Genomic DNA, 49587 nt, shown 5'->3' with positions numbered 1-49587 from the left:
TTCCGCTTTTCCGTGCCGCGCGGGGGCGTCGCGTCACCCGGCGATGCGCGCGCTGACCTCTTCGACGGAGGACTCGATCAGGGACAGGCAATCGGGATCAAGGCCGGGGTCGAGGCAGCCCGCGGCGAGATGATGGCCAAACGCACCGCCCATGACGAGCTGCGCCGGGCGGGCGAGGCACGCACCAGCCGCCAGCAGCAGATCGCCAAGGAGATCGCCGGCTGGCGCGACCGGCTGGCCACCGCCGAAACCCGCGGCGCCGAGCTGTCCGCCCGCAAGGCCGAGGCCGAGGCAGAGCTTTCCAAGGCCCGGGCGCGACCCGCCGAGATCGCGGAAGAGCGCGCCGCGCTCGGTCACAAGATCGAGGCCGCGGAGGCGCGCAAGGCCGAGGCTGCCGATGCCCTGTTGGCCGCGGAATCGCGGCTGCGAGAGGCCGTGACCGCCGAGCGAGACGCCGAGCGGGCGGCCTCGGAGGCGCGAGAGGCCCGTGCCCGTGCCGAGGCCCGCGCCGAGGCGGCCGCCGAGACCCGCGACCAGGCCGCCGAGCGTATCGAGGAAGAGCAGGGCGTGACGCCCCAGGCGCTTCTCGAACGTCTGCAGGCCGATCCCGATGACATGCCCGCCGCCGACGCCATCGAGGCCGAGGTGACGCGCCTCAAGCGCCAGCGCGACGGTCTGGGGGCGGTGAACCTGCGCGCCGAGGAGGACGCCCGCGAGGTGCAGGCCGAGCATGACGAGCTCGCCGCCGAGAAGGCGGACCTCGAGGAAGCGATCCGCACGCTGCGCGGCGGTATCGCCGCTCTCAACCGCGAGGGGCGGGAGCGCCTGCTCACCGCCTTCGAGCAGGTCAACGCGAACTTCGCGATGCTGTTTCGCCATCTCTTCGGCGGCGGCGAGGCCAATCTCGTGATGGTCGAGAGCGACGACCCGCTCGAGGCCGGGCTGGAGATCATGTGCCAGCCGCCGGGCAAGAAGCTGGCGACGCTGTCGCTGCTGTCGGGCGGCGAGCAGACCCTGACGGCGCTGGCGCTCATCTTCGCGGTGTTCCTCGCCAACCCGGCGCCGATCTGCGTGCTCGACGAGGTCGACGCCCCCCTCGACGACGTGAATGTCGGCCGGTTCTGCGACCTGCTGGACGAGATGTGCCGCCGCACCGAGACCCGTTTTCTCATCATCACCCACAACGCCGTCACCATGAGCCGGATGGACAGGCTCTTCGGCGTGACCATGGGCGAGAAGGGGGTGAGCCAGCTCGTCTCGGTCGACCTCAAGAAAGCCGAGCAGATGGTGGCGTGACGCTCACGCCAGCGGTCCGGTCTGCCAAAGCCGGACCTTCAGCCCCCCATGCGCCACGGGCGGGCCGGGCGCGGCGAAGGGCAGGCCGGTGGCACGCGCCAGCCCTGCCTCCGAGGTCACGAGGCCCACGCGCCAGCCGGAAAACCCGTCCTGCAATGTCGTCCCGAGCGCGTTGTAGAGCGCGTGAAGCATCTTGCGGTTGCCGATCCGTCCGCCATAGGGCGGATTCACCATGACAAGGCCGGGTGGCCCCGCGGGCGCGGTGCGCGCGCTCACGGCCATGCGTTCGAACCGCGTGAAGTCCTCTACCCCGGCCCGCGCGGCGTTTGCGGTGGCCGCGCGTATCGCGCCGTCGTCCCGGTCGCTGCCGTGAAAGCACGCGTCCGGCCGCCGCGTCCCGCCGGCCTGCCGCATCTCCTCCCATGCCGCCTGGTCGAACCCGGCAAGTTTCTCGAAGGCGAAACCGCGGGACCGCCCCGGCGCCAGCCCCGCCGCGATCTCCGCGGCCTCGATCACCAGCGTCCCGGCGCCACACATGGGGTCGACGACAGGCTCGCACCCGTCGAAGCCGCATTGGCGCAGGAACAAGGCCGCCAGCGTCTCGCGCAAGGGGGCCTTGCCCACGGCCTCCTTGTGACCGCGGCGGTGCAGCGGCGTGCCCGAGCTGTCCACGGACAACGTGCAAAGATCATCCTCGATCCGCACCAGCACGCGCAGATCGGCCCTGGCATCGACCGGGGCGCCAAGCTCCTCGGCGATGGCGTGGGCCACGCGCTGTGCCGCGGCCCGGTCGTGGTAGATGCGCGAGGCATGGCAGCTTGCCTCGACCTTCACCGGAACGTCGCGGCGCAGGATTTCGCCCCACGGGACTTTCCGCGCGCGCTTGTCCAGCTGCGCGAGGTGCAGCGCCCGGAATGCGCCCACGCGGACCAGCACGCGCGCCGCGCCGCGCAATTGCAGGTTTGCGCGCCAGACCTCGGGCCAGCCGCCCCGCAAGGTGACGCCGCCGGCCACCGGCGCCACTTCGGCGAAGCCGGCTGCGCGGGCCTCCTCGGCCAGCGCCGGTTCCAAACCTGGCGGCGCGGCAAGAAAGATGTCCAGCCCGCCCTGTTCGCGCTCGGGCATCACGTGCTGTCCCCGTCCTTGTCAGGCCTGTTCATCTTGCCCGAAATACTCCGGGGGAGTCGCGGCGTGCCGCGACGGGGGCAGCGCCCCCTGTCACAGCCTGTTCAGCAGTGCCGGCGTCGGCCACGCGTCGGCCGGCATCCCCAGCTTTTCCTGCATGTCCTGCACCGCCGCCCGGGTGCCCGCGCCAAGTATCCCGTCGACACCGCCGACGTCGTAGCCGCGCGCCCGAAGCTTGCGCTGAAGCGCCTTCATCTGCCCGCCCGACAGCCCCGGCTCGGGGGCGCCCGCGTCGAAGACCGGTGCGCCCTCCAGCCGGTTGGCGAAATATGCCGCGGTCAGCACGTAGGTGAAGCTCTGGTTCCATTCGAAGAACACCCTGAAGTTCGGATAGGCGAGGAAGGCGGGCCCCTTGTGCCCCTGCGGCAGGATCAGGCTGGCCGGCAACTGGCCGGCGATCCGGCCGTGCCGCGGCTGCACCCCGAGCCCTGCCCATTCGGCGGCCGGTTTGCGCGTCCTCAGCCCCGTCTGCGACCAGTCCAGGTTCCGCGGCACCTGTACCTCCTGCAGCCATGGCTCGTTCGCGCGCCAGCCGAGATGCTGCAGCATCCTGGCCCCCGACATCAGCGCGTCAACCGCCGAGGTCTTGAGCCGAACATGCCCGTCGCCGTCCCCGTCGACGCCGTTGTCGAGGATGTCCTGCGGCAGCATCTGCACCTGGCCGATCTCGCCCGCCCACGCACCCGTCGTGGTCGCCGGGTCGAAATCGCCCATCTCGTAGAGCTTCAGCGCGGCATAGACCTGCGGGCGAAAGATGTGCGGACGCCGGCAGTCATGGCTCAGGGTGACCAGCGCGTTGAGCGTGTTGAAGTTGCCCTGGAACCCGCCGAAATCGGTCTCGAAGGCCCAGAACGCCAGCAGCACGCCCCGGCTCACGCCGTAATCACGTTCGATCCGGTCGAAGACGCCGGCGAATTCCCGTTTCTTCGCGCGTCCCACGTTGAGCCGGTTCTGGCTGATCAGCTGCCGGGCGAAATCGATGAACGGCTTCTGGAAGATTCCCTGCCGCCGGTCGGCGTTTATGACAGACTGCTCATGCCGGACCGACGAGAAGAACCTGTTCACCGTGGCCGGGGCGTGCCCGCGCGAAACCGCCTCCTGCTTCATACGGTCGACGAACCCAGAAAACGAGCCGCCGCACTGCTGCGCCGTTGCCCCGCCTGCCATCCCGGCCAGGGCCGCGATCAGGAAAATGACTCTCATGACAACCTCGCGTGATGGAAATGGATGGCCGGAGCCTAGGCCAAAGGCGGGCGGTTGAAAACAGGTTTGCAACCGCCCGGCGTGCCGGTGCCGCCCCTTACCCCGCCAGCAGTGCCGCGCCGGCCAGCGCCATCAGCGCACCGCCCCATACACGCCAAAGCAGCGCCGCCGCGGCGTCGATCTCCGCGTCGCCGATGGCCTTGCGTCCCGACGCGTTCACATATGGAAACTCGCGCAAGGCGCCGTCATAGGACCGCGGCCCGGACAGCGCGACATCCAGCGCCCTGGCCGCTGCCGCCTCGGGCCAGCCGGCATTCGGGGAACGATGCTGCCGGGCGTCGCCGGCAATTGCCCGCCAGTCTGAAAGTCGTCCGTGCAGCAGCGCGATCATGAGGGCCGTCAGCCGCGCCGGCACGAGATTCAGCATGTCGTCGAGACGCGCCGCCGCCCAGCCGAATTCCGCGTGGCGCTCGGTGCGATAGCCCACCATGCTGTCGGCGGTATTGGTGATCTTGTAGAGCAGCAGGCCGGGCAGGCCCCCGACGAGGTACCAAAGGGCAGGGGCAACAACGCCGTCGCTGAAATTCTCGGCCGCCGACTCGATCGCCGCGCGGGCGATGGCGGGGCCGTCCATGGCGGCGGTGTCGCGGCCGACGATCCTGGCGACGGCCAGCCGGGCGTCGCTCACGGACAGCCTCAGCGCGCGCGCAACCGCGCGGACGTGCTCCACCAGTGATTTCTGGGCCAGCAGCATGGCCACGACCACGCCTTCGACCAGCCAGCCGAGCTGTTGCAGCACCGCCCCGAGCCCCATGGCGCCGGCGGCCAGCCCCGCCATTGCCGCGGTCCCTTTGACGGACCTGAACGCGCCGGTATTGAATGTCCGGTCGCACCAGCCGACCGCACGGCCCATCAGCACCGCGGGGTGCGGCACCCGTTCCCACAACCAGCGCGGCTCGCCCAATGCCGCGTCGAGGATCATGGCCAGCGCCAGAACCGCCGCCGTGGTCAAAGCGCGCGCTCCAACCGTTCCCACGCATCCGGCGCGGGCAGCCCGAGCCGGATCCACCTGTCGGAATAGGGAAAGATGCGCGTCCAGACGTGATGGCGCGCCAGCCGGGTCTGCCACGCGGCGGCATCGTCCACCTCGTAGAGGCGAAAGAGGTCGGTTCCCCCCGCGAGCGTGCCGCCGGCGCGGCGCATCAGCGTGTCGAGGCGCTCTGCATCCCCGCGCAGGCGCGCGCGTGTCTCGTGCGCCCATGGATGGTCGTTCAGCGCCATCGCCCCGATTCTGAGCGCGGGGCCGGACACCGGCCATGGGCCGATCAGTTGCGCCAGCCGCTCGACCAGACGGGGCGCGCCGATGGCAAAGCCCAGCCTGAGCCCGGCCAGCCCCCAGAACTTTCCGAAACTCTTGAGGACGATCACCCCCTCGCGGTCGGCGTACCGCGTGAGCGAGCGATCGGGCGCGACGTCGGCAAAGCTTTCATCGATCACCGTGAGCGGCGCGCCCAGATCATCGGCGCCGTACCAGTGCCCGGTGGGGTTGTTGGGGTGCACGATCACCCGCGCATGCGGGGCGTCGGCGCTCTCTGTCCAGCCATGGGCGGCGAAGGCGGCGGCATGTTCGTTATAGGTGGGCGAGGGGATGTGCACGCGGCCGGGCGGGGCGAGCGCGGGGATACGCGCGATCAGGCTGGACGCGCCCGGCGCGGGCAGCATCCGCGCCCCCTCGGGCACCTGCCAGAACGCGCGGGCCGCGGCGATCAGGGCCTCATGCGCGGCGCGGTCGGGCAGGGCGGTCCAAAGGCCGCGCTCCAGCGGCGGTATGTCGTAGGGCACCGGGTTGATGCCGGTGGACAGGTCCAGCCATGCCGCGCGCGTACCGCCGAACCTTGCGGCGGCATCGTCCACGCCGCCGCCGTGGTCGCGCGCGCCGGTCACGGTGTCACGCCTCGCCGTCGTCGGGCAACGGCGGGTGGCGGGTCACGAAATGTCCCTTGATCGCCTGCGGCCACTGGCGAAAGGGCACCTGGCCAGTGGCGCTCTCCGCGTGCAGTTCGGCATACGCCACGATGCCCGCCGCGGCGTCGTCGTCCGGCGCGAAGCGGCCGAGCGTGTAGGCAAGCTTGCCCGGCGCCTGGATCGCGACGTTGCAGCCATGCTTGCACCCCATCAGGCACGAGACGCGCCGCGTGCGCACGTCGCGCCCGGCGGCGTGCCGCTCGACCAGTTCGGCCATGTCCACCCCGTGCGGGCGATCATGGGTCGCCTCGTCCCAGTCGTCGCGCTTGCAGGTGTCGCACACCGTGATCCAAGTGGTCATGCCCGTCCCCTTCGTGTTCGTCGATTCCTTCAACCGGATTTGCGCCGCCGGCACAAGACCCGGCGCGCGGCCTGCCGCCTGTACCGCAACCTAGTCACGCGACCGCTTCATGCCAGTTCCGTTTCCACATGCGAACTGCGTTCCAGCGTGCGGTGCACGGGGCACTTGTCGGCGATCTCCAGCAGTTTCTGCCGCTGCTCACTCGACAGATCGCCCTCCAGCCGGATCAGCCGGCGGAAACGGTCCGCCTTGGCGTCCTGCCGTTCTGCGTCCTGGGCGTGCACCTTGTCGTGGCTGACGTCCACGCTCACCCCGGTCAGCGGCCAGCCCTTGCGGCGGGCATACATCCGGATCGTCATGGAGGTGCAGGCGCCCAGCCCCGCGGACAGGAACCCGTAGGGCGAAAGCCCGCGGTCGGTGCCGCCATACGCCTCGGGCTCGTCGGCGAGCAGGTGGTGTTTCGGACCGGCATTGACGTCTTGCAGGAAGCCGTCCGCGTCGGCCTCGGTCACGCGCACGACGCCCTCCGGCGCGCCGGGCGGCGGGGCGGGGGGCGACAGATCCAGGTAACGCGTGGCCCAGGCCGCGATCACCTCGGCCGCGTACTCGGCATCCGCGGGGTCGGTGATCAGGTGGTCGGCGTCATCCAGCGTGACAAAGCTCTTGGGGTGCTTGGCAGCCCTGAAGATTTCCGACGCGTTGTCGATCCCCACGATCTCGTCCCGGGGGGCGTGCAGCACCAGCAGCGCGCGCCGCAATCCGGCGATCTCGTCCTCCAGCCGCTCGGCGCGAACGCTGTCGACGAACTCCTTGCCGATGCGCACAGGCCGCCCGCCGAGCATGACCTCGGCGGTGCCGTCGGTCTCGATCCGCTCGAGCGCACCGTCGAAATTGCGGGTGACGTGGCCGGGGTCGAACGGTGCGCCGATGGTGACCACGGCCCGCGCGCTGCCGATGCGCCGCGCAGCGGCCAGCACCGCGGCCCCGCCAAGGCTGTGACCGATCAGCAGCGACGGCGCCATGTCACGGGTGGCCAGCGTCTGCGCGGCCAGCGCGAGGTCCTCGATATTGGTGGAAAACGAGGTGTTCTCGAACTCGCCGCCGGAATGGCCCAGCCCCGTGAAATCGAACCGCAGCACCGCGATGCCCGCCCCGGCCAGCCGGGCCGCGATCCGGCGCGCGGCGGGAATGTCCTTGGAACACGTGAAACAATGGGCGAAAAGCGCGGTGGCCAGCACGGGGCCGTCGGGCAGGTCGAGCCGCGCGGCCAGCTCGTGGCCGGCATGGCCGGTGAAGGTGACTTTCTCGGTCGGCATGCAGCCTCCTTTTCCTGACGTGCCCCGAAGGTTAGGAAGTGTGGGCAGGGTCTGCCAGCCCTGTCATGATGCGGTCACGCCGAGGTGAAGCCGGTGAAGGGAATTGCGCGCATTGCGGTCGCCGCGGCGTTCGCCGCGTTGCTGGGCAGCTTCGCCGGCGCGCTGCACCCGCTCGGCGACAGCCTCGCGGTCTTTCGGTTGGCGATCGCCGCGACGGGGCTGCTGCTGTTGCCGCTTGCGCGGCCCGCCCGGGTGCCCGCGCTCGCGCTCGGGGCGGGGTTCCTGGCCGGCATTGTCACCGTCGGCTGGCACAAGCTGCCGCGCGCCGCGCCGGGGCCGCTCACCGTCTACCAGAAGAACATGCATTTCCGCGATGCCCGCATCGACGAGATCGCCCGCGACATCCTGGCAACGGGGCCGGATATCGTGACCCTGCAGGAGGTGTCGCTCGGCAACGAGGCTTTGCTCGACAGGCTATGGGAGGCTTACCCGGCCCAGCATCTGTGCCGGTATACCCCCAACAGCGGTCTGGCCGTGCTGAGCCGCCTTCCCGCCGTTGGCCAGCCGGTCTGCGGGGAGTCGGTTGCCTTGGCCGCCATGCGGGTCATGACGGCGCAGGGTGCCGTCTGGGCGGTTTCGCTGCACCTGGCCCATCCCTGGCCCGGGACGCAGCGTGCGCAGATCGACGTCCTGCGACACGAGCTTCCCGGCGTGCCGGGGCAACGCGTCATCGGCGGTGATTTCAACATGATCCCGTGGTCTCATGCCTTGCGCGTGGCGGCGCTGGCCAGCGGGTCGCGCCGCGCACAGCCCGCGCGAACCAGCTTTCGGCTCGGGCCGGTGCCGCTTGCCATCGATCACGTGCTGGCGCCGGGCGGCGGCCGGGTGCAGGCGCGGCCGTGGCTTGGCGGCGATCACCGCGGCCTGTTTGCGCGCGTTCACCCCATGCCGGAATGAGATACTGAAAAGCTGCCTAAAATCCCGGCGGTTTCGTCCGGTTGGCTTTCCGGACAGTTAACGTCTGGCCGCGAGACTCGCGCGCAGACCAGCGGAGGGAACCGGCTCATGCAGCTGCGCCTTGAAACCCTGGGGGACGTGCGGGCATTCTCTGTCATGACGACGGCCGTGATCCTCGTCGGCAATCTTTGGCTGCAGGTCGTTTTTCTGCCGCCGGAGCTGGCCGAGGAGATCCGCTTCGCGGGGGCGGTCATCGTGCTGTCCCTTGCGGCGCCGGCGTCCCTGCTTGCCGGGCTCAAGTTGCGGCAGGCGCACCGCCTTGCACTCGACCTCGAACACGCGGTCCGGCACGACCCGCTGACCGGAGCTTTCAGCCGTCGCAGCTTCCAAGAGCGCGGCGCCAGGCTTGGCCCCGGTCCGATCACGCTGATCGTTGCCGATCTCGACCATTTCAAGGCGATCAACGACCGGTTCGGTCACATGGCCGGTGACATGGTGCTGCGGCAAGTGGCCGGAACGCTGATGCGCAACTGTCGCGCCGAGGATCTGGTCGCGCGGTTCGGGGGCGAGGAATTCGTCATCGTCCTGCCGGGCGTGCCGCTCGAGACCGGGTTGAAGGTCGCGGAACGGCTGCGGGCCCGGTTGCGCGAGGCGCCCGTGATCGTGGAAGGCGAGAGCGTGCAGATCACCGCCAGTTTCGGCGTCGCGGTGCTGGCAGGATCCGCGGAGTTGGAGGCGGGCATCGCCCGCGCCGACGCGGCGCTCTACGCGGCCAAGCTGCAAGGGCGCGACCGCGTCACGTCTGCCGGGCCCGCCGGACAAGGCAGCGGCCCTGACGCCCCGCCCGGTCCGCGGCTTCAGACCTCGCCCATCAGCGCGGGGTCGAAGGGATAGGTGGTCAGGTTCTCGTGCCCGTCCTCGGTGATCAGAACCTGGTCTTCCAGCTTGATCGAGAAATCGCCGCCTTCCGCGCCGACCAGCGCCTCGACGCACAGCACCATTCCCGGCTCCAGCGGGTAGTCGTAGGCGCCCGCCACGGCATGGTCGGGATAGGCGACGAGGGGCCATTCGTCGCACAGCCCCACGCCATGCATCAGGCAGCCGTATTTCTGCTTCTGGAACCGGTCGTCGAGCACATGGGTATTGGCCGAAAGCTCGGGGATCATGACGCCGGGTTTCAGCATTTCCATGTTGGTCATGATATGTTCATGCGCGTGCTGCATGGCATAAACCATGTCCGGGCGCGGTGCGCTGTCCCCGATCCACCAGGTTCTGCTGATATCCACGCAGATGCCGTAGCTGCCGATCAGATCGGTGTCGAAGGCCACGATTTCATTGTTTCCAACGATGCGCGGCCCGCATTCCTGGAACCACGGGTTCGTGCGCGGACCGGACGCCAGCAACCGGGTCTCGATCCATTCTCCCCCGCGCTTGATGTTCTCGGCGTGCAGCACCGCCCAGATGTCGTCCTCCGATGTCCGGCCCGCGGGCACGTTGGTGCGCGCGAAGGCCTCCATCGATGCCACCGAGATCTCGCAGGCGTGCGCGGCGCATCGCATCGCGCGGATCTCGTCGGGGCCCTTCACGCTGCGCGCCTTCTCGGTCACCTCCTCGCCCTCCATGACTTCCAGACCCTGCGCTTCCAGCGCGCGCAGGCCGTGAACCATCGGCTTGTCCACCGCGAGCCGGCGATTGCCCGGCGCGTGTTCCTCCAGCAGTGCGCGCACTTCGTTGGCGAACACGTCCGCGGCCACGTCGATCCTGTCGCCCCTGTCGAAATAGAACAGGTCCGCGCCGGAGCGCTGTTCACGCACGAGCGGGTTGAACGTGCTCAGGAAAGGCGAATTCCTGTAGTCCCAGATCACCATGTAGCCATCGGCGCAAATCAGCACCGCGCGGAACGGGTTGTGCGTGTTCCACAGCTGCATGTTGGTGGAGTCCGTGGCGTAACGGATGTTCAGGGGATCGAACACCAGCAGCCCGGCATAGTCCCGGGCGACGATGGCCCGTGTCAGTCTCTGCCACCGGTAGCGGCGCATCGCCTGCAGGTCGGGCAGCTCCAGCCCGGCGTCGGCCCATTCTCCGAAGGCCAGCTGCGTCGGCCCGATCTCGACGCGGTCGGCGTCGTTGGGCGTGTTGTCGCCAAGCGTGGCGCCGCGCGTTGGATCGATCTTGCGCGTATCGCGGTAGTGGGTGTTCATGGCCGCCTCCCTCAGCCCGTTGGGCAAGGGTGGCCCGTCAACCGCGGCGGACGCGCGCCCGGTTGCGACATGCGCCCATGTCGCAATCGGGCAGCGGAGGTCAGTTGCCCCGGATCGTGTCGATCATGAGCTGTACGTTGTCGGGATCGGCATCCGGGGTGATGCCGTGGCCGAGGTTGAATATGTGCGGACCATCGCGGAGCGCCTCGACGATGCGCCGCGTTTGCCTGACCAGCGCCTCGCCGCCTGTCACCATGTGGGACGAGGCGAGGTTGCCCTGCACGCAGCCAGAGACCTGCACGTGCTCTGCCGCCCATTCGGGGCTGACCGAATCGTCCAGAGCCACGCAGTCGGCCCCGGTCGCGGCATGGAAACCGATGTATTTCTCACCCGCCTGCCGTGGAAAGGCGATGACCGGTATGTTCCCGTGCCGGGACTTGAGTTCGGAGATTATCCGCCTGGCGGGGGCGATGGCGTAGCGGTCGAAATCCTCTCCCTTGAGCGATCCCGCCCAGCTGTCGAACACCTTGACGACCTCGGCCCCGGCGGTGATCTGCGCCGAAAGGTATTCGATCGTGGCCTCGGTCAGCCGCTCCATCAGCGCGTCGAAAAGCGCGCGGTTCTCGGCCTTGAGCGCGTGCGCCGGGCCCTGGTCGGGTGTGCCCTGCCCGGCGATCATGTATGTGGCCACCGTCCATGGCGCCCCGGCAAAGCCGATCAGCGTGACATCGCTTGGCAATGCGCCGGACAGGTTGCGCACCGTCTGGTAGACGGGGGCAAGCGTTTCGTGGATGTCGTGGGCCGGTTTCAGAGCGTCGAACTGTGCCTGTTCCGTGACCGTCGACATTCGCGGCCCCTCGCCGGTGACGAACCAGAGATCGACCCCGAGCGCCTGCGGCACCAGCAGGATGTCGGCGAAGAGAATGGCCGCGTCAAAGCCGTAGCGGCGAATTGGCTGCAGCGTTACCTCGGTGGCCAGGTCGCTGTTGTAGCAAAGCGAGAGAAAGTCGCCGGCCTCCGCGCGGGTGGCGCGGTATTCCGGCAGGTAACGCCCGGCCTGCCGCATCATCCAGACGGGCGGCACGTCCTGCGCTTCGCCTGCCAGGGCCCTCATGATCGTCTTTTTCTCGGCCATCCATCCCTCCGTTTCGAACGTGGTCACCCCCCGGCGGGGCAATGTCAAGCAGCAGTGCTTGCCAGCCGCCGCGCGCGGGTCTAGACCATCGGCATGACAAAGGATCTGCCCACGCCCTCGGCCCCGTTCAAGATCGGCACGCGCGGCTCGCCTCTGGCGCTTGCACAGGCGCACGAGACGCGCGACCGCCTGGCGGCGGCTTTCGACCTGCCGCAGGATGCGTTCAAGATCGTCGTGATCAAGACCACCGGCGATGACCGGGCGATGATCGCCTCGGACACGCCCCTGAAACAGCTGGGTGGCAAGGGGCTTTTCGTCCGCGAGATCGAGGAGGCGCTTCTGGCGGGCCGGATCGATATCGCCGTGCACTCGATGAAGGACATGCCGGTGGCGCAGCCGGAGGGGCTGACGCTGGATACGTACCTCCCGCGCGAGGACGTGCGGGATGCCTTCGTGTCGCCGGGTGCCCACGGGCTCGGCGCGCTGCCCGACGGGGCGCGTGTCGGCACGTCGTCGCTGCGGCGCCGGGCACAGGTGCTGGTCAGGTTCCCGCATCTCGAGGTGGTGGAATTCCGCGGCAACGTCCAGACCCGCCTGCGCAAGCTCGACGAGGGCGTGGCGGCCTGCACCTTCCTGGCCATGGCCGGTCTGAACCGCCTCGGCCGGGGCGACGTGGCGCGCGGGCCGGTGCCGCCGGAGGAAATGCTGCCCGCCGTGGCGCAGGGCGCCATCGGGATCGAGCGGCGCGAGACGGATACCCGCGTGGCCGACATGCTGGCCGCGATCCACGATCACGTAACCGGCCAGCGCCTTGCGGCCGAGCGTGCTTTCCTCGCCGCGCTTGACGGATCCTGCGAAACCCCGATCGGCGGGTTGGCCGAACTCGACGGGGGAACGCTGCGCCTGCGTGGCGAGATCCTGCGCCCAGATGGCAGCGAATGCCTGAGCGACGATGCCAGTGCGCCGGTCGAGGACGGGGCCGAGCTGGGCCGCCAGATGGCCGGCAAGCTGCGCGCTCAGGCGGGGCCGAATTTCTTTGACTGGCCGCATTGACCGGAGGCTCGTCAAGCCCTTGCGCGGCTTTCCTCGCGAAGAAGCCCGCAAGGGCTGATGAGCGTCAGGGCAGCACCTTTCCCGGGTTCATGATGTCGTTGGGGTCCAGCGCCCGCTTGATCCGGCGCATCATGTTCAGCGCCGCGCCGTCCTTGTGCCGGCGCATCGCCGACAGCTTTGACAGGCCGATCCCGTGCTCGGCGGAGAACGATCCGCCAAGCGCGATGGTTTCCTCCTCGACCGCCTCGCCGATGGCGCGGTGGATGTCGGGATCGTCGGTTTCGGGCCAGGCGGCGAAGTGCAGGTTGCCATCGCCAAGATGCGCGACGTGCATGAAGCGGATTCCCGGGTCGAGCGCGCGGGCCCGCGCGGCCGTTCGGTCCAGCAGCGCCGACATGCGGTCGATCGGTACGGCAATGTCGTTGTCGATGAGCGGCGCGCGCAGGCGCGACACCTCTGCCGCCGCCTCGCGCCGGGCCCACATCTCCGCCCGTTCGGCGTCCGACTTGGCGACCACCGCGTCCAGCACGGCCCCGGTCTCGTAAAGCTGTCCCAGCACCCCCTCGAGGTTCGCGGCAACGGGCACCGTGCCGTCGGGTTCCGGCTCGGCATCGCGTCGGCCGAGCGCGCCGACCTCGACGAGAATGTTCACCTCGTATCTCCTTGCGAAAGGCGGACGTGCGTCGGGAAAGCGGTCGAGATAGGCGTCCATGTAGCTGCCCGGCATGTATTCGAACGCTTCCACCGCGCCGCCCGTCTCTGCCTGCAGCGCGTGCAGCAGGTCCAGCGCGCGGTCCACGCTGGGCGCGGCCACCATCGCGGTCGCATGGGCCCGCGGCTTGGGGAACAGCTTGACCACCGCCGCGGTGATAACCCCGAGAGTGCCTTCTGCCCCGATCATGAGATCACGCAGGTCGTAGCCCGAGTTGTCCTTGTGAAGCGCGCTCATGAGGTTGACGATCTCGCCTTCAGCCGTGACCGCCTCGATCCCGAGGCAGAGCTGCCGCGCGTTGCCATAACGGACAACGTTCGATCCGCCCGCGTTGGTCGATAGACACCCGCCGATCATGGCCGACCCACGCGCGCCGAAGCTGAGCGGAAAGATCATGTCACGGGCCTCTGCCGCGTCGTGCAGGGCGGACAGGATCACCCCGGCCTCGACCACCGCCGTTCGCGCGTGCGGGTTCACCTCGCGAATGGCCGACATGCGGTCGAGCGAGAGCATCACCGCACCCTCGGCATGGCTGCCCTTGGTCAGCCCCGTATTGCCCGAAACGGGCACGACCGGTACGCCCTGCGCATTGGCCAGCTTGAGCACCTCGGAGACCTCCTCGGCGCTGGCGGGTCGCACGACGGCGCGGGGCGTCCAGCGCGCCATGCCCGACCAGTCCCGTGACCATGGGTCGGCGGTATCGCCGGTCAGCACGTAACGGGGGCCTGTAATCGCTGCGAGCGCGTCTGCAAATCGGGCGTTCATGCCGCCACCCTGCGCCAGCCGCGCGGCGATCACAAGGTGACAGTGGACAGCTCCGGCCGGCAGCCTACCTTCGACGCTAAGCAAACGGAGGACCGCGATCATGCCGCAGCCTGTTCTTGCCCGTCCCGTCGCGCTTGGCTTTGCCGTTCTGCTTGCGGCGGCGCTTGTGGCGACCGCCGCGTTTTCGACCGGGCGCGACTGGCGTTTCGACTCGATCGACGGTGGCACGCTGTCCCTGTCGGAGTGGGCCGGCCAGCCCGTGCTGGTCGTCAATACCGCCTCGCGCTGCGCCTTTACCCCGCAATATGACGGGCTTCAGGCGCTTTATGACCGCTACCGCGACCGGGGGCTGGTGGTCTTGGCCGTGCCGTCGCAGGATTTCCGGCAGGAGTTGTCAAGCGACGAAAAGGTCAAGGAGTTCTGTGAGCTGAACTTCGACCTCGATCTGCCCATGACGACGATCACCTCCGTCAGGGGGAACGACGCGCACCCTTTCTATCAATGGCTTGCCCGCGAGGAGGGCTGGTCACCCTCCTGGAACTTCAACAAGGTTCTGATCGCGCCGGATGGCAGCGTGGCCGGCACTTGGGGGTCTGCCGCGCGGCCCGAATCGCGCGTGCTCACGGACCCGATCGAGGCACTTCTGCCAAGCGGCTGAGACGCGCGATTTCCGACTTGACGGGGCGCGCGGCTTGGCTTAGCTAGCGCCCCGGTCTGGCGGAGTAGCTCAGTCGGTTAGAGCAGTGGAATCATAATCCATGTGTCGGGGGTTCAAGTCCCTCCTCCGCTACCAACGATCCGGCACATTTATCGGACAAGTTTTTTTGGTCGCGTGGTTGTGTGGCGGCGCCTGTGCTTGTGAGCGATCGGATTCTGCGGGCGTCTTAATATCTCGCTCTCCAGTGTTTCTCGCTGGATCAGGCCGGGAACCTACCTCGAGGGAGGTCGGACAGCCGCACCGGCCGCGGGCTGGTAGCGGAGTATCGTTACGATTCGGGTTGATCCGTCGGGGTCAAGACGACATCCACAGAAGGCCCGTAATCCTCCCCCGTCGGTGGTTTCTGGAAGAGAGTCACGCGCATCTGCTCCGCCGGGGAATTGACCGGAATTCGAAACCGGAAGCCGCAGTCGGGATCCTGCACGGTCGGAAACACTTCCACGACATCGCTGCGCGTCAAGGCACGTCCAGGCCTGAATGTTGGCCCGCCGTCGATGCTGCATGCGAGGTCGCGGGCGGGATGTTGCGCCGCGGTGACGGCCCAACCCTCAATCTCCAGAAGGCCCGCATTTGTCCAGAACGCCCGGTCGACGAAGATCATGCCATCGCTGATGTGTCTCGCCCGCCCCTGCGGATAGGTGATGCCGGCCTCCCGTGTCTTCCGCTGGAGCGCGGCGGCGGGAGAGATCATAGCGCGGGGGCTTTTCAAGGGGAATTCTTGGAAAGTTTTCGCAGTGTAGCGCTCCGAGCGCTTCTTGGAGTTCGTCATCACAAACAACAGACTGTCCACTCCGAGATCGTCGGCGAGGCGCTGGGCGTGATCCGTTTCCTCGACGCTGTCGTTGAAATCGAAAAGGATATACTTCCATTCAAGCCGGATATCCGGACGTTGGGCTTTCGCGTCACGAATGAACGTCAAGACAGTTGTCCAGTCGCCCCCGCGGCGGTACTTGGGATAGCTCGCCGGCGTCGCGCCATCCGCGGAGACCACGACGGCGTCAAGTGGTGCGTCGGCAACAACGGACGCGAAGTCGAAATTCCCGTTCGTATGCACAAGCTGTTCTGCCTGCGGGTGAATTGCGCGGGCCGTACGCACAAGATCCGCGAAGTCAGGATGATCGAGGGGCTCGCCCCAGCCGATGTACTGGATTTCGGTGACGCTGATCCCATCTTTGGCCAGACCCGACAAGCATTGGCGAAAGACGTCCGGGTCTAGGTAAAAGGTGTCAGCCGCGCGGCGCCTTATCTCCGTACCCCGCAGGCAACTCGGACATCTCAGGCTGCAGGCCAGTGTCGGCTCGACCTGGATCGTGACGGTATGATCCAGCGTATCACTGACGCGCTTGCCCGGCGCGTAAAGGTCGCACGTTTCGCAGGTTCCGGGCCAAGGGATGACACCGTTCGCGAATGATCTGCGGACATGGGCGTAAACGGGCTGGTTAAATGCGGCCCTGGCGCTCCACTTTCGCCGCGGAGGAATGTCGGCGAGGTCGATGGAATAGCCGTCACTGTCGTCGCATCCCAGCCGACCATTGGATTTCAGCATCAGGTTTCTGAGCACGCGGCAATCCATGATAATGCGGCTCCCTTGATCACCTCTCGTGTGTAGTGTGACGGCGGGCAGGGAGCTTAGCAATGATTCGACGACCGTGTTCGCCAGGTGTGGAGGCGGAGCGATTGTCGCTGTATTACGGGCGTGCCGGGCGTGACTAGGTACGGAGATGTCCGCCGTTTGATCCAAGTCAATGCATCTGAGCCCGCCCGCGGCGATGGCTGCGCCGCGGGGGCTGCTGTCGCGCAGCTGTCAAGGTAATATGGGTAGACATGTCCCGTGGATGACCCGTAAACGGAGACGCGCGATGGATGACAGTCCGCTCACCCCGATGATGAACCCGGCCTCGGTGGCCGTTTTCGGCGCCTCCGACAGCCCCGGCTCGGTCGGCGGGCGCGTTTTCGCCAATATCCGCCGTACCGGCTACGAGGGCGAGCTGTACGCGGTAAACCCCAAGTATGACACCGTCGACGGCGTGCCGTGCGTGCCCGACCTGTCGCACATTTCCAAGCCGGTGGACCTTGCCGTGATCGCCACACCGGCATCCACGGTCCCCGACATCATCCGCCAATGCGGTTATGCGGGCACCACGAATGCCATAGTGCTGTCAGCCGGTTTCGGCGAGGGCGGCGGGCCGGGCTCGGACAACGCGCGCAAGCTGACCGACGCCGCACGCCGCGCCGGTGTGCGTTTCATGGGGCCCAACTGTGTCGGGCTGGTGCGGCCATGGATCGGGCTGGACGCGACGTTCCTGCGCTCGCAAACGCCCGAGGGGCGGCTGGCGCTCGTGTCGCAATCGGGCGCGCTGTGCTCGGCCATCTCGGACTGGGCTTCGCCGCACCACTTGGGCTTTTCCGCGCTGGTTTCGCTCGGCAATTCGCTGGACGTGGATTTCGGGGATGTGCTGCATTTCCTCGCCAACGATCCCAAGACATCGGCGATCCTGCTCTATGTCGAAGGGGTGCGCGATGCGCCCTCCTTCCTGTCGGCGTTGCGCGGCGCGGCGCGCAGCAAGCCCGTGATCGTTCTAAAGGCCGGCCGGCACATCGCCAGTTCCGACGCGGCGCATACCCATACCGGCGCGATGATCGGAAATGACGCGGTGTTCGACGCCGCGCTGGCGCGGGCGGGGGCGGTGCGCGCGCGCACTTTCGGCGAACTCTTCGCGGCGGCAGAGATCCTGTCGCCGGGCAAGCGGGCACGCGGCAACCGGCTTGGTATCATCACCAACGGGGGCGGCGCCGGCGTGCTGGCGGCAGACCGGGCCGGGGACCTCGATGTCGAGCTGGCCGCACCCTCCGAGAAGACGCTCAAGACGCTGGACGACGCGTTGCCGCCCTACTGGTCGCGGGCCAACCCGGTTGACATACTGGGCGATGCGACGCCGGACCAGTTCAAAGCCGCGGTGAGCGCGGCGCTTGACGAACCCAATTTCGACGGCGTGCTGGTGATGCTGACGCCGCAGGCCATGACCGACGCGACCGCCGCGGCGCAGGCCGTGATCGACGCGATTCCCGAGCGTGGCCAGAAACCCGTGCTTGCCTGCTGGATGGGCGAGACCGCGGTGACCGAGGGGCGCACGCTGCTGTCGTCCTCCGGCATACCGGATTTCACCACCCCCGAGCGCGCGGTCGAGGCGTTTTCCTACCTCGCGCAGCACGAACGGCACAGGAGGCTGGCCCGCGAGGTGCCGGGGCCGATGCATGACGACAAGCCGCCCGATCTCGACGGCGCGCGGATGATCCTGCGCGGCGCTCTGGCCGATCATCGGTACATGTTGTCGGACATCGAGTCCAAGGCACTGTTGCGCGCCTTCCACGTGCCCATCAACATCACCATCGAGGCGGCCACGGCCAACGACGCGCTGATCGCGGCCGAGACGGTGGGATACCCGGTGGCGATCAAGATCAACTCGCCCCAGATCCCGCACAAGTCCGACGTGGGCGGTGTTCGGCTTGACGTCAGTTCAGCCGCCGAGGTGAAGCACGCGGTGCAGGAAATCACGTCTGCCGCGGGGCGCCTGCGACCGGATGCGCATGTCAAGGGTGTGACCGTCGAGGCGATGGCGCGGGTCGACGACGCGCGCGAACTGCTCGTCGGGGTCAGCCGCGACCCCGTGTTCGGCCCGGCGATCCTGTTCGGGGCGGGCGGTACCATGGTCGAGGTGCTGCAGGACAACGCCGTGTCGCTGCCGCCCCTCAACGAGGTGCTGGCGAACCGGCTGATCAACCGCACCCGGGTCGCGCGGCTGCTCGATGCCTTCCGGGACCGCCCCGCCGTAGACCGCGACCAGATCATCGACGTGCTGCTGCGCATATCGGACATGGTGTGCGAGCTGCCCGAGATCACCGAGCTCGATATCAACCCGCTCGTGGCCGGGCCCGGCGGCGTGCTGGCGGTGGATGCGCGCATCCGCCTCGCGCGCCCGCCGGCCAAGGACGGGCCGTATGACCACGTGGCGATCCACCCCTATCCGCGGCAGCTTGTCCGGCGCGATTTCCTGTCGGATGGCACGCCGCTCACCATTCGCCCGATCCGGCCCGAGGATGCCGAGTCCGAGGCTGCCTTCGTGCGCGATTTGTCGCCCGAGGCCAAGCATTTCCGGTTCATGGGTACGGTGAACGAGCTGTCCGACGAGATGCTGGCGCGTTTCACCCAGATCGACTATCGCCGCGAGATGGCGCTGATCGCCGTGGTGGGCGAGGGCGAGAATGCCGAGCAGCACGGGGTGGCGCGCTATTCCATCAATCCCGACAACACCAGCTGCGAGTTCGCCATCGTCGTGTCGGACAAGCTGCAGGGGCAGGGGATCGGCACCCGCCTGATGAAGGCGCTTTTCCATGCTGCGCGCGACCACGGGCTCGACAAGATCGAGGGTGCGGTCCTTCGCGACAACACCCCCATGCTGACCCTGATGGAGGAGCTGGGCTTCACCGTCACGCCGGACCCCGACGACCGCGACTGCATGATCATAGAACGCTGGCTCTAGGAAAGGTCCGCCATGCTCGGTTTCATCTCCCATCCCGCGTGCCGAGACCATGACGCCGGCCCGATGCACCCCGACACGCCCGAGCGGCTGGATGCCATCAACAACCAGCTCATCATGTCCGGGCTGGACTACGTGCTGCGCCATTACGACGCCCCAGAGGTCACGCTTGCGCAACTGCGGCGCGCCCATGACCCCGCCTATGTCGCGCGGATCTTCGACAGCGCGCCGGGGCCGGGCGATAGCGTCGAGATCGACGGCGACACGGTGATGTCTCCCGGCACGCTGGGGGCCGCGCTGCACGCCGCCGGTGCCGGGGTGATGGGGACCGACCTGATCATGCGCGGCGAGGCCAACCCCGTCTTCTGCGCGGTGCGGCCGCCCGGGCACCACGCGACCCGGGGCGCGGCCATGGGGTTCTGCCTGTTCAACAACGTCGCCGTGGCGGCCGCGCACGCGCTGGCCGAACACGGGCTGAACCGGATCGCGGTGCTGGATTTCGATGTCCACCACGGCAACGGCACCGAGGAGATATTCCACTCCGACGAGCGCATCCTGTTCTGCTCGGCCTTCCAGCACCCGTTCTACCCCTTCACGGGTCATGCGAGCGATTCCACCAACCTCGTGGACGTACCCCTGCCGGCGGGGACGGGCGGCGATGCCTTCCGGGAGGCGATCCGCGACCACTGGTTGCCGGCGCTCAACCGCTTCCGTCCCGAAATGCTGTTCCTCTCGGCGGGGTTCGACGCGCATCTTCTGGACGACATGTCGGGCCTTGCGTTGACGGAAGATGATTATCGCTGGCTGACGAAAGAGCTGGTGGGCGTCGCGCAAGCCCATGCGCAGGGACGCATCCTGTCGATGCTGGAAGGGGGGTACGAACCCGGCCCGCTGGCGCGCAGCGTGGCGGCGCATGTCAACGCCCTGATCGGCTGAGCCGGGCAAAGGGTCGATTATGGGCCCGGTCGTTTGAAGGGGCTGCGCCGCGCTAGGCCCGGCCTGCCGCGCCCGACAGAGTGAGCGCGCTGATGCCCAGCTTTTTCAGCGCGGCTTCCCACTTCTCCGCGTCCGCGGTGTCGAAAACGAGCGCGGGGTCGGCATCGCAGGTCAGCCACGCGTTCTGCGCGATCTCGCTCTCGATCTGCCCGGGCCCCCAGCCGGCATAGCCAAGGGCGATAATCGCCTGGCCCGGCCCGCGCCCCTGGGCAAGGTCCTCGAGAATATCCAGCGTCGCGGTCATGGCAAAGGCGTCCGTCACGTCCAGCGTCGAGATGGAGGAGTGATAGCCGTAATCATGCAGAACAAAGCCGCGGCCGTGTTCAACGGGCCCGCCGAAATGTACCGGAAGGTCGCGCATGTCCTCGCTCTTGGAGATTTCGAGTTGGTCCAGCAGGTCGGACAACCGCACATCGTCGGTCGGCTTGTTGACCACCAGGCCCATGGAGCCCTCTTCGGAATGGGCGCAGATGAAGATTACCGAGTACGCAAAACGCGGATCGCCCATTTCCGGCATGGCGATCAGCAGTTTTCCGTTCAGGTCGATCTCCGGCACGGGCCTCTCCGTTTGTGGCGTTCTACCCGAGGATGGGGGTTGCGACGCCACAGTGCAAGCCGCCGATCACGCCGCCGCGGCGATTTCTCGCTCGAAAGTGAGTTGGCATCGCCGCTGCTATGGTCCATTTGGGATGCATGATCCGTTGCATGGCATATTTTCTGCTGGTTTCTTTCGTGCTTGCCTCGCCGGTGCGCGCCCAGACGGTCGACGAGATCGTGAACGCGCGCCTCCTGCCTGGCTGGCGGCTGGCCGATGGCGCGCACATGGCGGGGATCGAAATCATCCTGCGCAACGGGTGGAAGACGTATTGGCGTGCCCCCGGCCCGGCCGGAATTCCACCGTCATTCGACTGGCGGCGGTCGCGCAACCTTGAAGGGGTCGAGGTTATCTGGCCCACGCCGAAGGTAATCCAGCAGGGCAATGCACAGGCGATCGGCTACGCGGACGCGGTGGTGCTGCCGCTGCGGGTGAGGCCGGATCGCCCGGGGCGCCCGGTCGAACTGTCGGGCAGGATCGACATAGGCGTGTGCAGCGATGTGTGCGTGCCGGTCACCCTGAAGCTTTCCGGCAACCTTTCGGCAAGGCAAGGCGCGCCCGACCCGCGGATTGCCGCGGCGATGGCAAGCCGCCCGTTTTCCGCCGAGGAGGCCGGCGTTCGGCGCGTGGCCTGCAGGCTATCCCCGGCCGAGGAGGGGCTTGGCCTGCGCGCGGAAATCGACATGCCGCGTGTCGGCGGGGCGACCGAAACGGTGGTGGTCGAGGTGGCAACACCGGACATCTGGGTGGCGAGGGCGCGCAGCGCGCGGCGCGGCGGGCGGATCGTGGCCGAGACACGCCTGTACCACGTCGAGGGTCGTGCCTTTGCACTTGATCGCTCCGGTATCCGCCTGACCGTGCTGGGCGGGGGCAAAGCGGTCGAGATTCAGGGCTGCCCGGCAGGCTGACGCCGCCCGAGATACCGTGCAGCCGCCACGGTTGCGGCGAAGACGACGATCAGCAGCAGTGAACCGGCCATGTACACGACCAAGGCGGTCAGCATGGGCGATTGCTCGATCCGCGCTGGCAAGGCTTCGTCGATGGGGCGCGGCAGCGCGCCGGTCAGGGCGGTTGTGCCCAGTGTCGAGGCCAGCCAGCCGAACAGCACCACCACCGCCGCCGTCATCCCTGCGCGGAGCGGGCGCAGCCGGACGCGCAGCATGCGGCGCAGTGCGAGCCGGCGCCGGCGCAGGTCGTGCTGTATGGCAATGAGGGCGGGCACCAGCAGAAGAACCAGGACCATGCCGAAGCCGAGACCATAGACCAGCGTGATGACCGTGGGCTTCAGGAACTGTGCCTGCTGCGACTGTTCGAAAAGCAGGGGCGTAAGCCCAAGCACGGTGGTCGCCGTCGTCAGCATGACGGGCCGCAGGCGATCGGCCGCGCCCTCGACGATGGCCGGCATGACGCCGCGGTGCCGGGCGTGCTCGTCGATCGTGGTCACCAGAACGATGGAGTCGTTGATGATGATACCGGTCATTCCCAAGAGCCCAACGACCGTGAACATCGACAAGGGCACGTCCCAGACCCAGTGGCCGTAGATCGTCCCGATCAGGCCGAAGGGGATGACCGCCATGACCACCAGCGGCCGCGACCAGCTCGCGAACACCCAGGCAAGGACAAGGTAGATGCCCGCCAGTGTCAGGATCAGCCCGGTGCGCGCGTCGGACAGGAACGCGTCCTCCTGTTCCGACAGGCCGGACAGGCGCCACTCCACCTGTTGCCGGGCGGCGATCCCCGGCAGGATTTCCTCCTCGACCGCCTCCATGATCTCGGATGCGCGCGCCGGGTCGTCCTCCGAAATTTCGCCCGTGACGTTGATGAGCGCGATGCCGTTCTCGCGCCGCACGGTGGAAAACCCGGTGCGCCGGTCGACGCTGACGATATCGGCCAGCGGCACGTAGGCGCCTTGCGGCGTGCGCATCTGCATGCGCTGGAGGAAGTCGGCGGTGAGCTCTCCCTCGGGCAATTCCACCCGCACCGCGGCGCTGCGCGGGCCGTCGGGATAGGTCGCTGCCTCGATGCCCGTCAGCCTGTGGCGCAGCACCCGTCCCAGCCCGTCGATGCTGAAGCCGAGCGCCTGCCCCTTCGGTGTCAGTTCGAGGATCAGCTCTTCCTTGTCGTAGGCGAGGTTGTCCTCCACGGCCGAGACCTCGGGAAAGCGCGCCAGCGCCGTCTTGAGCGCCTCCGAGGCTTTCTTGAGCGTCGGGGCGTTGGCGCCGAAGAACTCCACGTCCAGAGCATCGCCACCGGGTCCGGACCGCCAGCCGCGGAAACTAACCGTTTCGGCCATCGGGTGCGGTTCGACCCGCTCCTGCAATTCTGTCACGAAGGCGAAGCTGGAATAGGGCCGCAGGTCCGCCTCGATCAACTCGATCGAAATGCCGCCAAGCTGGTCGGGGTCCTTGATGTCTGCGCCCGACAGGCCGCGCCCGGCATTGCCGCCCACCTCGGCCAGCACGAACTTCAGGGGGTTGCGCCCGTATTCCGCCTCGTACTCGGCGCCGAGGTCCTCGGTCGCGCGCTGCATCTCGCGCATCATCTCGAGGCTGTCGGCACGGGTGGCGCCCGGCGCCATCATGAAGTTGCCGGTAACGCTGCTGCGTTCGGGTGCGTTGAAGAAACGCCAGGTCACATCGCCCGTGATGAAAAGCGCCGCCTGCCCGGCCAGCAACGCCATGATTCCCGCAACGAGCGGGTAGCGCATCGCGACGACCATCCGGATGAATGGGCGGAAAAGCGTCTCGCGCAGCCACACGAAGCCGCGGTTCACCACCCGGCTGGGCCAGTCGTACCAGTGCTCGCGGCCCGAATGGGCCAGCGCGTGCGCCATGTGGTTGGGCAGGATCAGGAAACACTCCACCAGCGATGCCGCGAGCACGGCGATCACGGTGAAGGGGATGTCGATGATAAGGTCGCCGAAACGCCCCCCGATGGCCACGAGGCCGAAGAACGCGATCAGCGTCGTCAGCGTGGCCGAGAACACCGGCAGCGCCATGCGGTGCGCCGCGCGCTCGGCCGCGTCGGCCGGGCCTTCGCCCAGTTTGCGCATCCGTGCGTCGGCATGTTCCCCCACGACGATGGCGTCGTCCACGACGATCCCCAGCGTGATAATCAGGGCGAAGAGCGATATCATGTTCAGTGTCAGCCCGCCCACATACATCAGAGCGACCGCCGCGAGCAGCGCCACGGGAATGCCCGCTGCAACCCAGAAGGCGGTGCGCGCGTTGAGAAACAGGAACAAAAGCCCCACCACCAGCGCGAGACCTGTCAGCCCGTTGTCGGTAAGAACGTCGAGCCGGCCCGAGATATAGTCCGACCGCGTGCGGATCAGTGACAGCTCGACCCCGTCCGGCAGGGTGCGTTGCAGCTTGCTTGCGACCTGCTCGACGGTTTGCTGTATGGCGATCGCGTCGCCGCGGGCCGAACGGTCGACGCGGATCGACATGGCAGGATTCTGGCCCACGAAATACTGGCGATTGCGCGTCACGCCCTCGACCCGGACAGTCGCCACGTCGCCGACCGTCAGGTTGGTGCCGTCGGGGCGGGAGCGCAGGACAATGGCCGCGATATCATCCGCGTCACGCTTGGCGGTCCCGGTCCGCACCCGCGTGTTGGCCCCCTCGACATCGCCCGCCGGGTCGGTCCTGACCTCGGCGCCGACCGTCGCGGCGATCTCGGCCATGGTCAGGTCATAGGCGATCAGATTGGTCGAGGGCACCTCGACTATGGTCTCGGGCGCGGCGACGCCGCGGATCGTCGTGCGCGTCACCCCCGCGTCGAACAGCCGCGTGACAAGCTCGTCTGCGAAACGGCCGAGCTGCTCGGTGCCCACGGGGCCGGTGATGACCACGTCGGTGACCCGGTCGCGCCATACGCCGCGGCGCACCTCCGGCTCTTCGGCCTCTTCCGGCAGGGTGGTGATGCCGTCCACGGCAGCCTGCACGTCATCGGCGGCGCGGCCCATGTCCCAGTCGGGTTCGAACTCCAGCCGGATGGTCGCACGGGTCTCTCGGCTGGTGGCAGAGCTGCTTTCCACGCCTTCCACCGCCAGAAGTGCCGGTTCCAGAACCTGCACTATGGCCTCGTCGACATCCTCGGCGCTGGCGCCCTCCCAGACGACCGAGACGGTAACGTTGTCAACGATCACATCGGGAAAGAACTGCGCGCGCATCTTGGGGGCCGCGGCGAGGCCAAGGATGACGAGAACCGCGAGCAGCAGGTTCGCCGCCGTCCGGTGCCTGGTGAAATAGGACAGCACGCCGGCGACACGCGGCGGGGTCTGCCGGGCCATCGCCTCAGCCTCCCATCCGGCGTTCCAGGCGTTCGACCACCTGGGCGGGCACGCGCGGGCGGTCAAGCTCGCCGAGCAGGCGGGTCTTGACCGCCTCGCTCATGCCTGCGTTTTCCTGCACGAATGCCTTGAGCCGCGCGCGCCGATCCTCGGACAGCTCCAGCGTGTTGTCGTGGACGTCACGGGCGGTCTCTTCGCGGTCCAGCGGGCGCACCTTGATTCCCGCGCCAAGAAGCGGTGTGCGCTCCGCCACGACCCGCGCGCCGGGCAGATCCTCCCCGCGCACCAGGATGTCGTCGCCCTGCCGCCTCACCAGCGTCACATCTTGCTCCGCCAGCCGGTTGTCCTCGTCGAGCACCAGCACCGTGCCGTCGGGGCCGAGTGCCGCCGCCGGCAGGCGCACCACGCGGTCGAGCGGGGGCTCCTCGACCTCTACGGTGACGAAATCGCCGGGCTTCATGGCGGGGGCCTCGAAAAGCCGGGCAAAGACCAGCCTGCCGGTCGCGCCCTCTCCAACCGCCGCGCCTTCGCGGCTGATGACCCCCTTCGCCGCGAGATCCAGCCCCAGGGCGTCAAGCCGCGCCGTAACGGGCAGCCGCAGCAGGTTACCCGACCCGTCGATCAGCCGGCTGTACTGCGTCGTGGACACGCGGAAGGACACCTCCAGCGAGTTGCCGTCAACCAGCGTGCCAAGCCGTTCGTTGGCAGAAACGCGCCCCCCCTGGACGATCGTTACATCGCTCAGCGTGCCCGAGAACTCGGCGATGATCCTGGTATCCGCCAGCCGCCGCTCGGCTTCGTCCAGCGCGATTTCCGACCGGGCAAGGCGGGTTTCGGCCTGGTCAACCCGGGCCTCGGCCACGGCCAGCGCCTGCCGTCGCGCGATCACCGCCTGCCGCGCCTGTGCCGCGGCCAGCTCGGCCTGCTCGACCGCGGCCGCGGTGCCCACGCCGCGTTCCTGCAGGTCGGCCTGGCGCCGGTACGCCTTTTGCCGCAGCGCCGCCTGTTCCTCGGCGGCAGCCAGCTCGTCGCGGGCCAGTTCCAGTGCGCGCTGTGCCTCTCGTTTTTCCGCCTTGGAATCGGTCAGTTCGCTTTTTGCGCGGGCAAGGGCAAACTCGGCATCCGCCGGGTCCACCCGGGCGAGAAGCTGGCCCTTTTCAACCGTGCCGCCCTCCTCGAAACTGTCGGCAAGCTCGACCAGCGTGCCGGTTGTCCGGGCGCGGATTTCCAGAGTGCGCCGGCTCTGGATCTCGCCATAGGCGGTCAGGACCGGGGCGATCGTGCGCTCGCGCGCCTCCACCACGCTGACGGCAAAGATACGCTCGCGCCGGTCGGGAACCCGCGGTTCCTCGGCCATGCGCTCCTGAACGGCGTCGAAAACGAGTTTCCCGGCATATCCCAGCAATCCAAGCGTCAGGGACAGCAGGAAAAGGCCCGTCAGGCTTTGGCGCAGAAAACGCATCCGGGGTGCAACCTCTCGAAACCCGGCACGTCCGGGTGTCATTCCAATGTAGGGAAAGAGGCCGGAAAGCCAAGCGCGCGCGGGCGCGTATCATCCGGCTATTTCCGCCTCTGATGCTCGTCCAGCCGCGGCATGATTTCCACGAAATTGCACGGGGCGTGACGGTAATCGAACTGGAATTCCAGGATCTCGTCCCAAGCATCCTTGCAGGCACCCGGGCTGCCGGGGAGGGCAAACAGATACGTGCCGCCCGCCACGCCGCCGGTGGCGCGCGACTGCACCGCGCTGGTGCCGATCTTTTGCATCGAGACCATGGTAAAGACGGTGCCGAAGGCGTCGATCTCTTTCTCGTAGACCGCGCGATGCGCCTCCACCGTGACGTCTCGGCCGGTCAGGCCCGTCCCGCCGGTCGAGATGACGACATCCACCTCCGGGTTGGCCACCCATTCGCGCAGTTGCTCGGTGATCTGGTCGCACTCGTCGCGCACGATCATCCTGTCGGCCAGGATGTGGCCCGCGCGCTCTATCCGGTCCACCAGCACGTTGCCCGAGCGGTCCCCTGCGGCATCACGCGTGTCGCTGACGGTCAGAACCGCGATCCGGACGGGGATGAATTCCTTGCTTTCGTCGATTCGGCTCATTCGGGTGTCAACTCCTCTCGATCAGGGCAAGGCGCAGGGCAAGCGCCGAGAAAATGGCCGCGCAGGCATAGCCGACCCCGCGCGAGAACGTCGGCGAGCCGGTCAGCCGCCGCCCGAGCCCGCCGGCGAAGACGCCAACCAGCGCGTTGATGGCGAACCCGCCCGCCGAAATCACGAGGCCGAGCAGCAGGAACTGCCACAGCACGTTGCCCTGTGACGGCGCGACGAACTGGGGCAGGAAGGCCAGCACGAACAAGATGACCTTTGGATTGGCAAGGTTCACGACGAACCCGTCGCGAAAGGCGCGCGCGGGCCGCACGGGCGGCGTGCCGCCGGCCTGCGGCACATGGCGCAGCGCCTGCAGGGCGAGCCAGAGCAGATAGGCGATCCCGGCCCAACGGATCACGTCGAACAGCCACGGCACCGTCGCGATGGCGGCCCCCAGACCCAGCCCGGCCAGCGCGACATGCACCATCACGCCAAGCGCAATGCCCGCGCTGCCCGCGACCGCCGCACGGGGTCCCGCACGCAACCCCTGCCCGAGGCAGAACATCATGTCCGCCCCCGGTGTCAGGTTGAGCGCGAACGCCGCGGGAACAAAGGCAACCAGTGTGAGTGCGTCGATCATGCGCCGAGCTCGAACCATTGGCCATGCGGGCCGAGATTGACCACCCGCGCCCCGCCGATCATGCCCTCGCGGCCCCAGCTGTCGTGGATGTGCCCGCATAGCGCCAATCGTGGCTGTATGCGCGCGATGGCATCGCGGATCGCGGTCGATCCGACGGACTGGCCGGCAGAGGTGATGTCGGCCACGCCTTTCGGCGGCGAATGCAGGATCAGTATGTCGGCATGGTCGCAACGTGCCAGCATGTTCGCCGCCTGTTGCTCCGTCAGGTCACACGACCAGTCGCCGAAGGGCGTGACCGGTACGCCGTAACCGAGCCCGAAGAGGCGCAGGCCCGCGGTTTCCGTGCCGGTCCCGTGCAGCACGGTCATGCCCGGGCGGGCCGCCGCCTGCAGCTCGTCGAAGCTCTCGGCGTTTCCCGGCACGGCCACAAGGGGCGCGGCTATGCCCTCAAGCATCGCGATCGCGTCCGAAAGCCCCTGCCGCGCGTTGCAGAAGTCTCCCGCCGCGATGACGATATCGGCGGCCCGGCTGGCCTCCACCAGCCCTGCCGCCCGCCCGCGCGCCATGTGCAGGTCCGAGAATGCGAGTATCTTCATGTCATTTCCTCCAGCCGCGCCCGGAGTTCCAGCAGGTCGGCCCAGGCGAAACGCTTGTTGTGGGGGTTGCGCAGCAGGCCCGCGGGATGGAACATCGGCAGGGCGAGGCGGCCATAGGCATGGGTCCAGCTGCCGCGCAGCCGCGTTATCCCGCGACGGCCGAGAGCGGCCTGGCAGCTGGTATTTCCCATCAGCACCACGATGTCGGGATCGGCAAGTTCGACATGCCGTTCCACGAATGGCAGCAGCATGGCGATCTCATCGGGCTTTGGGTCGCGGTTCTGGGGCGGGCGCCAGGGCAGGACGTTGGTGATGTAGACAGCGTTCTCGGCCGACTCCGCGTCGCGCGCCAGCCCGATCTCGGCCAGCATCAGATCCAGCAAGCGCCCCGCGCGCCCGACGAACGGTTTGCCCTGAATGTCCTCGTCCCGGCCCGGGGCTTCGCCGACGATCATGACCCGCGCCGCCGGGATGCCATCGGCAAAGACGAGGTTGCGCGCCCCTTTCCTGAGTTCGCAATGCGTGTAGGCGGCCATGGCCTCGCGCAACCCGGCGAGATCCCGCGCCGCACCGGCGGATTCCTTCGCCTCGGCGACGGGGTCGTGCCGAACCTCCGGCGCCGGGCCGGCCGGGGCGGGGGGGTCGGCCACCGTCGCGGTGCCGCGCGCGGCCGGCGGTTTCGGCGGCGCGTCGGACAGGGCATACCGATCGAGCGGCGTGTCGCCGATCGCGTCGGTTGCGCCGAGTTCGATCTGCCATTCCAGCAGCGCCCGCGCGGCATGATGATCGAGACCCGATTCCATGCTGCGCAAGCTACAGCCTGTGTGCGGCGGTTGGAACAGCCGACGGCCGGGGGCGGCCCCGTGCCGCGCTGGCCGCGGTTCACGGCGTCTTGCCCCGCTCCGCCGCGCTTCTTATAACCGGCCCGGATGCGGACCGGAGCGGCGGATGAGCTTTTCACACTCCCACCTTCTGGGGATCGAGCCCCTCTCTCCCTCGGACATCACGACGGTTCTGGACCTCGCCGGGCAGTATGTCGATCTCAACCGCTCGTCGATGAAGCACACCGAGGCGCTTGCCGGGCTGACGCAAGTCAACATGTTCTTCGAAAGCTCTACCCGCACGCAGGCCAGTTTCGAGCTGGCGGGCAAGCGGCTGGGGGCCGATGTCATGAGCATGGCGATGGAGGCGAGCAGCCTGACGAAGGGCGAGACGCTCATCGACACCGCTCTGACCCTCAACGCGATGCACCCCGACCTGCTGGTGGTGCGCCATCCCCATTCCGGCGCGGTGGACCTGCTGGCGCAGAAGGTGAATTGCGCGGTGCTGAACGCGGGTGACGGGCGGCACGAGCACCCCACGCAGGCGTTGCTGGACGCGCTGACGATCCGGCGGGCCAAGGGGCGCCTGCACCGGCTCAACATCGCCATCTGCGGTGATATCGCCCACAGCCGCGTGGCGCGGTCCAACATCCTGTTGCTGCACAAGATGGAAAACCGCATCCGGCTGATCGGCCCGCCCACGCTCATGCCCTCGGGCATCGGCGAGTTCGGCGTCGAGGTCTACCAGGACATGGAGGAAGGGCTGCGCGACGTCGACGTGGTGATGATGCTCAGGCTTCAGCGCGAGCGGATGGATGGCGGTTTCATCCCCTCGGAGCGCGAATACTATTTCCGTTTCGGTCTGGACGCGGACAAGCTGGCCCATGCAAAGCCGGACGCCATCGTGATGCATCCGGGGCCGATGAACCGCGGCGTCGAGATCGACGGTGAAATCGCAGATGACATCAACCGGAGCGTCATCAAGGACCAGGTGGAGATGGGCGTCGCGGTGCGCATGGCGGCGATGGATCTGCTGGCGCGCAATTTGCGCGCCCCGGCGCGGGAGGTGATGGCGTGAGCGAGCGCATCGAGGTCAAGGCGGGAGAACGCGGACGTGTCTGGGTCTTCGCGGTGGACCTGGAGCCCGCGGGCCTCGACGAGTTCATGCGGCACGATGGCCGCTGGCCGGTTCAGGAGGCGCTCGGCGCGGAAACGCTGGACCCCGAGCATGTAGAGGTATTCCCCGTATCCGACCTGGAGGGGCTCGGCCTCTCGGGGTATCTCTCGGAGGGGCACGGCATCCCCGAGGATCAGCTTTCGGATATGCGCGCCCGCCTCGACGCGCAAACAGGCCCGGTGATGGTGCTTACCTCGCGCGCCTTCCACGGTACCGGGCAGACGCTAACGCCGCGCGCGCCGCTGCGGCTTCTTGCCAGCTTCTCGGAGGAGCGGCCGCCAGTGTCCTTCGCCCCGTTGCCCTCGGGGGATGCGACGGGCAAGGTATCCGCCGAGAGCGCAGGCCGCGCGCTGCGCGGGCCGCGGAACTGGGTGGTCCCGCTGGTCATCGTGGCGGTCGTGCTGGCCGTTGCACTCGTCCTGTTGCTGGTGTCCGCATGACGGCCGACGCGCACCGCCCGCTGGACGAGGGCGAGGCGGTTCTGGCCGAGTTCGCGCCGGACCGCGCCACCTATTGGCGCGATCACGCATGGATGTCCGCGCTTGCCATGGCGGGCGGCATGGCCGTGTTGTGGGCCATCGGCAACCCGCATGTCTGGGCCGGCGCCGTGGGCGGGCTGGCGGCGGTTGCTATCCGCGCGTGGTATCTCGAATCCGAGGAAATGGCCGTGCGTTGGCTGCTGACGGACCGGCGCTTGCTGGGGCCGGGCGGCCGGGCGGTGAGGCTGGCCGAGATAGCGACCCTGCGCAGCCTCGGCTCGGCGGTGCAGGTTGTCACCGCGGCCGGGGACAAGCACCTTCTGAAATACCAGTCCGACCGGGACGCCACGCTGGCGCGGCTGCGGCAGGCCGGGGCCGGGAGGGGCGCATGAGCGGCGACCAGGACCCGTTGCGGCGGAACGGATATCGCGCCCGCCGGCTGCTGCGCCGAAGCGTGTTCGGCATCCACATCCTGCAGCTGCCGCTCTTCTTCGGGTTGATGGCGGCGCTGCTCGTCTTCGGCGTTTCGTTCTTCTACGCCATCTACGAATCGGTGGTCAGCCTCGATTTCCTTGATCGCGACAAGGCGATCCTGCTCGTGCTCGATCTGCTGGACATGGTTTTCATCGCCAATCTCGTGGTGATGGTGATGGTGTCGGCCTACAACGCGTATTACGTCGCCTATCAGCTGGGCCATGACGGTGACGAACAGCTCAGCTACACCGACGAGTTCGCGCCGGTGAAATCGCGCATCGCGGCAACCCTGGTCATCATCTCCGGCATCCATGTCGTGCACGAGGTGCTGGCGGGCGACTTGGAGGACCCCAGCGATCTGTTGATCCTCGGTGCCCTGCACCTTGTGCTGCTGGCCACGGCGGCGGTGTTTGCCTATATGGCCCGGATCGAGAGGGACCATCCCGAGGAGACGGTGCGACCGGAGAAAGCCGAGGAGGACGAAGATGCCCCGCGCTGAAGCCCGGGCCGGCGAGGGCCGCAGTATTCTGTTCGCCAACGCCCGGCTGATCGACCCCGAGTCCGGCACCGATGCGCCGGGGTGGCTGCTGGCCGAAAACGGCACCGTGCGCGCCACCGGCAGCGGTGACGACATGCCGGCGGCCGAAAGCCAGGTCGATTGCGCCGGCAAGTGCCTCGCTCCCGGTATCGTCGATATCGGCGTCAAGGTGTGCGAACCGGGCGAGCGGCACAAGGAAAGCTACCGTTCCGCCGGGCTGGCAGCGGCCGCCGGCGGGGTGACCACCATGGTGACCCGGCCAGATACCCTACCGGCCATCGACAACCCCGAGACGCTGGAATTCGTTGCCCGCCGCGCCAATGCCGCGGCACCGGTTCGGGTGTTGCCCATGGCCGCGCTGACCAAGGGGCGGGCGGGGCGCGAGATGACCGAGATCGGCTTTCTCATGGACGCCGGCGCCGCGGCCTTCACCGATTGTGACCACGTGGTTTCCGACACCAAGGTGTTTTCGCGCGCGCTGACATATGCCCGCAGCCTCGGCGCGTTGGTCATCGCGCATGTGCAGGAGCCGGGATTGTCGCGCGGCGCGGCGGCCAGCAGCGGCAAGGTCGCCTCTCTGAAGGGCCTGCCGGCGGTGACGCCCATGGCAGAACGCATGGGGCTGGATCGTGACATCGCGTTGATCGAGATGACGGGGGCGCGTTATCACGTCGACCAGATCACCACCGTTCGCGCGTTGCCGGCGCTGGAGCGGGCCAAGAAGAACGGCTTTGACATCACGGCCGGTACCTCGATCCACCACCTCACGCTCAATGCCCTCGACGTGGCCGAGTACCGGACTTTCTTCAAGGTCAAGCCGCCCCTGCGGGACGAGGACGACCGCATGGCGGTGGTCGAAGCGGTGCGCACCGGGCTTATCGATATCATCAGCTCGATGCACACCCCGCAGGACGAGGAGAGCAAGCGCCTGCCCTTCGAGGAGGCGGCGAGCGGGGCCGTGGCGCTGGAAACGCTGCTGCCCGCCGCGATGCGGCTTTACCATGCCGGTAACCTGACGCTGCCGGAACTGTTCCGCGCGCTGGCGCTCAACCCGGCGCGGCGTCTCGGGCTTGACGGCGGGCGCATCTGCCCGGGAGCGCCGGCCGACCTTGTCCTGTTCGACCCCGACAAACCCTTCGTCATGGATCGCAGCACGCTGCGGTCGAAATCCAAGAACACGCCGTTCGACGGCCAGAGGATGCAGGGCCGGGTGATCGGCACCTGGGTCGGTGGCGAGCGCGTGCACGAGGTGACCTGATGCCACCAATCGAAACCGCCGCCCCGCTTCTGGTCGTATGGGGCGTGCTCGGCTACCTGCTGGGGTCGATCCCGTTCGGGTTGCTGCTGTCGCGCCATCTGGGGCTTGGCAACCTGCGCAGCATCGGGTCCGGCAACATCGGCGCGACCAACGTGCTGCGCACGGGCAGCAAGGGCGCGGCGGCGGCCACGCTGCTGCTCGATGCGGTCAAGGGCGCCGTTGCTGTGCTGCTCGCGCGGATGGTTTCGGGCGAGGATGCGGCGCAGCTGGCCGGTCTTCTGGCGTTTGTCGGGCACTGTTTCCCCGTCTGGCTGAAGTTCAGGGGCGGCAAGGGCGTGGCGACATTCCTCGGCGTGCTGCTGGCGTTGGCGTGGCCCGTGGGGCTGGCCGCCTGCCTGACATGGGCGGTGGCAGTAGCGGTGACGCGAATCTCTTCGATGGGGGCGCTTATGGCGGCGGCGCTGTCGACCATGTGGATCATGGCGCTCGGCCAGCCGCGCATGTTCCTGCTGGGCGTGGTGCTGACGCTGCTGGTCTTTGCCCGGCACTGGGGCAACATCCGGCGCCTGCGCACCGGGCAGGAGCCGCGGATCGGGGAAAAGTGAGGCAACGGGTCAGGCCCGTGGCCAAATACCGTAGCGTGCCGTCAGGACATCGCAGCAGGCGCGATTGGCCGCGTCACGCGACCATCCACCAACGACCGTGTCCTGCAGCGCGTGCTTGTCCGAAAACGCCGGCTTCAGCCCCGCCCGGGCCGCCGGGGCGAGCCGCACGGGAATATCCTGCCGCGCCAGCTGTCCGGACAGCCAGACATCATCCACCGGCCATGCCCCGGGCGGTGGCGAAATGTCGGGCAGGCAGAACCAGCGCGGGTCAACGAGCACGCCGGAATAGCCCTGTGCGATGTCGGCAAAGCCCGCGTCCTGGTTCCGTGGCCGGTGACCGTGCCGTTTCAGCCGGGCCACGTCGAAACCGGTGGCCGCAACCGCCTCTCCCGGTCTTTGCGCGGCCATGAGCCGCGCGGCCCAGCCGGGCGGCATCAGCCAGTCATCGTCACAATAGATCAGCCTGCCGACCGTGCCGCACAGCATCCGGGCCGGGACGATCGCCTTGGTGGCTGGGCCGAAATCGGCCTCTGCCGTGAGCAGCTCCACCCCCTCGGGCAGCTCGGGCGCCGCCGCGACGGCGGTGAAGCGTGCCCATGTGCGCGGCAGGCACAGGATCACGCGGTCAGGCGCCGGGCGCTGGAACAGGATGCTGTCCAGAACCGGTCGCAGCCGGTTCAGGCGCGGCGGGATCGACGTCAGGGCGACAGCATACATGCCCGCCCCCTAGACCGACAGTCGCCGCCCCCGCAAGGCTGGCTTGTTGCAGGGGCGGGCGCCGGACCTTGCCGGCCGCTCCGACAATGACGCCCGCACGGGGCAGACGGTGACGTTCAGCCCGCGATCAGACCCATCTGTTCCAGCTTTAGAACGACCTGGTGCGCGCAGTTGTCCACGTCCATGCCCTCGGTTTCGACCGTGAGCTCGGGCTCCTGCGGGACGTCGTAAGGATCGGATATCCCGGTGAATTCCTTGATCTTGCCTTCACGGGCGAGCTTGTAGAGCCCCTTGCGGTCGCGCCGCTCGCATTCCTCGAGGCTGGTGGCGACATAAACCTCGCAGAAGGCGCCGTACTGTTCGATCATTCCGCGCACCTTGCGGCGGGTGGCGGCGTAGGGCGCGATCGGCGCGCATATGGCGATCCCGCCGTTCTTGGTGATCTCGGAGGCCACGTAACCGATCCGCTGGATGTTGAGGTCCCGGTGCTCTTTCGAGAACCCGAGTTCGGAGCTGAGATGCTTGCGTACCACGTCCCCGTCGAGCAGGGTCACCGGCCGGCCGCCCATCTCCATCAGCTTGACCATCAGCGCGTTGGCGATGGTGGACTTGCCGCTGCCCGACAGCCCGGTGAAGAACACGGTAAAACCCTGCTGCGCCCGGGGCGGGCGCGTCCGGCGCAGCTCGGTCACCACTTCGGGGAAGCTGAACCAGTCGGGAATTTCCAGCCCTTCCTGCAGGCGGCGGCGCAACTCGGTCCCCGAGATGTTGAGGATCGTGACATTGTCCTTGTCGGCGATCTCGTCCATCGGCTCGTACTGGGCGCGCTCCTGCACATAGACCATGTGCTTGAAGTCCACCATCTCGATGCCGATCTCGTCCTGGTGCGCGCGGAACAGCTCCTGCGCGTCATAGGGGCCGTAGAAATCCTCGCCTTGGCTGTTCTTGCCCGGGCCGGCATGGTCGCGGCCGACGATGAAGTGGGTGCAGCCGTGATTGCGGCGAATGAGCCCGTGCCAGACCGCCTCTCGCGGGCCGGCCATACGCATGGCGAGGTTGAGCAGCGACATCGTGGTGGTGCTGCCGGGGTACTTGTCCAGCACCGCCTCGTAGCAGCGCACGCGGGTGAAGTGATCCACGTCGCCCGGCTTGGTCATGCCCACGACCGGGTGGATCAGCAGGTTGGCCTCGGCTTCCTTGGCGGCGCGGAAGGTCAGCTCCTGGTGCGCCCGGTGCAGGGGGTTGCGTGTCTGGAAGGCCACCACCTTGCGCCAGCCCAGCTTGCGGAAATAGGCGCGCAACTCGTTCGGCGTGTCGCGGCGGCCCCGGAAATCGTAGTGGACGGGTTGCTGGATGCCCACGATCGGGCCGCCCAGATAGACCTTGCCGGCGGTGTTGTGCAGGTAGTCGACCGCCGGGTGTGCGGTGTCGTTGCCGCCGAACACCTTTTCGGCCTCGCGTTTCTTGTCGGGGGTCCAGCGATCCGTCACCGTCAGCGTGGCAAGGATCACGCCCTCCTGGTCGCGCAGGGCGATATCCTGGCCCAGCTCGATGCTTTCGGCGAATTCCTCGCTGACATCCAGCGTGATCGGCATCGGCCAGAGCGATCCATCGGCCAGGCGCATGTTCTCGACCACGCCGTCGTAATCGGCCTGTGTCAGGAAGCCCTTGAGCGGGTTGAACGCGCCGTTCATCAGAAGCTCGAGATCGCAGATCTGGCGCGGGCTGAGATCCCAGCTGGTCAGATCGGCGGCTTCCGATTTCATCTTCTGGGCGGACTCGTAGGAAACATAGAGCTCGGGGAGCGGAGCCAGGTTGGAATAGGTCATTTTTCTCTCGTTTCTCTCGGCAATGCGATCTGGTCGGGTCCGGTTACGCCGCCCCGTCGTCACGCGCCATAAACAAGGTTTCCGGCGGGTTTCAAGCCGCGGGAAGGCGATTTCGGAAAATGCGGCGGAAAATGCCGCTATGCGGTCACTGCAAAGCATCCTTGCAAGGCCACTTCGGCCCGCCCGGTTTGAGCCAGATCAAGTTTGCGATGCAGCACGGAATTAGAACTGTTCCAACGCGCGGACGTCGGACAAATCACCTATAGGAGGTTCTCAATGTGTTCACGCATCAGGCTCGCCCTCGCAACCGTCTCGTCGTTGGCGCTGGCTCCGGCCGCCGCGGTCGCGGACGAGCTGAGGGAGGATGCGCTAGCCCTGTTCGCCCCGGTTCCCTCGACCATACCGGCCATGACCGACAACCCCGTAACCCCGGAAAAGATTGATCTGGGCAAGGCGCTCTTCTTCGACCCCCGGATGTCCGCGTCGGGCGTGTTCTCGTGCAACTCCTGCCACAACCTCGCCACCGGCGGTGACGACAACATGCCCACCTCGATCGGCCACGGCTGGCAGAAGGGGCCGCGCAACTCGCCCACGGTCCTGAACGCCGTGTTCAACGACGCGCAGTTCTGGGACGGCCGGGCCGAGGATCTGAAGGCGCAGGCCAAGGGGCCGGTGCAGGCCGGTGTCGAGATGGCCAACACGCCCCGGAACGTGATCGCCACGCTCAACTCGATGCCGCAGTATGTTGACTGGTTCGAGGCATCCTTTCCCGGCGAAGCGGACCCCGTGACCTTCGACAACTTCGCGAAGGCGATCGAGGCCTACGAGGCGACGCTCGTCACGCCGGCGCCCTTCGACGCGTGGCTCAACGGCAATGACGATGCGCTGAGCGCCGAGCAGAAGGAAGGCCTTTCGCTTTTCATGGATAAGGGCTGCGCATCGTGCCACAACGGCGTGAACCTCGGCGGCAACGGGTATTATCCCTTCGGCCTGATCGAGAAGCCGGGCGCCGACGTTCTGCCGCCGGATGACCGGGGGCGCTTCCAGGTGACCAAGACCGCCGACGACTCTTACGTGTTCCGTGCCTCGCCGCTGCGCAACATCGAGTTGACGGCGCCGTACTTCCACTCCGGCAAGGTCTGGGATCTGGAAGTCGCGGTGGCGATCATGGGCACCGCGCAGCTTGGCATGGAACTCGACGATGACGAGGTGGACAAGATCGCGGCGTTTCTGGGCTCGCTGACAGGCCAGATGCCCGAGGTCACCTATCCGGTCCTGCCGGCCGAGACGCTGCAAACGCCGCGCCCGACGGGTGACGTCGCGCGCTGAGCCGCCTTCCCGAACCAATGGAAAGATCAGGGCGCAGGCCAAGGCCCGCGCCCTTTTTCCCGTCGTCGCGGGCGCCCCGGGCCGGGCTTGGGCGGATGGCGGTTCTTTGCGGCTCGTTGCAGCCTGCACGCCCACGTCTTCATCTTGCCGGAAATACTCCGGGGGAGTCGCCCGAAGGGCGGCGGGGGCAGAGCCCCCTTTACCGGGCGGTCAGCCGGCCGCCTCGGCCAGCTCGGCGCCTTCGTCCTCCATTTCGGCGAGGAATTTCTCGGCGTCGAGCGCGGCCATGCAGCCCATCCCGGCACTGGTGACCGCCTGGCGGTAAATGTGGTCCGTCAGGTCACCGGCCGCGAATATCCCCGGGATCGAGGTCCGCGTGCTGCCCGGCTCGACCTTGACGTAGTCGCCGTGATGCATCTCGACCTTGCCCTTCAGCAATTCGCTGGCCGGCGCGTGGCCGATGGCGATGAACACGCCCTTGCACGGGACCTGGGTCATCTCGCCGGTCCGGTTGTCGCGCACACGGATGCCGGTCACGCCCTTGGGGTTGTGCTCGCCCACGATCTCCTCGACCTCGTGAAACCACAAAGGCTCGATCTTGGGGTGCTTGAACAGCCTGTCTTGCAGCACCTTCTCGGCGCGCAGCTCGTCGCGGCGGTGGATCAGGGTAACCTTGCTGGCAAAATTGGTCAGGAACAGCGCCTCCTCGACGGCGGTGTTGCCACCGCCGACCACCACGATTTCCTGCCCGCGGTAGAAAAAGCCGTCACAGGTGGCGCAGGCCGACACGCCGAAGCCCTTGAACGCCTCCTCGCTGTCCAGCCCCAGCCACTTGGCGCGCGCGCCGGTGGCCATGATGACAGTATCGGCGGTATAGACCGCGCCGCTGTCGCCAATGGCGGTGAAGGGGCGCCCATCGGTTTGCAATTCGGTAATGATGTCGCTGATCACCTCGCAGCCGACGGCCTTGGCATGGGCCTCCATGCGAACCATCAGGTCGGGGCCCTGCACCTCGGTGTCGCCGGGCCAGTTCTCGACCTCGGTGGTCGTGGTCAACTGGCCGCCCGGTTCGATCCCTTGCACCAGCACGGGGTCGAGCATGGCGCGCGCGGCGTAGACGCCGGCGGTGTATCCGGCGGGGCCTGAGCCGATGATAAGGCATTTTGTATGAAGGGTCTCGGCCATGAGCGGAACCTTTGATGCTGGGGTGATGCGACTCGGAGCACAGATATAGCCGCGGTGGCGGGGCGGTGAAACCCTTTGCGGCGCGGCTTTGCCGCGCATGCGATCGAACCGTGATGGCTGAAACGATCTTGCGTCTTGATGAAATAATATTGCGTATGCCCGCAGCGGTGATATAACAATCGCGATTTCAGGAGAGCCTCCATGCCTGCAACCCGACTGGACGAGATCGATCGCAAGATCCTGGCCGAGCTTCAGGCCGATGGCCGGATGACCAATGTCGAGCTGGCCAAGCGCGTGGGAATCTCGGCCCCGCCGTGTCTGCGACGGGTCCGTACGCTGGAGGAGAACGGCTTCATACGCGGATACCACGCCGACATCGATGCGCGTGAGCTGGGATTCGAAGTGCAAGTCTACGCCATGGTCGGCCTTCAGAGCCAGGCGGAGGCAGACCTGAGTGCGTTCGAGGCGCGTTGCCGGGGCTGGCCGCTGGTGCGCGAGTGCCACATGCTCAATGGTGAGGTGGATTTCATCCTGAAATGCGTCGCGCCGGACCTTTCCACGTTCCAGCGTTTCCTCACCGAGGAACTTACGGCCGCCGAGAACGTCGCAAGCGTCAAGACCTCGCTCGTGATCCGCGGGGCCAAGGACGAGCCGGGCGTCCCCTTCGAGGTGCTCGAGGAGCGTCTTGCACAGTCGGCGTGACGCCGGCAGGGCGATCTTCAGGCGACGTCGGCGGCCTCTTGCTCATGGGAAAAGGGCAGACGCGCGTGCGCCAGCGGGCCGAAATCTTGTGGCTTCTTGATATGTGCGAACAGGGTCAGGAAAAGGCTGAGCATGTTCGGCCCCATGTTGCGTTCGAAACCGCGCCCGGGGTGGTAGCTCTCGGTTTCCATCCCGGCCGCGTTGATGATCGCGTGCCGGCGCAGGCACAGGTGGTAAACGCGCACGGGCCGCGGCGGCGATATCTCGATCGCGTTCATCCCGTCGACGATCTGGCCGGCGGGGGTCAGGCTGCGCTCGCTACCGAAACGCTCCGCATGGCCGGAGGGCCGCATCAGCAGCCGCGCGCCGGGTCCGGCCATCAGGTCCGTCTCCGGCCGGCCCATGCCGAAACTGTCTGCCATGATCCGCGTGAGACTGCCGCTGTAGGGCACGTCATCGGAGCGCGGCATCAGGGTCATGGCGCCGACCCACATCAATTGCTGGGCGTCGCGGTCGCGGGTCGTGATCTTCATGCCCGGAACGAGATCCTCGACCGGGACGGGGCCGTGCGACGTCATGATCAGCGTGCCATGGGCGAACGCTGAAAAGGCGCCTTCGAAGGTCGGCGTGGCCGGGCCGATCTGGTCGGTCGTGCGTACGCTGCCATCCTCCAGCAGTGCCGAGATCTGGTACTTGCGCATCGCGAGCGGTTTGCGCCCGGACTCCTTGGAAGATCGCTGTCCGAGACCGGACAGCCGGCGCGTTGCCGCGAAATCGAACCTGTTCGTTGGGGTCGTCATGATCGAGCTACCTCTCAGGGTCGTCTCAACCGCGTCGGCCCCCACCGACGACGCCAGAAAGACTTCGTTACCATCGCGTTAATAATGCGGCAAAATTTGCCGCACCTGCCCCAAATTCGTCAAATTCGCCTCGCCACTGTCGACCATCGACGGACAATCGCGCTGTGCCCGGGGCATTGTCGGCGGTGCGACCGTGATCTTGTCACAATTCCGGGCCGCCGGATTCGAATCGGCCGCGGGCGCGTGACGACTCCGTCACGCCGAGCGCAGGGCCGCGGTCTGCGTCGTCTTGGCCCCGCGCGCGCCGCGGCGGAAGGGCAGGGACGGCATGGGCTCTTTGCTCGTCTTGATAAGCGATTTCATCCAGCGGGTTTTCATTGGCATCCCTTGCTAAGTCAGGTCTGTCTGTCGGTTGACAACATCGTCCCGCTTTTGGGCCACGATTTGACGGGAACGTGGGAAGCTGGTGATTTGACGCGTGCAGAACGGACCTATCCGAATGCCCGCGATGGGGCGGGTCAGGACGTTGAAATCAAAATATAAAACCGGTTCGTTGCGCATGTTGCGGGCGGATCAGCCGTTTGAAATGTGGCAGGAAGTGGAACCGTCTGACCAGCCCGGCGCCATTTTCTAGAGCCTTATGGCCGAAATCAGCCGCCCGTAATCGGCCTGCCCGGCCTTGGTGGCGCGGCGGTAGGAATAGAATCGCGACTCGTCGCCATAGGTGCAGTGGCGTGTCCATTCCGCAGCGCCGATCCCGGCCGCCCGCAGCCGGTAGAGCCCGAAACCCGGCAGGTCGAAAAGGTACCTGTCGCCCTCGCCATTGATGAAGAAACGGTGGTTCTCCGGGTCTTCGGCGAGGAAATCGTCGAGGAACTCCGGCCCCACCTCGTAAGCCGCCTGGCTGATCGTGGGGCCGATCGCGGCCCGGATGCTTTCGCGCGACGCGCCGAGATCTTCCATCGCGTCCAGCGTGGCCTCCAGCACCCCGTCGAGGGTTCCGCGCCACCCCGCATGGGCCGCGCCGATGACCCCCGCCTCGTTGTCGGCAAGCAGAACCGGCTGGCAATCGGCCGTCAGCACGGACAGGGCCAGCCCGGGCCGGTCGGTCACCATCGCGTCCGCCTCTGGCCGGTCATCCGGCGGGCCCTCGATCACGGCCACGCAGGCCGAGTGCACCTGGTGGACGGTCACCAGATTTTCGGGCGCGACGCCCAGTGACTCGGCCGCCCGGGCTCGGTTTATCCCGACGATCTCGGCCTGATCGCTCGATCCAAGGCCGCAGTTCAGCCCCGCGAAGATCCCGGAAGACGCGCCGCCCCGGCGGGTGAAAAAGCCGTGGCGCATCGGCGCGAGGCACTCGGCGGTTATGATCTCGAGCGTCATGGGTCCAGTCCGGGCGGCGGCGCCGCGGTATCGGGATAGAGGGCCATTACCTTGAAGAGCGTCCCCATTTCGTCGGGGTGGGTCAAGCGCCGATGTGCGGCGACATGCGACTCCAGCCCTTCGCCCTCCAGACCGCGCGCCAGCGCCTGCGCCCGCGCCGTGATGCCGAGCCTTTCGAGGAAAACGCCCTGCGGGACCAGCCGACTCACGCGGCAAGGCGCTGCCCGCGCAATCGCCTCGAAGTCCACATGCGCGGTCAGGTCCGCGGTGCCCGGTGCGGCAAGGATATCGGCCCGTTCGTGCTCCTGCACCGCCTGCACGGTATCGCCGAGGGAACGCCAGCCGCCGTAATCCACGATCAGCGCCGCACCGCCATGCGCCGCGATACGATGCCCGAGCTTCGCGGCGATTCCCGCCGCCTGTGGCGCGATCTCGACGATGTCGCCATCGCGCGTGTCCTCCAGCCGGTGATCGAGGGCGGGCACCGGCTTGGGCGGGGCGAGGCCGAACCTGAGCCCCCGCTCATCGAGGTCCACCATCCGTTCGCGCCACATGTCACCCGCGCGGACGAGTTGGCGCACCGGCAGGGCATCGAAGAATTCGTTGGCCAGCAGGAAAAGAGGTGCGTCGGGCAACTCGGCGACGCTTTGCACCCAGGCGATGTCGTCCCGCCCGATCGTCCGTGCCTGCGCGGCGCGCAGGGGGGGCGAGGCCTCGACGAGATGCAGGTGCAGCGCGTCGTGAAAGCCCGGCACCCTGCGCGTGGCGCGCAGCGCGTCGGCCATCAACGTGCCCCGTCCGGGCCCGAGCTCGGCCAGGGTGAAGCGCGAGGGTGCCCCCTGATCCGTCCACGCCTGCGCCAGCGCCAGCCCCAAAAGCTCGCCGAACATCTGGGAGATCTCCGGCGCGGTGGTGAAATCCCCGGCCGCGCCCAAAGGGTCGCGCGTCGCGTAGTATCCGTGTTCGGGATGCAGCAGGCAGGTGCCCATGTAATCGGCCAGCGTCATCGGGCCGCCCGCCCGGATCTGCGCGGCGAGGATCTTCTGCAGCGGGGTCATCTCACCGTCCGCCGCGCCCGCATCAACAGCCACAGGCCGAAGGCGACCATCGGCAGGGAAAGAAGCTGGCCCATGGTCAGCCCGTATCCGTGGACATGCAGCGCCAGCCCGAGCGGATTGCCGGGAGACACGAACTGCACGTCCGGCTGCCGCACGAATTCCACCACGAACCGCGCCGCGCCGTATCCCGCGAAGAACATGCCGGTAACGGCCCCGGGCCGCCGCAGCGCGCCCCGCCGAAACGCCAGCCACAATAACACGGCGCCAAGGACCAGCCCTTCCAGCGCCGCCTCGTAGAGCTGCGAGGGATGGCGCGCGCAGGCCCCGGCCACGTCGGGGCAGTATTGCGCCAGCTCCCCCGGAAAGACCACGCCCCAAGGCAGGTCCGTCGGCCGGCCCCACAGCTCGGCGTTGATGAAATTGGCCAGCCTGCCGAGCAACAGGCCGGCAGGGGTGGCCATGCACAGCACGTCGGCCACCGACCGCCATGAGATGCCCTGTCGCCAAGCATATCCCAGGCAGGCGGCGATCACGCCAAGCAGACCGCCGTGAAAGGACATGCCGCCCTGCCATATCATCAGGATCTCGCCCGGGTTGGCGAGGAAATGGCCGGGGTTGTAGAACAGCACGAAGCCAAGACGCCCGCCAAGTATGACGCCCAGGATGACCCAGGTCAGCAGGTCCTCGACCTGTTCGGAACTCATCGCCGGCGCGTTGCCGGGCCACAGCGCGGGCCGCCGAACCGCCGCCACGACCAGCCGCCAACCGATCAGGATGCCGGCGATGTAGGCCAGCGCGTACCAGCGCAACGAGAAGTCGATCCCGAACAGCGAGATCGTGAAAATCTCGGGAGAGATGTCGGGGAATGGGATGGCCGCCTGCATACCTGCCTCCTTGGTCCGCGGGGCAGGGGGAAGTCAAGCTTGCCCCGTCCGCTTTCGCAGCCCATATAGGGGGAAATTGTAACGCCGGAGCAATTCCAATGCAGACCCGCAACAAGGTTTTCGACGACATCTCGCAGCTCATGACCAACGCCATGGGCGTGGCGCAGGGCGCCCGGGAAGAGGCCGAAACGGCGATGAAATCGATGGTCGACCGTTGGCTGGCCGACCGGGATTTCGTCACGCGCGAGGAATTCGATGCGGTCCGCGCCATGGCCCAGAAGGCGCGCGAGGAGAACGAGGCGCTCAAGGCGCGCATCGAGGCGCTGGAAAAGGGCGCGAAATAGGCCCCCGCCTTTCCGCGGCTGGAGCGAAACCGCCACGCCTGTGACACGACCGCCCCGGCAGGTGGCTATTTCAGGCTTGCGGGCAGGCGATCGCGCGCCGCTTCGAGTTCGGTTTCCAGCTTGGCAAGGCGCCGGATCAGCTGTTTGCGCTGCCGGATCAGCTGTTTGCGCTGCCGGATCAGCGCGGCCAGTTCCCCGTTCACGCTCTCGATCTTGTCCGTGTCCTTGTTGACCTGCGCCGCCGCAAGCTTGGCCTTCAAGTGATCGATACGTCTTTCGTTTCTGGCCAGTTGCGCCCGCGTTTCACCGATCTCGGCCTGTATTGACGCGACCTGTGCCTGCGCGGCCCCGGCCGTGCCGGATGAAAAGCTGCCCCGCGACTGGTTGATGGAAGAACCCTGCGCCGGGATCGTGGCCGCCGCGGTCACGGCAAGGGAAAGGGCCAGTCCGCCTGCGAGCTGTCTCCGCAACATGGCGACGTACCTCCTGTGATGACAGCCAAGTTGCCACAAGCCCGGCGGAAAGTCACCGCAGGCCCGGCATCGCAACATGACAGCCCGATCTCATATTGATGACGTTTTGGCGTCATCCACAACTTATTGAGTTTATCCCCAACAAATAGCTTTACAGGCGTGCCCGGAGGCTCCACCATATCTGGTAGGAGCATGCGGGGACCACCCCCGGCTCTAGAGCAGGCACCTAGCGCTTGGGGCGCTGCCAGCCCCCGGCGCTACAGACACAAGAGGTGGTGGCATGGCCCTTTCCGAGCAGTTTCTGCAAGAAGATCTCCATCCCATTGATATCGTCGAACATCTCGCGGAATACCACGACTGGGACTTCGACCGCATCGGCGACGACCAGATCGCCATGGCGGTCGAGGGGCAGTGGCGCACCTACTCCATCACCCTTGCCTGGTCGGTCTATGACGAGACCCTGCGCATGGTCTGCACCTTCGAGATGGAGCCGCCCGAGGAAAAGCTTCCCGTTCTCTACCAGGCCCTGAACGATGTGAACGACCAGTGCTGGGCGGGGGCCTTCACCTACTGGGCCGAGCAGAAGCTGATGGTCTACCGCTACGGGCTTGTCATGGCCGGTGCGCAGGCCGTGCATCCCGATCAGGTCGACACGTTGATCAACACGGCGGTTCTTACTGCCGAACGGTTCTACCCGGCATTCCAGCTGGTGATATGGGGCGACCAGACGCCGCGCGACGCGATGCAGGTGGCGATTGCCGAGGCGTACGGGCGGGCCTGACGGCCCGTCGCGACCGTGGATATCCGAAGCCGCGATTGCCGGATGATGGCCCCACGGCGCTTTGCCGCTTGCCGGGCACGGTGCCGCGCCCATTGAAACCACTGCACCGCACGCGTAACACTTCGCGCAGCGGGACAGAAGCGGAGGCGCAGGACCATGGCGATCAAGGATTTGGCACGCGGCGGTCTGGTGCTGCTGGGCTGCGGCAAGATGGGGTCGGCCATGCTCGAGGGTTGGCTCGATCGTGGCCTGCCGCCCGGGGCGGTTTCTGTCATCGACCCCGAGCCGAGTGACTGGCTCAGGTCAACCGGCGTTGCGATCAACGGGGAATTGCCCGAAAGCCCCGCTGTCGTGCTGGTCGCCGTGAAGCCACAGATGATGGGCGAGGCGCTGCCGGCCATCGCCGCGAAGGGTAATGGCGACACGCTGTTCGTCTCCGTTGCCGCCGGCACGCCGATCGCGGCGTTCGAGGCCGAGCTGGGGGCCGCGACGCCGATCATCCGTGCCATGCCCAACACGCCCGCCGCCGTGGGGCGCGGGATCACCGCGATCGTCGGCAATGCCAACGCGACGGCGGCCCATCTGGACATGGCGCAGGATCTGCTCAATGCGGTCGGGCAGGTTGTCCGGCTGGAAAGCGAGAGGCAGATGGACGCGGTAACAGGCGTGTCGGGTTCCGGTCCGGCCTATGTCTTTCACATGATCGAATGCCTTGCCAGGGCGGGCGAGGCTCAGGGTCTTGCCCCGGAGCTGTCGATGCAGCTTGCGCAGGCCACGGTGGCCGGGGCGGGCGCGCTGGCCGAGCAGTCCGGCGAGACCCCGGCGCAACTGCGCGTCAACGTCACCAGCCCCGGCGGGACCACGCAGGCCGGGCTGGAGGTGCTCATGGACGAGGAAACCGGCCTGCCGCCGCTGATGCGGCGTACGGTGGCGGCCGCCTCCGGACGGTCGCGGGAGTTGCGGGATGGCTGACCAGATCACGTTCGACGATTTCCTGAAGGTCGATATCCGCGTGGGCCGGGTCACGCGGGCCGAACCCTTTCCCGAGGCGCGCAAGCCGGCAATCAAGTTGTGGATCGACTTCGGCCCCGAGATCGGCGAGCGCAAGACCTCCGCCCAGCTCACGGCTCATTACACGCCTGAGGACCTGGTCGGCCGGCAGGTCATGGGTGTCGCCAACTTTCCGCCACGGCAAATCGGCAAGTTCATGTCAGAGGTTCTCGTTCTCGGCGTGTCGGACGCGGAGGGCGGGGTGGTGCTGCTGGCGCCCGACCGCGAGGTAAGCGAAGGGGAGCGGATGCACTGATGCGGGTTCTGTTCACACGGCGCCTGCCCGACGCGGTGATCGCCCGGGCGCGGGAGCATTTCGATGTCGAGATCCGCGAGGAAAGCGAACCGCTCAAGCTTGGCCAGATGCGCGCGGCGATGACGCTGTATGACGGCGTGCTGCCGACACTGGGCGACGATTTCTCGGCCGCGGCGTTCGAGGGGGCACAGGGCGCCCGGTGCAAGGTGCTGGCCAATTTCGGCGTGGGCTACAACCACATCGACGTCGGCGCCGCGCGGGCGGCGGGGATCGACGTGACCAATACTCCCGGCGCGGTCACCGACGCAACGGCGGACATCGCGCTGATGCTCATTCTCATGAGCGCTCGGCGCGCCGGAGAGGGTGAGCGCCTCGTGCGGGCGGGACAGTGGACCGGCTGGACACCGACGCAATTGCTGGGCCTGCACGTGACCGGCAAGACGGTTGGCATCATCGGCATGGGCCGCATCGGGCTGGCCATCGCGCGGCGCTGCCATTACGGTTTCGGCATGAAGGTGATCTATTACAACCGATCGGCAAAGGAGCTGGAATTCGAGGCCACGCGGGTCGAGACTCCCGCGGCCCTCGCCGCCGGCGCCGATATCGTGGTTGCCGCGGTGCCGGGCGGCGTGGAAACGTATCACCTGATCGGGGCGGACGTGTTCGCGGCGATGCCGCCGCACGCGCATTTCGTCAACATCTCGCGCGGCGACGTTGTCGACGAGACGGCGCTGATCGCGGCCCTTCAGGCGCAAGAGATCGCCGGTGCCGGCCTAGACGTTTATGAAAACGAACCGGAGGTGCCCGGGGCCTTGCAGCAGATGGAGAACGTCACGTTGCTGCCGCACCTTGGCACCGCGGCGCTGGAGGTGCGCGAGAGGATGGGGTTCATGGCTGTCGACAACCTCGTGGCCGCGCTGTCGGGCCAGACCCCGCCGAACCTTGTGAACTGACCGCCGGACAGTGCCGCGGCGTCCGCCACATGCGGCAAGGGGGCGTTCCGTTGCCCCACGCCGGTTTCCGTCAGCATCCGCAATGCCAACGCGGTCTGCCCCGCAGGCGCGGCACGACATCCCGCAGGATTATTCCAACACCAACCCGGACGTGGTGTATGTGCCTTGCGGGCCGGCTATTCCGTTGGTTCCGTATCGCCGGAAAGGGGCTGAGCCGCCTCGCGTTTCAGCCATTCGGCGAACGCCGCCACGCGCGGGTCGGGCCGGGGGCGTTCAGGGTGGACAAGATACATGCCCCGCGGCATCACGACCGTCGCCGGGTGCAGCCTGACAAGGTGGCCGGCCGCTTCGGCGGCACCCGACAGCCGTGCATCCGCAAGGCAAACCCCCATGCCCGACAGGGCGGAATCGAAGGCCAGCGCCCGGTTGGGATGCTCCACGATGTCCGGGTCAGGACTTGGCGAATGGCCGGCCGCGGTGAACCATGCTGTCCATTCCCCCGCCAGGTCGCGGGTTGTCGCCAGCGAAAGCCGTGCGATCTCCGCCGGCTCAAGCGGCAGCGCGCACCCCCTGACGTAACCCGGCGCGCAAACCGGCCCGATCCGGTCGTTATGAATGTGGGTGGCCGCCAGACCCGGCCAGGCGCCGGTGCCGAACCGCAGTGCCGCGTCGTATCCCTCTGCCGCCAGGTCCACCACCTCGAAGGACAGGCTGACCGAAACGGTCAGGCCGGGATGCGCCGCGTGAAAGCCGTCGAGTCGCGGCAACAGCCAGCGGTTTCCGTAAAATGGTGCGGCGGTGACGCGCAGTTCGCCGGTCAGCGCGGTGGTTGAGACATCCAGCGTCGCGGCCTCGATATCGTCGAAGGCGCGCGTCAGCACCGGCAGCAGGCGCCGGGCCTCTGCCGTCGGCTCGATCCCGCGGGTCCGCCGGACGAACAGCGTCAGTCCGAGCGCATCTTCCAACGCCTTGACCTGATGGCTCACCGCCGCCTGTGTCACGCACAGTTCTGCCGCGCCCAGCTTGAAGCTGCAATGACGCGCAGCAGCTTCGAAGGCGCGAAGCTGGTTGAGAGACGGCAGACGGCGGGACATGACACAATGGATTAGTTTTGTTCATCCATGCTGCGAGGAAAGCTCGTTTGCTGTCAATCCCGTGAAATACCTAGGCTCGTGGCACGGGCGCCCATCCGTCCCACAAACAGGAGGGGGTATGAATGGTTTGTGAGCGACCAAACGCCCTGAATTTTGTAGGAGATTTGGGGAGGCGGATAGGTTTCAGGCTGGATGATGTCTTGGGGCACTGCGACCCCGTACAGGAGTTTAGCCTTCGCCTGTTTCCGAACAGCCCCCGTAAGGCCCGGGCGTGCCCGGTGATCTTGGATAGGAGCTTGGTTTGGCCGTTCACGCCCCTTTCGGGGCTCCGCCTCCTTAACAAGGGAGTATAGCCATGGCCTTTATCGGTGTCGATCTTCATTCCAATTCCTTCACCATCTGCCGGCTGGGTCCGGACGGGGCGGAACGTTTTGAAACCTTCCGGCTGTCGGCGGCGGATATCGAGCGGTTCTGTCTTGACCTTGATGCCGACGACGAAATCGCGGTGGAAGCGACCTCCAACGCCGCCTGGTTCTGCGGCGAGATCCGCGCTTGCGTGGGACGCATCGTGGTGGTGAACCCGCGCAAGTTCGAGGTGATCCGCAGATCTGTCAGCAAGACCGACCGCAACGATGCCCGCGCGCTGGCCTTCTTCCTGTCGAAGGACATGCTGCCGCAGACACGGCTGAGATCGACCGCCGAGGCCGAGCTCGGGTCGCTGGTCCACAGCCGCGACGTGCTGGTCAAGCAGCGGACCATGCTGCTCAACAAGCTCCA

At 67.4% G+C, this 49587-nt stretch carries 48 protein-coding genes, 1 tRNA gene and 1 pseudogene; 23 read left to right on the top strand and 27 right to left on the bottom strand.

What is annotated here, in order from left to right; genetic code table 11:
- A pseudogene (locus tag ACH13J_RS12340) lies at nt 1-1296 on the top strand (chromosome segregation SMC family protein); the annotation flags it as partial.
- Between the two features lie 3 nt (nt 1297-1299).
- Here ACH13J_RS12340 and ACH13J_RS12335 read toward each other — a convergent pair.
- The 6 genes from ACH13J_RS12335 to ACH13J_RS12310 all read right to left on the bottom strand — a co-directional run bounded on the left by ACH13J_RS12335 (nt 1300) and on the right by ACH13J_RS12310 (nt 7326).
- Nucleotides 1300-2421 (bottom strand): THUMP domain-containing protein, encoded by a 1122-nt coding sequence (locus ACH13J_RS12335; protein ID WP_397543637.1) that lies wholly within the window; start codon nt 2419-2421, stop codon nt 1300-1302.
- Between the two features lie 93 nt (nt 2422-2514).
- Entirely contained in the window at nt 2515-3684 is a 1170-nt protein-coding gene (locus ACH13J_RS12330) for a lytic murein transglycosylase (RefSeq protein WP_397543636.1), read from the bottom strand.
- A gap of 97 nt (nt 3685-3781) precedes the next feature.
- Nucleotides 3782-4696 (bottom strand): adenosylcobinamide-phosphate synthase CbiB, encoded by a 915-nt coding sequence (gene cbiB / locus ACH13J_RS12325; RefSeq protein WP_397543635.1) that lies wholly within the window; start codon nt 4694-4696, stop codon nt 3782-3784.
- The gene (locus tag ACH13J_RS12320) at nt 4693-5628 is read right to left on the bottom strand and encodes an aminotransferase class I/II-fold pyridoxal phosphate-dependent enzyme (protein ID WP_397543634.1); all 936 of its coding nucleotides are present in this window, start codon (nt 5626-5628) and stop codon (nt 4693-4695) included. Before ACH13J_RS12320 ends, cbiB begins: the two co-directional genes overlap by 4 nt.
- Before the next feature lie 4 nt (nt 5629-5632).
- A complete protein-coding gene (locus ACH13J_RS12315) occupies nt 5633-6010 on the bottom strand; it encodes a DUF1636 family protein (RefSeq protein ID WP_397543633.1) in 378 nt (125 codons plus the stop codon).
- A 107-nt stretch (nt 6011-6117) separates the two neighbouring features.
- Entirely contained in the window at nt 6118-7326 is a 1209-nt protein-coding gene (locus tag ACH13J_RS12310; protein ID WP_397543632.1) for a bifunctional alpha/beta hydrolase/OsmC family protein, read from the bottom strand.
- 93 nt (nt 7327-7419) lie between these two features.
- On the opposite strand from ACH13J_RS12310, the gene ACH13J_RS12305 reads away from it, so the two are divergent.
- Nucleotides 7420-8283 (top strand): endonuclease/exonuclease/phosphatase family protein, encoded by an 864-nt coding sequence (locus ACH13J_RS12305; RefSeq protein WP_397543631.1) that lies wholly within the window; start codon nt 7420-7422, stop codon nt 8281-8283.
- 108 nt (nt 8284-8391) lie between these two features.
- The gene (locus ACH13J_RS12300; RefSeq protein WP_397543630.1) at nt 8392-9177 is read left to right on the top strand and encodes a diguanylate cyclase; all 786 of its coding nucleotides are present in this window, start codon (nt 8392-8394) and stop codon (nt 9175-9177) included.
- Here the strand turns inward: ACH13J_RS12300 and dddP are convergent.
- Together dddP and hemE are read right to left on the bottom strand one after the other, a co-directional pair.
- The gene (gene dddP, locus ACH13J_RS12295; RefSeq protein ID WP_397543629.1) at nt 9141-10484 is read right to left on the bottom strand and encodes a dimethylsulfonioproprionate lyase DddP; all 1344 of its coding nucleotides are present in this window, start codon (nt 10482-10484) and stop codon (nt 9141-9143) included. The genes ACH13J_RS12300 and dddP overlap by 37 nt on opposite strands.
- A 100-nt stretch (nt 10485-10584) precedes the next feature.
- Nucleotides 10585-11619 (bottom strand): uroporphyrinogen decarboxylase, encoded by a 1035-nt coding sequence (gene hemE, locus ACH13J_RS12290; protein WP_397543628.1) that lies wholly within the window; start codon nt 11617-11619, stop codon nt 10585-10587.
- Nucleotides 11620-11712: 93 nt separating this feature from the next.
- Here hemE and hemC point away from each other — a divergent pair, with 93 nt between their 5' ends.
- A complete protein-coding gene (hemC, locus tag ACH13J_RS12285; RefSeq protein WP_397543627.1) occupies nt 11713-12672 on the top strand; it encodes a hydroxymethylbilane synthase in 960 nt (319 codons plus the stop codon).
- Between the two features lie 64 nt (nt 12673-12736).
- Here hemC and ACH13J_RS12280 read toward each other — a convergent pair whose 3' ends face one another.
- Entirely contained in the window at nt 12737-14149 is a 1413-nt protein-coding gene (locus ACH13J_RS12280; protein WP_397543626.1) for an FAD-linked oxidase C-terminal domain-containing protein, read from the bottom strand.
- 100 nt (nt 14150-14249) lie between these two features.
- On the opposite strand from ACH13J_RS12280, the gene ACH13J_RS12275 reads away from it, so the two are divergent.
- Nucleotides 14250-14807 carry a glutathione peroxidase gene (locus ACH13J_RS12275; protein WP_397543625.1) on the top strand — a complete coding sequence of 186 codons (558 nt, stop codon included), beginning with the start codon at nt 14250-14252 and terminating at the stop codon, nt 14805-14807.
- 58 nt (nt 14808-14865) lie between these two features.
- A tRNA-Met gene (locus ACH13J_RS12270) sits at nt 14866-14942 on the top strand.
- Between the two features lie 193 nt (nt 14943-15135).
- Here ACH13J_RS12270 and ACH13J_RS12265 read toward each other — a convergent pair.
- Complete coding sequence (locus ACH13J_RS12265) at nt 15136-16440, bottom strand: radical SAM protein (protein WP_397543624.1); 1305 nt, start codon at nt 16438-16440, stop codon at nt 15136-15138.
- Between the two features lie 286 nt (nt 16441-16726).
- Between ACH13J_RS12265 and ACH13J_RS12260 the strand changes: the two genes are divergently transcribed.
- Nucleotides 16727-19408, top strand: coding sequence for a bifunctional acetate--CoA ligase family protein/GNAT family N-acetyltransferase (locus tag ACH13J_RS12260; RefSeq protein ID WP_397543623.1), 2682 nt, complete (start codon nt 16727-16729; stop codon nt 19406-19408).
- 12 nt (nt 19409-19420) lie between these two features.
- A complete protein-coding gene (locus tag ACH13J_RS12255) occupies nt 19421-20341 on the top strand; it encodes a histone deacetylase family protein (RefSeq protein WP_397543622.1) in 921 nt (306 codons plus the stop codon).
- Nucleotides 20342-20393: 52 nt separating this feature from the next.
- On the opposite strand, the gene ACH13J_RS12250 is transcribed toward ACH13J_RS12255, so the two are convergent.
- The gene (locus ACH13J_RS12250; protein WP_397543640.1) at nt 20394-20948 is read right to left on the bottom strand and encodes a YqgE/AlgH family protein; all 555 of its coding nucleotides are present in this window, start codon (nt 20946-20948) and stop codon (nt 20394-20396) included.
- A gap of 158 nt (nt 20949-21106) precedes the next feature.
- Here ACH13J_RS12250 and ACH13J_RS12245 point away from each other — a divergent pair, with 158 nt between their 5' ends.
- Nucleotides 21107-21904: a protein-disulfide reductase DsbD domain-containing protein gene (locus tag ACH13J_RS12245; protein WP_397543621.1), complete on the top strand. Its 798-nt coding sequence runs from the start codon at nt 21107-21109 to the stop codon at nt 21902-21904.
- On the opposite strand, the gene ACH13J_RS12240 is transcribed toward ACH13J_RS12245, so the two are convergent.
- From ACH13J_RS12240 to ACH13J_RS12215, 6 genes are all read right to left on the bottom strand, one after another.
- Nucleotides 21883-25290 (bottom strand): efflux RND transporter permease subunit, encoded by a 3408-nt coding sequence (locus ACH13J_RS12240; RefSeq protein ID WP_397543620.1) that lies wholly within the window; start codon nt 25288-25290, stop codon nt 21883-21885. The two genes, ACH13J_RS12245 and ACH13J_RS12240, sit on opposite strands and share 22 nt — an antisense overlap.
- A gap of 4 nt (nt 25291-25294) precedes the next feature.
- Nucleotides 25295-26752, bottom strand: a complete 1458-nt coding sequence (locus tag ACH13J_RS12235; protein ID WP_397543619.1) for an HlyD family efflux transporter periplasmic adaptor subunit — start codon at nt 26750-26752, stop codon at nt 25295-25297.
- 98 nt (nt 26753-26850) lie between these two features.
- Nucleotides 26851-27393, bottom strand: coding sequence for a molybdenum cofactor biosynthesis protein B (gene moaB / locus ACH13J_RS12230; RefSeq protein ID WP_397543618.1), 543 nt, complete (start codon nt 27391-27393; stop codon nt 26851-26853).
- Nucleotides 27394-27400: 7 nt separating this feature from the next.
- The gene (locus ACH13J_RS12225) at nt 27401-28021 is read right to left on the bottom strand and encodes a LysE family transporter (protein ID WP_397543617.1); all 621 of its coding nucleotides are present in this window, start codon (nt 28019-28021) and stop codon (nt 27401-27403) included.
- Complete coding sequence (locus ACH13J_RS12220; protein WP_397543616.1) at nt 28018-28617, bottom strand: metallophosphoesterase family protein; 600 nt, start codon at nt 28615-28617, stop codon at nt 28018-28020. The genes ACH13J_RS12225 and ACH13J_RS12220 overlap by 4 nt, the downstream gene beginning before the upstream one ends.
- On the bottom strand, nt 28614-29420 hold the full coding sequence (locus ACH13J_RS12215) for a uracil-DNA glycosylase family protein (RefSeq protein WP_397543639.1): 807 nt from the start codon (nt 29418-29420) through the stop codon (nt 28614-28616). The genes ACH13J_RS12220 and ACH13J_RS12215 overlap by 4 nt, the downstream gene beginning before the upstream one ends.
- Nucleotides 29421-29565: 145 nt before the next feature.
- Between ACH13J_RS12215 and ACH13J_RS12210 the strand changes: the two genes are divergently transcribed.
- From ACH13J_RS12210 to plsY, 6 genes are read left to right on the top strand one after another with little or no spacing between them, the layout of a single operon-like run.
- Entirely contained in the window at nt 29566-30516 is a 951-nt protein-coding gene (locus tag ACH13J_RS12210) for an aspartate carbamoyltransferase catalytic subunit (RefSeq protein ID WP_397543615.1), read from the top strand.
- The gene (locus ACH13J_RS12205; protein WP_397543614.1) at nt 30513-31055 is read left to right on the top strand and encodes a hypothetical protein; all 543 of its coding nucleotides are present in this window, start codon (nt 30513-30515) and stop codon (nt 31053-31055) included. Before ACH13J_RS12210 ends, ACH13J_RS12205 begins: the two co-directional genes overlap by 4 nt.
- The gene (locus ACH13J_RS12200; RefSeq protein ID WP_397543613.1) at nt 31052-31486 is read left to right on the top strand and encodes a hypothetical protein; all 435 of its coding nucleotides are present in this window, start codon (nt 31052-31054) and stop codon (nt 31484-31486) included. The genes ACH13J_RS12205 and ACH13J_RS12200 overlap by 4 nt, the downstream gene beginning before the upstream one ends.
- Nucleotides 31483-32067 carry a YqhA family protein gene (locus ACH13J_RS12195; RefSeq protein WP_397543612.1) on the top strand — a complete coding sequence of 195 codons (585 nt, stop codon included), beginning with the start codon at nt 31483-31485 and terminating at the stop codon, nt 32065-32067. Before ACH13J_RS12200 ends, ACH13J_RS12195 begins: the two co-directional genes overlap by 4 nt.
- Nucleotides 32054-33364, top strand: a complete 1311-nt coding sequence (gene pyrC / locus ACH13J_RS12190; protein WP_397543611.1) for a dihydroorotase — start codon at nt 32054-32056, stop codon at nt 33362-33364. The genes ACH13J_RS12195 and pyrC overlap by 14 nt, the downstream gene beginning before the upstream one ends.
- Nucleotides 33364-33969: a glycerol-3-phosphate 1-O-acyltransferase PlsY gene (plsY, locus tag ACH13J_RS12185; protein WP_397543610.1), complete on the top strand. Its 606-nt coding sequence runs from the start codon at nt 33364-33366 to the stop codon at nt 33967-33969. Before pyrC ends, plsY begins: the two co-directional genes overlap by 1 nt.
- Nucleotides 33970-33978: 9 nt before the next feature.
- On the opposite strand, the gene ACH13J_RS12180 is transcribed toward plsY, so the two are convergent.
- Nucleotides 33979-34686 (bottom strand): hypothetical protein, encoded by a 708-nt coding sequence (locus ACH13J_RS12180; RefSeq protein WP_397543609.1) that lies wholly within the window; start codon nt 34684-34686, stop codon nt 33979-33981.
- Nucleotides 34687-34802: 116 nt separating this feature from the next.
- Complete coding sequence (locus ACH13J_RS12175; protein ID WP_397543608.1) at nt 34803-36515, bottom strand: bifunctional sulfate adenylyltransferase/adenylylsulfate kinase; 1713 nt, start codon at nt 36513-36515, stop codon at nt 34803-34805.
- A gap of 276 nt (nt 36516-36791) precedes the next feature.
- Between ACH13J_RS12175 and ACH13J_RS12170 the strand changes: the two genes are divergently transcribed.
- Nucleotides 36792-37844 (top strand): cytochrome c peroxidase, encoded by a 1053-nt coding sequence (locus ACH13J_RS12170; protein WP_397543607.1) that lies wholly within the window; start codon nt 36792-36794, stop codon nt 37842-37844.
- Nucleotides 37845-38054: 210 nt separating this feature from the next.
- Here ACH13J_RS12170 and trxB read toward each other — a convergent pair whose 3' ends face one another.
- Nucleotides 38055-39029, bottom strand: a complete 975-nt coding sequence (gene trxB / locus ACH13J_RS12165; RefSeq protein WP_397543606.1) for a thioredoxin-disulfide reductase — start codon at nt 39027-39029, stop codon at nt 38055-38057.
- A gap of 201 nt (nt 39030-39230) precedes the next feature.
- Here trxB and ACH13J_RS12160 point away from each other — a divergent pair, with 201 nt between their 5' ends.
- Nucleotides 39231-39731 (top strand): winged helix-turn-helix transcriptional regulator, encoded by a 501-nt coding sequence (locus ACH13J_RS12160; protein ID WP_397543605.1) that lies wholly within the window; start codon nt 39231-39233, stop codon nt 39729-39731.
- Between the two features lie 17 nt (nt 39732-39748).
- Here ACH13J_RS12160 and ACH13J_RS12155 read toward each other — a convergent pair whose 3' ends face one another.
- The 5 genes from ACH13J_RS12155 to lgt form a co-directional block, all read right to left on the bottom strand.
- Nucleotides 39749-40531, bottom strand: coding sequence for a Hint domain-containing protein (locus ACH13J_RS12155; RefSeq protein ID WP_397543604.1), 783 nt, complete (start codon nt 40529-40531; stop codon nt 39749-39751).
- Between the two features lie 255 nt (nt 40532-40786).
- Nucleotides 40787-40909, bottom strand: a complete 123-nt coding sequence (locus ACH13J_RS12150) for a hypothetical protein (RefSeq protein ID WP_397543603.1) — start codon at nt 40907-40909, stop codon at nt 40787-40789.
- 252 nt (nt 40910-41161) lie between these two features.
- Complete coding sequence (pgeF, locus tag ACH13J_RS12145; protein WP_397543602.1) at nt 41162-41917, bottom strand: peptidoglycan editing factor PgeF; 756 nt, start codon at nt 41915-41917, stop codon at nt 41162-41164.
- Nucleotides 41914-42975, bottom strand: coding sequence for an SAM-dependent methyltransferase (locus ACH13J_RS12140; protein ID WP_397543601.1), 1062 nt, complete (start codon nt 42973-42975; stop codon nt 41914-41916). Before ACH13J_RS12140 ends, pgeF begins: the two co-directional genes overlap by 4 nt.
- Complete coding sequence (gene lgt, locus ACH13J_RS12135; RefSeq protein WP_397543600.1) at nt 42972-43859, bottom strand: prolipoprotein diacylglyceryl transferase; 888 nt, start codon at nt 43857-43859, stop codon at nt 42972-42974. The genes ACH13J_RS12140 and lgt overlap by 4 nt, the downstream gene beginning before the upstream one ends.
- Nucleotides 43860-43957: 98 nt before the next feature.
- Between lgt and ACH13J_RS12130 the strand changes: the two genes are divergently transcribed.
- Nucleotides 43958-44203 carry an accessory factor UbiK family protein gene (locus ACH13J_RS12130; protein WP_397543599.1) on the top strand — a complete coding sequence of 82 codons (246 nt, stop codon included), beginning with the start codon at nt 43958-43960 and terminating at the stop codon, nt 44201-44203.
- Nucleotides 44204-44268: 65 nt separating this feature from the next.
- On the opposite strand, the gene ACH13J_RS12125 is transcribed toward ACH13J_RS12130, so the two are convergent.
- Nucleotides 44269-44676 carry a hypothetical protein gene (locus ACH13J_RS12125; protein ID WP_397543598.1) on the bottom strand — a complete coding sequence of 136 codons (408 nt, stop codon included), beginning with the start codon at nt 44674-44676 and terminating at the stop codon, nt 44269-44271.
- Between the two features lie 280 nt (nt 44677-44956).
- Between ACH13J_RS12125 and ACH13J_RS12120 the strand changes: the two genes are divergently transcribed.
- The 4 genes from ACH13J_RS12120 to ACH13J_RS12105 all read left to right on the top strand — a co-directional run bounded on the left by ACH13J_RS12120 (nt 44957) and on the right by ACH13J_RS12105 (nt 47716).
- Entirely contained in the window at nt 44957-45457 is a 501-nt protein-coding gene (locus ACH13J_RS12120) for a type III secretion system chaperone family protein (protein ID WP_397543597.1), read from the top strand.
- Nucleotides 45458-45613: 156 nt separating this feature from the next.
- Nucleotides 45614-46429 carry a pyrroline-5-carboxylate reductase gene (gene proC, locus ACH13J_RS12115; protein WP_397543596.1) on the top strand — a complete coding sequence of 272 codons (816 nt, stop codon included), beginning with the start codon at nt 45614-45616 and terminating at the stop codon, nt 46427-46429.
- Nucleotides 46422-46763, top strand: a complete 342-nt coding sequence (locus tag ACH13J_RS12110) for a tRNA-binding protein (RefSeq protein ID WP_397543595.1) — start codon at nt 46422-46424, stop codon at nt 46761-46763. The genes proC and ACH13J_RS12110 overlap by 8 nt, the downstream gene beginning before the upstream one ends.
- Nucleotides 46763-47716 carry an NAD(P)-dependent oxidoreductase gene (locus tag ACH13J_RS12105; RefSeq protein ID WP_397543594.1) on the top strand — a complete coding sequence of 318 codons (954 nt, stop codon included), beginning with the start codon at nt 46763-46765 and terminating at the stop codon, nt 47714-47716. Before ACH13J_RS12110 ends, ACH13J_RS12105 begins: the two co-directional genes overlap by 1 nt.
- 176 nt (nt 47717-47892) lie before the next feature.
- Here ACH13J_RS12105 and ACH13J_RS12100 read toward each other — a convergent pair whose 3' ends face one another.
- A complete protein-coding gene (locus ACH13J_RS12100) occupies nt 47893-48810 on the bottom strand; it encodes a LysR substrate-binding domain-containing protein (RefSeq protein WP_397543593.1) in 918 nt (305 codons plus the stop codon).
- Nucleotides 48811-49165: 355 nt separating this feature from the next.
- Here ACH13J_RS12100 and ACH13J_RS12095 point away from each other — a divergent pair.
- Nucleotides 49166-49587, top strand: a 422-nt coding sequence (locus ACH13J_RS12095; RefSeq protein ID WP_397543592.1) for an IS110 family transposase, incomplete at its 3' end; no start/stop codon positions are given.

The organism is Roseovarius salis, from assembly GCF_044472985.1.
GTDB lineage: Bacteria > Pseudomonadota > Alphaproteobacteria > Rhodobacterales > Rhodobacteraceae > Roseovarius > Roseovarius salis.
The sequence above is the reverse complement of the archived record's forward strand: the minus strand, read 5'-3'. Positions and strand labels throughout refer to the sequence as shown.

Coding starts and splice junctions, on each gene's coding strand:
- ACH13J_RS12335 (WP_397543637.1), bottom strand. CDS start 2,421: ATGCCCGAGCGCGAACAGGGCGGGCTGGACATCTTTCTTGCCGCGCCG.
- ACH13J_RS12330 (WP_397543636.1), bottom strand. CDS start 3,684: ATGAGAGTCATTTTCCTGATCGCGGCCCTGGCCGGGATGGCAGGCGGG.
- ACH13J_RS12315 (WP_397543633.1), bottom strand. CDS start 6,010: ATGACCACTTGGATCACGGTGTGCGACACCTGCAAGCGCGACGACTGG.
- ACH13J_RS12310 (WP_397543632.1), bottom strand. CDS start 7,326: ATGCCGACCGAGAAAGTCACCTTCACCGGCCATGCCGGCCACGAGCTG.
- ACH13J_RS12300 (WP_397543630.1), top strand. CDS start 8,392: ATGCAGCTGCGCCTTGAAACCCTGGGGGACGTGCGGGCATTCTCTGTC.
- dddP (WP_397543629.1), bottom strand. CDS start 10,484: ATGAACACCCACTACCGCGATACGCGCAAGATCGATCCAACGCGCGGC.
- hemE (WP_397543628.1), bottom strand. CDS start 11,619: ATGGCCGAGAAAAAGACGATCATGAGGGCCCTGGCAGGCGAAGCGCAG.
- hemC (WP_397543627.1), top strand. CDS start 11,713: ATGACAAAGGATCTGCCCACGCCCTCGGCCCCGTTCAAGATCGGCACG.
- ACH13J_RS12280 (WP_397543626.1), bottom strand. CDS start 14,149: ATGAACGCCCGATTTGCAGACGCGCTCGCAGCGATTACAGGCCCCCGT.
- ACH13J_RS12275 (WP_397543625.1), top strand. CDS start 14,250: ATGCCGCAGCCTGTTCTTGCCCGTCCCGTCGCGCTTGGCTTTGCCGTT.
- ACH13J_RS12265 (WP_397543624.1), bottom strand. CDS start 16,440: ATGGATTGCCGCGTGCTCAGAAACCTGATGCTGAAATCCAATGGTCGG.
- ACH13J_RS12260 (WP_397543623.1), top strand. CDS start 16,727: ATGGATGACAGTCCGCTCACCCCGATGATGAACCCGGCCTCGGTGGCC.
- ACH13J_RS12255 (WP_397543622.1), top strand. CDS start 19,421: ATGCTCGGTTTCATCTCCCATCCCGCGTGCCGAGACCATGACGCCGGC.
- ACH13J_RS12245 (WP_397543621.1), top strand. CDS start 21,107: ATGGCATATTTTCTGCTGGTTTCTTTCGTGCTTGCCTCGCCGGTGCGC.
- ACH13J_RS12240 (WP_397543620.1), bottom strand. CDS start 25,290: ATGGCCCGGCAGACCCCGCCGCGTGTCGCCGGCGTGCTGTCCTATTTC.
- ACH13J_RS12235 (WP_397543619.1), bottom strand. CDS start 26,752: ATGCGTTTTCTGCGCCAAAGCCTGACGGGCCTTTTCCTGCTGTCCCTG.
- moaB (WP_397543618.1), bottom strand. CDS start 27,393: ATGAGCCGAATCGACGAAAGCAAGGAATTCATCCCCGTCCGGATCGCG.
- ACH13J_RS12225 (WP_397543617.1), bottom strand. CDS start 28,021: ATGATCGACGCACTCACACTGGTTGCCTTTGTTCCCGCGGCGTTCGCG.
- ACH13J_RS12220 (WP_397543616.1), bottom strand. CDS start 28,617: ATGAAGATACTCGCATTCTCGGACCTGCACATGGCGCGCGGGCGGGCG.
- ACH13J_RS12215 (WP_397543639.1), bottom strand. CDS start 29,420: ATGGAATCGGGTCTCGATCATCATGCCGCGCGGGCGCTGCTGGAATGG.
- ACH13J_RS12210 (WP_397543615.1), top strand. CDS start 29,566: ATGAGCTTTTCACACTCCCACCTTCTGGGGATCGAGCCCCTCTCTCCC.
- ACH13J_RS12200 (WP_397543613.1), top strand. CDS start 31,052: ATGACGGCCGACGCGCACCGCCCGCTGGACGAGGGCGAGGCGGTTCTG.
- ACH13J_RS12195 (WP_397543612.1), top strand. CDS start 31,483: ATGAGCGGCGACCAGGACCCGTTGCGGCGGAACGGATATCGCGCCCGC.
- pyrC (WP_397543611.1), top strand. CDS start 32,054: ATGCCCCGCGCTGAAGCCCGGGCCGGCGAGGGCCGCAGTATTCTGTTC.
- plsY (WP_397543610.1), top strand. CDS start 33,364: ATGCCACCAATCGAAACCGCCGCCCCGCTTCTGGTCGTATGGGGCGTG.
- ACH13J_RS12180 (WP_397543609.1), bottom strand. CDS start 34,686: ATGTATGCTGTCGCCCTGACGTCGATCCCGCCGCGCCTGAACCGGCTG.
- ACH13J_RS12175 (WP_397543608.1), bottom strand. CDS start 36,515: ATGACCTATTCCAACCTGGCTCCGCTCCCCGAGCTCTATGTTTCCTAC.
- ACH13J_RS12170 (WP_397543607.1), top strand. CDS start 36,792: ATGTGTTCACGCATCAGGCTCGCCCTCGCAACCGTCTCGTCGTTGGCG.
- trxB (WP_397543606.1), bottom strand. CDS start 39,029: ATGGCCGAGACCCTTCATACAAAATGCCTTATCATCGGCTCAGGCCCC.
- ACH13J_RS12160 (WP_397543605.1), top strand. CDS start 39,231: ATGCCTGCAACCCGACTGGACGAGATCGATCGCAAGATCCTGGCCGAG.
- ACH13J_RS12155 (WP_397543604.1), bottom strand. CDS start 40,531: ATGACGACCCCAACGAACAGGTTCGATTTCGCGGCAACGCGCCGGCTG.
- ACH13J_RS12150 (WP_397543603.1), bottom strand. CDS start 40,909: ATGAAAACCCGCTGGATGAAATCGCTTATCAAGACGAGCAAAGAGCCC.
- pgeF (WP_397543602.1), bottom strand. CDS start 41,917: ATGACGCTCGAGATCATAACCGCCGAGTGCCTCGCGCCGATGCGCCAC.
- ACH13J_RS12140 (WP_397543601.1), bottom strand. CDS start 42,975: ATGACCCCGCTGCAGAAGATCCTCGCCGCGCAGATCCGGGCGGGCGGC.
- lgt (WP_397543600.1), bottom strand. CDS start 43,859: ATGCAGGCGGCCATCCCATTCCCCGACATCTCTCCCGAGATTTTCACG.
- ACH13J_RS12130 (WP_397543599.1), top strand. CDS start 43,958: ATGCAGACCCGCAACAAGGTTTTCGACGACATCTCGCAGCTCATGACC.
- ACH13J_RS12125 (WP_397543598.1), bottom strand. CDS start 44,676: ATGTTGCGGAGACAGCTCGCAGGCGGACTGGCCCTTTCCCTTGCCGTG.
- ACH13J_RS12120 (WP_397543597.1), top strand. CDS start 44,957: ATGGCCCTTTCCGAGCAGTTTCTGCAAGAAGATCTCCATCCCATTGAT.
- proC (WP_397543596.1), top strand. CDS start 45,614: ATGGCGATCAAGGATTTGGCACGCGGCGGTCTGGTGCTGCTGGGCTGC.
- ACH13J_RS12110 (WP_397543595.1), top strand. CDS start 46,422: ATGGCTGACCAGATCACGTTCGACGATTTCCTGAAGGTCGATATCCGC.
- ACH13J_RS12105 (WP_397543594.1), top strand. CDS start 46,763: ATGCGGGTTCTGTTCACACGGCGCCTGCCCGACGCGGTGATCGCCCGG.
- ACH13J_RS12100 (WP_397543593.1), bottom strand. CDS start 48,810: ATGTCCCGCCGTCTGCCGTCTCTCAACCAGCTTCGCGCCTTCGAAGCT.